A 57,671-nucleotide genomic window follows, 5' to 3' on the forward strand; every position below is an offset into this window, starting at 1 on the left:
ATAGGCGGTGATGGCGTCCTTGAGGGCTTGCTCATCGCCGCGCTCTCCGAGGGTCGCGAGCGCATTGCCGAGATTGTTCTGGGTGGTGGCCCAATTGAGAGGCACGCGGTCTCTGGTCCACTCCTTGAGGGCTTCGCGGTAGGCGGAGACCGAGCGGTCGAGACTCTTCCGTTCGGGATCCAGAATACCCCGCTCATAGGCGGCATTTGCTTCATGGTGTTTCAGCCGCGCCCGGTCTTCTGCATCGAAAGGCCGAATGAGCCGGGCGGCGCGGGCGAAGTGATCGGCGGCCTTGATGTAGCGGCCTTCGGTCATTGCGAGGTCGCCGCGACGGCCTTCATTCTTTGCAGCGCGGCGAAGGCGCTTCTCGCCCGCCTCCTCGTCGCGCCGCACGGCTTCGGCGAGATGCTGGTCGGCGCCGTCGATATCACCTCTGTCAATGGCCTCGCGGGCAAGGGTGATGATCGCAGCGATTTCGACCTCGTCATTGGTGAGCCGGGCGAGGTCTTCTTCGAGTTGTATGAGGCGTGTTGCGCCCTCTACCAGCTTCTCCCCCCAAAGTTCGGTGGGAATCTGTTGATCAAGAAAACTTAGTGTGATCGTCTCGATCTGTTTCGCGTTCAGGCCAATTTCTTCGGCGCGTTTGAGCGCCAGGGAGCCGACGATAGCGAGCAGCTGGTCGAGCTTGACGTCCATCTTTTTTGTGCGCGCATCGACCTTCGCCAAAGTCTCGTAATTGCGCTCCGCCAGCTCCTTCAGCGCGACCTGCATGTCATAAATGTCACCCAGCTTCTCCGCGATGGCGAGCAGGAGCTGGGGTTCGAATTTGCTGAAATAGGCTTCGTTTTCGATGGCGCCCATGAAGGCGGACTGGATCACGTCGCGGGCGAAGGCCTTGCTGAGGTCGGGGGCGTCTTGGCCGAAGGCCTCAGGCGCGATGTCTGCCAGCTGCGCCATGACGAGGTTGGTCGCCTTGTCAGGGAACTTTCCGGCGCCCTCCGTCGTCGTTCCGGCCAGGGTGGCATAGTCCATCGTGCAGTAGGGGAGGGCGGTGTGAAGCGTTTCCTCTGCGAGCTGGACCTGTTTCAGATATTCGTGCCGGCCCTCCGCCGGGAGGTTGTCGCGCCATGTATCGGCAATCTTCGCGGTGATCTGGCTGAGCGCCTTATCGCTGTCGAGCTGGGCGGCAGCTTTCTTTTTCTTGCGCTCAGCATGGAAGAGCGCGACGAGCGCCGTTGCCCCAACACCTGCCGTGACGCCGCCCGATACCGGAGTGAAGGCTATCGCTGCCGCCCCGAAGCAGAACTGGGCGAGATAATTGACGGTGATATCGTTTAGCTTCATCAGCGCCCCTCCTCACCATCAATCCTATGATAGGTTGATAGCAGACTTCCAGCCTGAATCCGGCGGGTGGCAGCCCCGCAGCAATTTTCGTTGCGTCATCTCTTGCCGCCGCGGTGTGGGTGTTTAGGTCTGCGGCAGTGAGGAATCTGTTCTAGAGGGAAGCGCCAATGTCCGTGCCACCAATCCTGTCCAATCTGCGTCTGCCGGTGATCGGCTCGCCGCTTTTCATCATTTCCGGGCCGGAACTGGTGATTGCCCAGTGCAAGGCCGGTGTTGTCGGCTCTTTTCCGTCGCTGAATGCGCGTCCGATCTCACAGCTCGATGAGTGGCTGGACCAGATCACATCCGAGCTCGACGCCTATAACAAGGCCAATCCGGACCGGCCGGCGGCGCCCTTTGCCGTCAACCAGATCGTCCACAAGACGAATAACCGCCTCGAAGAGGACCTTGAGCTTTGCGTGAAGTACAAGGTGCCGTTTGTGATTACGTCGCTGGGCGCGCGTACCGAGGTGAATGACGCGATCCAGTCCTATGGCGGGATCGTCATGCATGACGTCATCAATACGGTGTTCGCGCACAAGGCGCTGGAGAAGGGGGCCGATGGCCTGATCGCGGTGTGTTCAGGCGCGGGCGGGCATGCCGGCACGCTGTCGCCTTTCGCGCTGATCCAGGAGATCCGCCAGTTCTTTGACGGGCCGCTGGCGCTGTCCGGCTCCATCGCGCATGGCGGCTCGATTGCCGCGGCGCAGGCGATGGGCGCCGACTTTGCCTATATCGGCTCTGCCTTCATCGCCTGTGACGAAGCCCGCGCGGCCGAGGGCTACAAGGATATGATCGTCGACAGCGCGTCGAAGGACATCATCTATTCCAACCTGTTTACCGGCGTGCATGGCAACTATCTGGCGCCCTCGATTGCGCGCGCGGGGCTCGACCCCAATGATCTGCCCGAAAGCGATCCCAGCAAGATGAATTTCGGCTCTGGCGGCAACCAGAAGTCCAAGGCCTGGAAGGATATCTGGGGCTGCGGGCAGGGGATTGGCGCCATCGAGCAGCGGATGCCGACGGCGAAATTCGTCGACAAGTTGGAGCAGGAATACAATGCCGCCATCGCCGCCCTCTCCACCGGGCGGGCCTTTTCTCCGGCGGGATAGACTCTGCGTCGTCCGGATACAGAACATCCGGTAAGTGGCGGTTTTTGAATAGATAATCTGATTGTGCCATCCGGTCTTTCCGACCGGGTGGTATTGGCGGCGATACTTCCCCCTGTCGAAGGAGGAAGCCTCGCCCATGCTTTACCCGTCTTTTCAGTCTGGCCAATTGCGTCTGCGAGATAGCTGGCGCTGGCCCCACTTTTCTGTGCGTGAGCTTGCCTGCCGGTGCGGGGGCCGTTTCTGCGGCGGCGAATATTGGCATGACGCGGCCTTTCTGGATGCGCTGGAAGCGATGCGGGCAGAGGCCGGCGGGCCGCTTGTCATCAATTCCGGGCACAGGTGCGCGGGCTGGAATGCGGCGGTCGGCGGGGCGCCCCTGTCACGGCACAAGCAGGTGGCGGCGGATATCAGGCTGAGCGGTCATGACCGGCACACCCTTCTGGACGCGGCCATCGGGGCGGGGTTCACCGGGCTCGGCCTTGGGCGGAGCTTCCTCCATGTCGACAGGCGGGCGCGGCCAGCGCGCTGGTATTATCCAGGAAGCGAGAAACTATGGATCCAATAACGGGAGTGGCCGCAAGCGCGGCAGGCGGCGGGCTGTTCGGCCTGATCGGTACCGCGCTGGGGCGCGTGGCCGGCTATTTCGAGACGCGCCAGCGCCTTCGGCATGAGACAGAACGCTGGGGCCATGAAACGCGGCTGCTGGAGCTGCAGCGTGAGGCACGGGCCGAAGAGACGGAGGCGGAACTCGCGCTGGCGGAGACGAGCGGGCGATGGGCAGGTCTGGAAGCATCGATGGCGGCCGAGGCGGCGATTGGCGAGAGCTACCCCTGGGTGAACGCGGTGCGCGGGATTACCCGGCCGGGGCTGACCCTGCTGCTGTGGGTGATTTCCGCGATGATCTGGCTCGGCGCGGATGCGGCGGAGCGCGCCGCCATCACCGAAACAGCGACCTTCGCGGCAACCGCTGCAACGCTGTGGTGGTTCGGGGACCGTGGTCCCAAGCGCGAGGCGGCAGGCTAAGGGTGCAAGAAAAAAGGCGGGCCGATGAACGGCCCGCCTTCAACTATTGATGTAGCAATATGCTACCAAAAGATAATTTTCCGTTTGCGTAAAAGCCGGGTCTTGGTGAAAACAGAGCAATGCCGCTCTCAAGACCGAAATCGGATGGCCCCAAAGGACGATGATAAATGGCTAATACCAAATCGGAAAATAGACTTGGCCACCCGTTGAGATTGAGCGGCGTTTCCTTGGTAGTGGTTTTCGTTGGGCTGCCTTGGGCGTCAGCGCAGACGGGGGCCGAGCAAACGTATTCCAGAGCTCTGGAGAAAATCGGCTATGAAGACACGTTTGACGGCGAGATAAATTCGGCGTCGGACTATTTCGAATATCTAGCTGACCAGGCCGGCCCTGAGGATGCATGCAATCTTGGTGAATTGTATAAGCGGGCTGCAATTGACTCTTATATGAGCGAAGAGCTGCTGAAGTATAGAGGGCAAGAACTTGAAGAGGTGGATGTTTTCGCTCTGCCTCCGGAAGAATATGCCGCTGTCAAAGACGAGATTGATCATAATCATAAAAGATGGTTGGCGGGGGAAGTTCAGGAACATGGATGGTTCTCGAAGGCCAGGTGCGGCCCCGATGCGGAAAGTGCGGCATTCTTAATGGTGCAACATCACCCCGATCTCGATTGGCAATCGTCGATATTGGAGATGATGGAAGAGAGCTGGCGGCATGGAAATACGAGCTATTCAAACATAGCGTTTTTGAAAGATAGAATTCGAATAGAACAAGACAGACGCCAGATATACGGCACCCAGGGATATTGTGTTGGTGGTGGGCTCTGGCAGCCTTTCGAATTGGAAAACCCAGACAAAGTCGATGAATTGCGGGCTGAAGCGGGGCTACCCAGTCTGGATGAGTACTCAGCCACGGTGGCGCGCAATTTCTGTCAGAAAGATCCGGTTCAATAATCAGAAAAATATGGCCTGGGCCAGTGTCGTGGCGGGCTTCCTGTGTTTTGCACCGACACCCAGTGGAAGTTCTGGCGAGATAGCGCGGAACGGCGACCTTCGCGGCAACCACGGCAACGCTGTGGTGGTTCGGGGACCGTGGTCCCAAGCGCGACGCCGCAGACTAAAGGCGCAAGAAAAAAGGCGGGCCGATAAAAACGGCCCGCCTTCATTTAGATGGATGTATCCGAAAGCCTAGAAGGTCTTCTGGACCCGGACAAAGCCACTACGACCAAGTAGGTCATACTGTGATGCAGCAACCGGCACATTGCCGCGGCGGCTTGCAACATCGGTTGAGACAATCGGCGGCTCTTCGTCGAAGACGTTAGACATGCCGACGGTCAGGGCCCAGGTGTCCTGTTCCCAACGTGCAGAGATGTCGTGGTACCAGACAGCTTCCGTGTCATCGATATAGCGTGCGCCGCCCGGATAACCGAAGTAGCCACGTACCGAATCCGAAGACAGGTAAGCGTTGGACATCCGGCCGACAAAGTCGGAGAACCAGCTCACCGTCCAGTCGCCGGTTTCCCAGGACAGACGCATATTGGCGGTCACTTGCGGATCACCAATGCTGCCGTTGAAGTCGTCATCCTCAAAGCCAGATTCCGCGTCCGCGCTGAACAGACGCTGAAGGTCTTCAAAGGTCCAGGTGGCCTGGCCTTCATAGATCAGCGTGCCCATGTCGAAGTCATGGGTATAGCGGATCGTGGCATCGAGACCGCGGCTCACCTGCTCGTTCACGTTCAGGAAGTTGTCCGTGACGTCCGTGATGTTGTTAGCGCGGGTCGGGTCGTCGCCCGGGGCACGCTCGAACAGGTTACAGAACTCGTTCGGGTAGTTCTGGGAGCCGTAGCAACCGCCGATGATAACGTCCGCGCCGAGCTGAGCAACCTGATCGTTCACTTCGATCTCGAAGTAGTCGAGAGCGACGTTGAGGTCCGCGAAGGTTGGCGTATAGATCACACCGAAGGTCTGGGCCGTGGAAGTTTCGGCTTCCAGACGACCGGCGCCGCCACCTGAGACGATCGTGGCGGAAGAGCCTGCACCGGTATAGTCCGGCGCAATACCTTCGGCCGCGCAATTGGCAATGATGTTCTCGTTCGAGCTTTCACCATAGTTGATGCACGGGTCGATCGCAGTCTGGCTGAGGAAGGACGTCTGGTTACCGAGGAACAGCTCATAGAGAGCCGGGGCGCGGTAGGAGGTGCCGTAGGTGCCGCGGAAGCGAACCGTCGGGATGACCTGCCAGTTGAGACCAACCTTGTAGACCGAATCCGAGCCGTAGGACTCATAATCGAACGCACGGCCAGAGAGGTTCAGGGACAGCTCTTCTGCGAAGCGCTGGCCTGCCAGGATCGGCACTTCGACCTCACCATAGATCTCAGCCACGTTGTCGGAGCCTTTGGTTATGAGAGCGGAGCTGCCGCCCCAGACATTTCCGTCGAGCGACTCCTGACCTGGCTGGTCATCAATGCTGAAGTCACGGTATTCGACACCGAGACCCACCCCAACAGCGCCGGCCGGAAGCTCAAACAGCTCGCCGGTCACGACACCGCTCACGAGCCATTGCTCATAGACCGTGTTGCCGGTGTCCTGCGTGGTCAGGAAATCGTACTCGGCGTCGGTGAAGTTGCCGGCGAGGATACGGGGATCGAAATAGTCGATAGACGGGCCGTCAGCATCGAAATCTACATCGCCAGAGCGGTCGGCAAGGATGACATTGTTGGTGTAATCGCCTTCCGAACGCGAATAGGACCCGCCGACGCTCCAGTTCCAGTTCGACAGGAAGCCGGTATTACCGAAATCGCCGTCAAGCGAGGTAGAACCGTAGTAATAGTCGACGGTCACATCGGTATTCGAGGGGAAGATGATGACCGGCTGAACGGCAGAGTTCAGCGGGTTATCATAGGTCGGGTTGTCTGCGTAATCGAGGCCGAATCCGGCCACCGACGCGCCGCCGATGAGCGGGAAGAACTGACGCCAGCCTTCTGCGGTCGTATCACGGGTGGTGTACAGAAGTTCGGTCGTCCAGTCGGCGAAGCCAACATTGATATTGCCAAGACCGTAGAGGCTGACACGCTCAGTCTCGTTGATAGCCATGGTTGACTGCTGACGCGGATCGGTCAGAACGTCTTCATAGAACGCCACGCCGGGTGTTCCGGTGTTGTAGCGCTCGTTCTGGCGGGGGCGATAGCCCGGCACCGGACCAACGGTCACACCGTCCGGGGACGGAATGTAACGGTCGCCGCTGAGCGCGTCGATGAAGGTGTTGATGTAGATGTTCGAGCAGTTGCGCGTGGTGAGGCCGCCGGTGATGGAGCGGTTCTCGCGGTCAACCCGCTGGCCGGTGTCCGGATCATAGACCAGGTCTTCCTGGCAGTTCAGGTAGTCGCGCTGACCGACGCGGAGGGCTTCCTCCTTCTGGTATTCGGCGCCGACAAGGATGTTGCCTGCATCGAAGTTCCAGCCATAGGCACCATCGACGGAATAGCTTGCGCCGCCGCCACCATAGGGAGCGTTGACGGCGACATTGATTTCCGGACGGTCGATCGAGGTGCGGGTGATGATGTTCACAACACCGGCAACAGCGTCAGAACCGTAGATCGACGAAGCGCCGTCCTTGAGGATCTCGACGCGCTGGATCATGGAATCGGGGATCACGTTCAGGTCAAACGAGCCGACCTGGCCGCGCGTACCAGCCGGACCGGGGCGGTTGCCGTTGAGAAGAACGAGCGAGCGCTGGGCACCGAGACCGCGAAGCGAGATCGAGTTGATGCCCGTACCGCCTTCAACGACGAAGCCGTTGAACTGGTTGTTGAACTGGACGGAACCGGACGCGACACTGGAAGACTGAATGATGTCGGCGGTGTCGACGAGGCCTTCAAGCGTGGCGGTCTCAGCCGTGATCACCTGAATCGGCGAGCTCGAGCTGAATTCGTCGCGGCTCAGCAGCGAGCCGGTGACGACAACGCGTTCCTGACGGGCTTCCGGCTCGTCACTCTCGTCCTGCGTTTCGGTCGTGATGACCGGCTCGTCTGTGTCGGTTTCCTGCGCGTAGGCAACGCCCGTAAAGGCGAAAACGCTGTAGGCTACGGAGCCAAGCGCAAGATACCGCAGATCGTTCTTTATCGACATGGATACCCCTTTAAGATCGGAATGATTTATTCCCTGAGTCCCGCCCTGAATGCCGGGATACCTATGCATGCCTGCCACATTACAGAGCCGTAAACCCTCAGTTGCACCGGCTTGTGCGCATGGGACGATCGTGTGACATTTCGGTGACATTAGGGGCCCGGAAATGCCCGGCTTAACCTCTAGGGGGTATAATCGTGCGCCTGCGCCCCGAAGTTGACCGAAAGCGTTGCATGGGCAAGTGTCCAAACCATGAATTCAATATGGAAGGAAGCTTCTATGAAGCGGCACTCACTTATAGCTGCGGGCGCCCTTGGCCTGGCCCTCAGCGCACAGGCTGACCCGGTACCGATAGAGGCCTTTGCCAAGGAACCGAACATCTCCAGTCTCTCGATGTCGAATGACGGGACCTATGTGGTCGGCCTCATCGCGACGCCGGGCGAGGACAATGAAACCCTTTCGCTGGCAAGCTGGGATTTGCCGGAGACGATCGACACCTCCAAACCGCTTGTGCCTTCGCGGATCACGCCGCCGAACGACAAGATGCGGTTCTTTGCGATCCAGGCGCTGCCGGGGGACAATGTCTTCGTCGCGGGGCGCCAGGCATGGACCGGTCAGACCTATTGTACCGAGGGTGGCGGCGCAGGCGCTGTGAAGACTTTTGTGGCCAAATTCTATGTCGGCTCCAAGGATCTCAATGATCTGGATGAAGGGATTGCGGGTCTTGGCACCGAACGTCTGGCCAGCAAGCAGCTCGAACAGTGCCGCGATCTCCAGAATACGACCAGTATCGCCAATAGGCTGCCGCTTGAGGAAGACCAGGTCATCGTCCGCTACTTCAATGTCGGCAACGGCGAGACAGAGTATTACCGCGTGAACATGCGGACGGGAGCGAAAACCTTCATCTACAATGGATCTGGCCGCCAGCAGATCGCCTTCACCGACCCGCGCGATGGCCGGATCCTGGTGCGTCAGGGCATTGAGGCGGCCGGCGATGGCGACTGGCGTGTCGAGACCTATATGCTGAACCAGAGCACAGGCCAGATGGAGCACGAGGAGGCGCTCGATTACCTCGCCTCCAACCGTTATCAGATGGACGTGGCTGGCTATGACGAGGCGTCTGGCCGCTATTACATGATCACCGACAAATTCTCGGACAAGGCGGCAGTCTATTTCTATGATCCGCAGACGGACGAATTCAGTTCCGACCCGGTCTTCGCTCACCCGGATTTTTCCGCGACGAGCGTTATCCTGGGCACCGATGAAGAGAACTGGAACGAGCCGCTCGGCTTCCGCTATGCGGCGGCCACGGTCGAGACCTACTGGCTCGATCCGGAAATGCGCTCCATTCAGGAAGGGCTCGAGCAGGCCTTTCCGGGCCAGCTGGTCGATCTGATCGACACAGCCGACGAGCGCAATCGTATCCTCTTCTCGACCGAGGCCTCTGACCAGCCGCCGACCTATTACATGCTGGTCGACAAGAGCAAGGTCGCGGCGATTGGTGACAGCCGGCCCTGGATCGACGAATCCGATATCGGCACGACGGAACTGATCTATTATTCGGCCCGCGACGGTCTCAAAGTGCCGGGCCTTCTGTCTCTGCCGGAGGGGTATGAGGCGGAAACCGATGGGCGTATCCCGACGATTATCCTGCCGCATGGCGGTCCCTGGGCGCGCGACTATGCCGGCTGGGACGTCTCCGGCTGGGTGCCGTTCCTGACCTCGCGTGGCTATGCCGTGCTCCAGCCCCAGTATCGCGGCTCGACCGGCTTCGGCCGTGAGCTGTGGTTTGCGGGCGACAAGGAGTGGGGCCAGAAGATGCAGGACGACAAGGATGACGGGGCGCAATACCTCGTCGACCAGGGCATTGCCGATCCCGACAAGCTCGCCATCTTCGGCTATTCCTATGGCGGCTTCGCAGCCTTTGCCGCGACGGTTCGCGAGAACAGCCCCTATCAGTGCGCGATTGCCGGTGCCGGCGTTTCAAACCTCTCGCTGTTCAACCGCCTGGTGAGCGAGGACCGTATCCAGCGCATCGTCCAGGGCGAAACGCTGGCCGGTATGGATCCGAGCAAGAACACCGAAAAGGCGAACATCCCGATCCTCGTCTATCATGGCGACCGTGATGTGCGCGTGCCGATCAAGGAAGGCCGCGGCTTCTATAATGCGGTCAAGGGCCGCGTGAATGCGAAGTTCGTGGAGATCAAGGATATGCCGCACAGCCTGCCATGGTGGCCCGACCATCATCGTCAGTCGCTGAAGGCCATCGATGACTGGCTGAAGAGCGATAACTGTTTCGGCGGTTAAGGCTCACCACAGCGAACCAATCGGGAGGGCCGCGCCGGAAGGGTGCGGCCCTTTTGCTTTGGGGTCAGAGGCACGTCAGTCATGTCCTGCAAGGCCGGGACGTCGAGCGAACGGCCGGAAAGTGCCTCAGGACAAGTCGGCCGGCCGCCGCGCCGTCTCGCCGGGGAGCCAGGAAAGGTCGCGCACAGGGGGCGCAAAGGTCAGACCGGCAAGCCTGTCCAGCTCCTCGCCGTCGAGGATCTGGATAAAGGATTTGCGCCGTTCGATGCAGCCCTCCGACTCGAGAGCCTTGATCGTGCGCGAGACATGGACGTTGCTGATGCCGATGAACGCCCCGATCTCTTCCTGAGTCATCGGGCAGTGAAACTGGTCATCGCTGTGATGCGGGTCTCTGCTCAACCGGTTCATCGTCTGACGGATGAAGAGGGCGAGCCTGGCGAGGGCGCTGCCCGTCCGCGCGGCACAGGCGCGTTCATACTGCAGCTGCTGCAGCTCGCTGGATAGAAAGGCAAAGGCACACCCAAGTCTCGGAGCGGCGCTCAGCAGGCCTTCCAGCTGGTCCCGACCGCAGGTGTAGATCGTCGCGTGTGACAGGGCATAGATACGGTACGGCAATGCCGACAAAGCGAGGTCGGCAAGGCCGGCAAGGTCGCCAGGCAGGTGGACTTCGACAATCCGGCGCCGTCCGTGGCTATCGCTCCGTTCAGCGGCGAGCCATCCCTTCTTGATTGCGAGAATGGGAGGCGGTTCATTCAGGTCCGCTACGACTTCTCCCGGTGCGATGTCCCGCGGCTCCAATCTGAGGTCTCTGATCGCCGCTTCTTCCTGTGGAGAGAGCTCCAGCAGCGCTGATAGCGCTGCCGATAAGGGGCCCGCAGGGGAGTCGGACCGGGGTTTAATTACCATGATCCCCGCTCCGGGAGCCTTTCTCGCAGATCAAGATTCGTTCGCGGCCCATCTTGAGCGCCAGGACTGAAATTTCCGGACGCGACTTATCCTGTTCCTTGCGTTTGAGGTTGTCGGGCCGCCCTGGCTCCAGCTGGAGCGCGGCAGGGAAGGTTTCCCCGCTCATGTCGGCCAGCTCGGCTGGGTCTCCGCTGGTCATGGCTTGCGCTCCGGATCCGGACAGTATTTCAGGCAGACATCGACCGCATGAACACGCATTAAGAGTGTCAAACAAGTTAACCACACGCTGATGTAGAGTTTGCAGCAGACTGGTACGACCGTGCATCGAGCCAGTTCTGCGCGACTATTTTCACGCGGGCCGCCAGATGACTTGCGGCGCTGTCCGCGTCGGCTGAGCGCCGTTTGGCGAGACGCTGCAGGGTTTCACGCGGGGTGTTGCGGATCGCGACAAAGAGCTTGTCCTCAAGCTCAGCAAGCCGGAACGAGGTCTCCGCCTTGCTGATCAGTCGCCGTCTCCTCTCGGAAACGCTCCGCTTGAAAAAGCGGTAGGTCGCTGCCACCAGGCGCCGCGCCAAGGCGATGGGGGAGTTGGTCCTCTCTGCATCTTGAGAGCTATCAAGTCCGGCCAGCATGCCCGTCGGCGCGCTTTTGATGGAAGCAGTCAGAAGTGATTGGAGAGTGTTCATTTGCCGGGTTTTAAAATGACACCCCGGCCCGGCAAAGACGCTCTACTTAACCTAGGTTACAGGATTGTCGGTGTACTGCGCAAAAACGTCTCGGGGCGCGTTTGATAGTCACCCACGCGGGGCGATCGTCTGGCAGATGTTCGCGATTAGAAGGCGACCGCAGAATCGCAATGCGAGAAGGCAACCGTTCTGGACGCGTCTGTGAGAAGGGGCAGGCACCGCCCCTGCCGGGGCATTCATTTCCTGTTTTCGATCCACTGGATCGAAATTTTGCAAAGCAAGCCGGAAAATGAATGGTGCCGCGAGACAGAATTGAACTGTCGACCTCGTCATTACCAATGACGCGCTCTACCACTGAGCTACCGCGGCATTTGATCGTGTGAGGCACGCCCTTAGCTTATGCCGCGAATGATGAAAAGACCGTTTCAGACATGGAGCTGAACAAATGGCAGCTAAGGAAACAGAGAGCGAGCGCGAAGCAAGGCTGAAAGCGGCGCTGCGCGACAATCTCAAAAGGCGCAAACAGGCCGCCCGGAAGGCGCGTGAGGACAAGCCGAAGGACAAGGACTGACCGCGCCTGATAAGGGGTAACTGCCCGCCTGGCAGGCAGGTCATTTTAGGGTGTCTGCAGCCCTGCCGGCGAATGACCGCATTCGCGCCTTTCCCCGGCCACGCGGCGCACTATAAGACCAGCCCATGGACAAACTCAAAATCACTGGCGGACGGCCGCTTTCCGGCGAAATCCCGATTTCGGGGGCGAAAAACTCAGCCCTCAAGCTGATGGCGGCCTGCCTGCTGACGGCTGAACCGCTGACGCTGACGAATATGCCGAATCTGGCCGATACGCGGTTCCTCTCGCAGCTCCTGCAGACGCTGGGGGTTGAGGTCTACTGGCCCAAGGGCGAGACGGTGTGCCGGCTGAACGCTGAAAACCTCACCTCGACGATCGCGCCCTATGAGCAGGTGCGAAAGATGCGGGCGAGCTTCAACGTGCTGGGCCCGATGCTGGCGCGCTATGGCCATGCGACGGTCTCCTTGCCGGGCGGGTGCGCTATCGGTGCACGGCCAGTGGATCTGCATCTGCAGGCCTTCGAGGCGATGGGGGCGGACCTGCTGGTCGAACAGGGCTATGTGAAGGCGGCGGCGATCCACGGGCTGAAGGGCGCGCAGATTGTCTTTCCCTTTGTCTCTGTCGGGGCGACGGAACACGCCATGCTGGCTGCGACGCTGGCCAAGGGCGAGACGGTTCTGGAAAACGCCGCGCGCGAGCCGGAGATTGCCGATCTTGCCGACTGTCTCAACGCGATGGGCGCGAAGATCGAGGGGGCAGGCTCCTCAACCATCACCATTCAGGGCGTCGATGAGCTGCACGGCACCGAACACAAGGTGATGTCGGACCGGATCGAGGCGGGCACCTATGCCATGGCCGTGGCGGCTGCTGGCGGTCATGTCACGCTGACCAATGCGCCGGTCGCCGCGCTGAGCGCGATCAATCATGCGCTGCGCAATGCGGGTGTGAAGGTCGAGGCCGACAAGGAGGCGGGGACCATCGAGATCGAGACGACCGGCAAACCGCTGACGGCCGTCAATGTGGACACCGCGCCGCATCCCGGTTTTCCGACGGACCTTCAGGCGCAGTTCATGGCACTCATGTCGCTGGCGCGCGGGACCTCCATCATTCGCGAGAACATCTTCGAGAACCGTTTCATGCACGCGCCCGAGCTTTCACGTCTCGGGGCGAATATTGCCGTGCGGGGATCTGAAGCCATCGTGACAGGTGTGGAGAAGCTCAAAGGCGCCCCTGTTATGGCGACGGACCTGCGTGCCTCTGTCTCTCTTGTCATTGCGGCCCTCGCTGCCCAAGGTGAAACGGAAGTCAGCCGCATCTACCATCTCGACCGGGGATTTGAGCGGCTGGAAGACAAGCTGAGAGCTGTGGGCGCCGATGTGCGCCGGGTCAGCGATGAGGATGAAGGCTAGAGGCCGGGGACCAGAGTATGGCAGAGCAGACACCGCTACGGCTGATCGCTGAAGACAGCGATGACCTCACCGTCATCTCGGCGGCGGTTCAGGACGCCGTGATCAAGGCGGAGAACTTCCGCTATGAGAGCCGTCAGCGCCGTTTCTCGCTGGAGATCAACCGCTTTCGCTGGGAAGAGGCGCTGGGCGAGCCGAAACGCGCGCCGAAGACGCGCATCCGGTCGCTGCTGGCCTTTGACGGCGTGCTGGCGGTCAAGACCCGCGGCGTTTCGCGGGCCGACCCGGACCTTGTCTATTCGATCCTGAACATCGAGTTCGAGCCAAATCCAGAGCCGCCGGGCGGTATTGTGCGCCTGCATTTCGCAGGCGACGGTGAGCTGGCGCTTGAAGTTGAGGTGCTGGACGCCACTCTTCTCGACAGTGACTATGAATGGACGACGCGCCGCATGCCAGAGCATGAGCGCAGGAGACGCTGATGGGCAGATGGATTGACGGCACCAGGGGCGACTTTGCCGACGCGCTGAAGGCGTTTCTGGATGAGCCGCGCGGCGAAGTGGAGAATGTCGCGCAGACGGTTTCAGATGTCCTCGCCGATGTGCGCGAGAAGGGCGGCGAAGCCGTTGCGCGCTATACGTCCAAATTCGACCGGCTGACTCTGGATCCGGTGACTCTGCAGTCCGACAATGTGGACCTCTATGCGCTTGCAGCCGGGTGCCCGGCGGAATTGCGCGAGGCCATAGATTTCGCAGCGGCACGCATCGAGGCCTATCATGAGCGCCAGCGCCCGAGCGACAATTTCTTCAAGGATGCCGAGGGCATTGAACTGGGCTGGCGCTGGACGCCGCTCGACAGTGTTGGCGTCTATGTGCCGGGCGGGCTCGCCTCCTATCCAAGTTCGGTCCTGATGAATGCCGTGCCGGCCAAGCTCGCCGGGGTGAAACGGGTCGTGATGACGGCGCCTGCGCCGGGCGGGCAGCTCTCCAGTGCGGTGGCCTATGCCGCGCTTAAGGCTGGTGTCGATGAGTATTACCCGGTTGGCGGGGCGCAGGCCGTTGCCGCGCTGACCTTTGGGGCAGGGCATCTGGCGCCGGTCGACAAGATTGTCGGTCCCGGCAATGCCTATGTCACAGAGGCCAAGCGGCAGGTGTTCGGCCGGGTTGGCATCGATACGATTGCAGGCCCGTCGGAGATTCTGGTGGTTGCCGATGAGAGCGCGAATCCCGACTGGATCGCGGCCGACCTTCTCAGCCAGTGCGAGCACGATACATCCTCCCAGTCGATTCTGATCACTGTGGAAAAGCCTGTGGGTAAGGCTGTGGAAGAAGCTGTGGAAAAGCAGTTGAAAAGCCTGTCCACAGAGACGCGCGCCCGCAGCGCCTGGGAAAACCATGGGGCCATCATCCTGGCGAAGGATCTTGACCAGGCCGCAGACATTGCCAACGAGATCGCGGCCGAGCATCTGGAGCTCGCTATCAGCGATCCGGACATGCTGTTGCCGCAGATCCGGCATGCCGGCGCGGTCTTCCTTGGTCATTACACGCCAGAGGCGCTGGGCGACTATGTGACGGGGTCGAACCATGTCCTGCCGACCAGCCGGGCGGCGCGCTTCAGCTCCGGCCTGGGCCTGACTGATTTCATGAAGCGGATGAGTATCCAGCGCGCCGGGCCGGAAGGATTTGCGAGCCTTGCGCCCTCCGTGCTTCGCCTGGCTGAGGCCGAGGGCCTGCCGGCGCATGCGCGGTCGGTTTCCATTCGCACCAATAGCGGTGGGGGAGATGGCGGATAAGCGTCTGGTCGCCGTCGAAATCGATGAGGAAACGCTCTCGTCCAGCGGTCCTGACGCAGAGCATGAGCGCCGCGTCGCCATTTTCGACCTGATCGAGGAAAACTCTTTCGGCGTGATCGGCGATGAGAGTGGGCCCTATGTGCTCCACCTCTCCATGCTTGAGCGCAAGCTGGTGTTCGACATCCGGCTGGAGGATCAGACCAAGGTCCACATGTTCATCCTGTCGGTTTCGCCTTTCAGGGGAATTATCCGGGACTATTTCATGATCTGCGAGAATTACTATTCCGCGATCAAGACCCAGAGCCCGCATCAGATCGAGGCGATCGACATGGCGCGGCGGGGCATTCACAATGAGGGCTCGACGCTGCTGGCAGAGCGGCTGGAGAACAAGATCGAGGTGGATTTCGATACTGCCCGCCGGCTTTTCACGCTGATCTGTGCCCTGCATGCAGGCCAGACACGCGGCCCGTCGGCATAGGAAATGCCGGATGGAGGCACAGGCCGGGCGGCACCTTGATGGCCGGTGCGCAATTGAAATTTGCGGTGTCTGGCACCAAATCCCCCCTCGAGCCGTTACTTCCGGCAGGCGCGGGCGCCGCAGCCGCCGTGTTTTACGGCTTGCTCTTCCACGTGACGAAAGTTACGAACCGCGCCATATCTGCCGCGCGGAAGGGCCGTCTTTCCCTTTTGTGGCTGAACAAGGAGTGCCAATGTCAAAAGAAGAACTGATCGAGTTCAACGGAACGATCATGGAGCTGCTGCCGAACGCGACCTTCCGCGTGAAGCTGGAGAATGATCACGAAATCATCGGCTATACAGCCGGCAAGATGCGCAAGAACCGCATCCGTATCCTGACGGGCGACAAGGTGCTCGTCGAAATGACGCCCTATGATCTGACCAAGGGCCGGATCACCTATCGCTTCAAATAGTCATGACCCTAGCGACGCGCGCGCCCCTGATATTGGCGAGCGCGAGTCCGAGGCGGCTCGACTTGCTGGCACAGGCCGGGATTGTGCCAGACCGTGTCCAGCCCGCCGATATTGACGAAACCCCGCTAAAAGACGAAACGCCCGCCGCGCTGGCCGAACGCCTTGCGCGCGAAAAGGCGTTGCATGTCCATGAGGCCGGCTGTTTTACCCTTGCGGGGGACACAGTGGTTGCGCTGGGCCGGCGCATGCTGCCCAAGGCGGGCGATGCCAGCGAGGTGGCCGAGTGCCTGGGCCTGCTTTCGGGGCGGGCGCATCAGGTGCTGTCAGGTCTGGCAGTCTGCGCGCCGGATGGGCGGATATCTGTCCGGGTCGTGACATCGCGTGTCGTGTTCAAGCGGCTCACCGGCTCTGAGGTCGAGCGCTATGCGCAGCAGGGCGACGGGGTGGGCAAGGCCGGTGGCTATGCGATCCAGGGGCAGGCGGCACCTTTCATCAGACGGATCAATGGCTCCTACACGGCGATTGTCGGACTGCCGCTTTATGAGGCGGTGTCGATGCTGGAAGGTCTCGGCTACCGGAAAGATGCCTGATTGGTGAGCGGCGCGGTGTAGCGTGGCAGGGCAGACCGGCCTTCCGGTGACTGCGGCGCGGCCATGTCGATGAGGGTTACACTGACCCGCGCGTCTGCGGGCAGGACCTCGCGCACCGGCATGCTGAACGTCCGCGAACTCTTCCCCAATACGACAAGACTGGCGAGCGGGATGGTGACCGCCCGGCCTTTCCCATCAATCTCTATGCTGCCCTGAAGACGGGCATGGGCGCTGCCGGTATTCTCGATCATGAGATCGATGCGCCTGGCGGTCCCGCGCTCCTTTGAAAGCGTGACATCGCGGATGGCTGGCTGACTGTAGGCGCCGGGGCCGGTCAGATAGACAAGGCTTGCGACCTCAAGCTTGCGCAGGGTGTTGTTGTGGCCGGCACGGGTGTCCGGGGCAATGCTGGAAGCGAGAAGCGCGGTGCGCCGTGCGCCGGTCTTCTCAAAATCTGACGGGGCAATGATGTCGATGAGGATGTCACGCTGCTCACCGGGGGCGAGGGTGACAAATCCCGGCGAGACACGCACCCAGCCGGCAGCAGAGGTTTCGGTATCGCCGGGCGCGATCAGCGTCAGCTCCCCGTCGCTGGACAGGGCCCAGTCTGCGAGACCAAGGGTGAGGTCCAGCGTTTCGGCGGTTTCATTGGTGAGGGTGAGGAGATCGCGCTGGCGCTCACCTGCGGCGATGCCGATTTCGAGGGATGTCGGATCGAGGCGGATGGTGTCGGCGTCGGCTGGCATATAGCTGCCGGCAAGGATTGCACTTGCCAGCAGGATGCCGCGACTGAGCCGATTGAGTTTCATCCCCTGTCCCTGTGTGGGCCGGTCTGTGCTTGCAGCCTAGGCAGGGCAGGTTACCGGCAGGTTTAAGCGGTGCGCGCTTATTCTTGCGTCCGGGCGCGCGGCGGGATAGCCCGTTTCGCCATGACGACACCGCCGCCAGACAAGCCCGAGGGCGAGACGCCGAAGAAAAAGCGCAAGAAGCGCAAAAAGCCGCCGCATGTGGCCGCGGACATGACGAGCGCGGGCGGGCGGCTGCGTGCGCAGCGTGAGCTGATCCTTGGCGATCATGGCTTCCTGCGCGAGGGTTTCCAGAACCTGCACCAGATCAGCCCGGAGATGTGGCGCTCGAACCAGCCCAATCCGCGGCAGGTCGCCGAACATGCCGCAGCGCGCGGTATCCGCACCATCATCAATCTGCGCGGGGAAAGCACGAAGGGCTATTATCTTCTGGAGAAGGAAGCCTGTGACGCGGCTGGCATCAAGCTGGTCGATTTCCAGGTCTTTTCACGCGACACGCCGACGGTGGAGACAATCGAGGCGGCGCGTGACCTCTTCGAAACCATCGACTATCCAGCGCTGATGCATTGCAAGTCCGGGGCGGACCGGGCCGGGCTGATGAGCGCGTTCTACATGATCTTCCGCCAGGGCCAGCCGGTGAAGAAGGCGCTGGAGCAGCTGTCGGGCAAATATCTTCACGTCAAATCCGGCAAGACCGGTATGCTGGACGCGTTTTTTGAAGCCTACCTCAAGGATACTGCCGAGAGCGGAAAATCTTTCATGGACTGGGTGCGCGAAGACTATGACCGTATGGCGGTGAAGACCGACTTCCTTGAGCGGCGCAAGGGCCGCCTTAGCTGGGACAGGCTTCTGCGCCGCGAATGACCTGATTGCGCTGGCATTGGCAGGAATTTCGTGAAATTATCGAGCCTTAAATAGGAATTACCAAAGGACTTATTCCGATGAAAAAGTTTGTACTCGCATCTGCTGGCCTTCTTGTTCTGGCCGCTTGCGGCGGTGGCAATCATGAGGCCATCGTCGACTCATGCGTCGAGGACGGCGGCATGAACAAGGAAGCCTGCGAGTGCATGGCCGATGCGGCCAAGGAAAACCTGGATTCCGACCTCTACAACAAGTTTGCCAAAGCGGCGCGCGAAGGGGATTCGGCTGCAGAGGACATGATGAATGATCTGTCGCCTGAACAACAGGGCCAGTTCGTCAGCTTCGTGATGCAGGCAGGGCTCTCCTGCAGTGCAAATCAGTAAGTTTCCACGGGGAAGAACCGGCAACGCAGTTGCTGGTTCTTCCGCCAGTGGCTGCAGCAGGCACGACGCAGCAGAATGACCGCCTCCACCCTGCAGACCGCATCCATTTCGAGGGACGCCATCGCCAATGCGCGCGCCGTTGCATTTGCGACGCTGCCGGGGCTTTTCCTGCTGGCGGCGGCGGTGGCGGGGCAGACCTATGTGAACCGGCTGGCGCAGGCGGGCGGTGAGCCGTTCTTTTACTGGACGCTGCTGGGCGCGGTGGTCATCTTCACGGGCAGTTTCTGGTCCGCCACCATGTACAGGCGGCTGTTGCCGGAAGCAGGCACGGGCAGCACGATGCGGGACACGATCAGGCTGTTTGCCGCGAACCTGGCGGTCTATGCCTTGTTCGCCATCCTGATCTTTCTTCTGATGCTGTTCTTCTCGATCTTTTCGAGCGTGCTGATCGATGCCTCCGGCTATGACCCGTCGCAGGGCGGACAGTCAGCGGGTGACATCTGGCGCTCTGTTGAGGCGCTATCGGACTCCGGGGCGGCGATCATTCTCTATGCCCTGCTGGTGATCGCTGCTGGCGCGCTGGTCTGGCTGGGGCTTCGCCTCTTCCTGTTCGGCGCGGCAACGGTGGCAGAGCGGCATGTCACCATATTCAGAAGCTGGCCGTGGACGTCAAAACACGTGGCGAGGATCGCGCTTCTCTGGGTGGGCCTTCAGTTGATTCCGTGGCTTGTCCTGTCGCTGGTGGCCTCCCTTGTCCTGCATGTGGGCGGGGGAACGGTGATCGTCAGCGTCTATGCCCTGCCGCCCGGCGCCGGGGCCGAGCTTGGCGATGCGGCCTTTGCCGGCCTGGTCGGCCTGTGCGTGTTTCTGCTCGCGCCATTTTACTGGCTGGGACACGGCCTTTCGGCCGCGCTTTACCAGAGGCTGTCGCCCAATCGCGTTGACGCTGATATGACGTTTGGCTGAGGGCTCACCTTAAGGGGAAAAGGCGGCTGGGGGGAGGGCGTCGTGACTCATCGTTTCAGTTTCGCCAATGCCCTTTTCCATTTCGCGCGGGCAAGCGGACCGGGCGGCTTCATCTGGAAATATGCGCTGACCTATCTTGCCGGCGTGACGCTGATGGCGGGTCTGGCCTATTTCCTGTTCCAGCCGTTGATCAAAGTGGCCTTCGATACGGCGCTGCGCGCGGCGCAAGGACTGATCGCGGGAGAAGAGGTGGAAATCATCCTCACGCGTGAGGTGACCGGGATGGTGGGCCGGATCGCCTTTTCATGGATCCTGCTCATTATCCTTGGCGTGCTGTTCTGGGTGGTCTTCGAAGCAGCGATCCACCGGCGCTATGTGCGCGAGGAAGGCTTCCGGCTCAGCTTGGGCGGCGATGAGCTGCGCCTGCTGCTGGTGGGGCTTCTGTGGTTTGTGTTCTTTATCATCAGCTATCTGCTGAGCCTCATCCTTGCAGGCATATTGATTGCCATCTTCGTCACCATCGGGGATGGCGAAACATTCTTTCTGGGCCTTGGGTTTCCCGCTGTCTTCCTTGTTACGGGACTGGCCTGGGCCTATGTCGCGGTCCGCCTGTCACCCGCCTCGGCGCTGACGGTGCGCGACCGCAGGGTCCACTTCTTCCATGCATGGGGTGCAAGCCGCGGGCGCGTCCTGCCGCTCTTCTTTGCCTATGCCATCCTGGCCGTGGCGTTCTGGTTCATCTTTACCATCGCCTATTCGGCTGGCGCAGCGGCGCTGGTGGCAACATTGATGTCGAATTTCAATGATATCGACCAGATGGAAGCCAATCCGGCAGAGGTGCTGATGTTCTTCCTGAAGGCCGAGTTCCTTGCACCGGCCATAGGTACCTATGTCGTGCTGCTCATGCTGCAGGGCCTGTTTTTCTATGTCTGGGCCGGCCCTGCGGGTCTTGCGGCAAAGACCGACCCGCGCGGTGGCGGGACCGCGCAGGCGCCGGACGTATTTGCATGAGCTAGATGAGGAGGGCGGCGCTACTCCGCCGCCTTCTGGGCTTTCAGGCGTTTGGCATAGGCGGCGCGTCGTTCATCCTGGCGCCGGAAGGTCTCGGCGAGGAAACGGCCGGTCCAGCTATCCTTCTTGGCGGCAACTTCTTCCGGTGTGCCGATGGCGACGATCTTCCCGCCCCCATCGCCGCCCTCAGGGCCGATATCGATGATATGGTCAGCGGTCTTGATGACGTCGAGATTGTGCTCGATCACGAGAACGGTGTTGCCGGAATCGACCAGCTCATGGAGCACTTCGAGGAGCTTGCGCACATCGTCGAAATGCAGGCCCGTTGTCGGCTCATCCAGAATATAGAGCGTCTTGCCGGTGGCGCGTTTGGACAGCTCCTTGGCGAGTTTGACGCGTTGGGCCTCGCCGCCTGAGAGCGTCGTCGCCTGCTGGCCGACCTTGATATAGGAAAGACCGACGCGGTTCAGCGTTTCCATCTTGGACTGGATGCTGGGCACGGCGTGGAAGAATTTCTCAGCCTCCTCCACCGTCATGTCGAGCACGTCGGCGATGGACTTGCCCTTGTAGAGAACCTCCAGCGTCTCGCGGTTATAGCGCTTGCCGTCACAGGTCTCGCAGGTGACGTAGACATCCGGCAGGAAGTGCATCTCGATCTTGATCACGCCGTCGCCCTGACACGCCTCGCAGCGACCGCCCTTCACATTGAAGGAGAAGCGGCCTGGCTTGTAGCCGCGCGCCTTGGCTTCGGGCAGGCCGGCGAACCAGTCGCGGATCGGGCCGAAGGCACCGGTATAGGTCGCCGGGTTGGAGCGCGGCGTGCGGCCGATGGGCGACTGGTCGATATCGATGACCTTGTCGAGATGGTTCAGCCCTTCGAGGCCCTCATAGGGGGCAGGGGCCTGCGAGGCACCATTCAGCTTGCGGGCCAGCGCCTTGTAGAGCGTCTCGATGATAAGCGTGGACTTGCCACCCCCGGAGACGCCTGTAATTGCCGTGAACGTGCCGAGCGGGATGGTCGCGTCGACATTCTTGAGGTTGTTTCCGGTCGCGCCTTTTATGGTCAGCGAGCGGGATTTCTTCTTGAGGCGCCGCTTGGGCGGAATGGCAATCTCTTCCTTGCCATTGAGGAAGGCGCCGGTGAGGCTGTTTTCATCGGCGATGATCTCTTCCGGCGTCCCCTGGCTGACAATCTCGCCGCCATGGACACCGGCGCGCGGGCCCATATCGATGACATGGTCGGCCGTGAGGATGGCGTCTTCATCATGCTCCACCACGAGCACCGAATTGCCGAGGTCGCGCAGGCGTTTCAGTGTTTCCAGCAGGCGTTCATTGTCGCGCTGGTGAAGGCCGATGGAGGGTTCGTCGAGGACATAAAGCACGCCCTGAAGGCCCGAGCCGATCTGGCTGGCAAGGCGGATGCGCTGGCTCTCGCCGCCCGACAGGGTGCCGGATGCGCGCGATAGCGAGAGATATTCGAGGCCCACCGCGTTGAGGAAGATCAGCCGGTCATTGATCTCTTTAAGGATGCGGGTCGCGATTTCCTTCTGCTGGTCATTCAGCGTGTCGACGACCTGCGTAAACCAGTCGCCGGCATGCTTGATCGAGAATTCGGCCGCATCCGAGATGTCCAGATTGTCGATCTTCACGGCCAGGGCTTCGGGCTTCAGACGCTTGCCATTACAGGCCGGGCAGGGGGCGGCGGACTGGAATTTCGAGATCTCGTCGCGCGCCCACTGACTGTCGGTCTCGCGGTAGCGGCGATTGAGATTGGGGATGACGCCCTCAAAGGTTTTCTTCACCTCATAGCGGCGCAGACCATCATCATAGACGAACTGGATTTCCTCATCGCCGGTGCCGTTGAGGATCACGTCGCGCACGGGCTGTTTGAGCTTGTTCCAGGCGGTGTCGAGGTCGAAATCGTAATGGTCGGCAAGCGCCTGCAGCGTCTGAGTCTGATAGGGAGAGGCAGCGCGTGCCCAGGGAGCGATGGCGCCCTTGGCAAGGGAGAGATCCTTGTCCGGTACGACGAGTTCCGGGTCCACTTTTGACTGTTCGCCGAGCCCGTCACAGGCCGGGCAGGCGCCGAACGGATTGTTGAACGAGAAGAGGCGCGGCTCAATCTCCGGAATGGTGAAACCGGAGACAGGACAGGCGAAATTGGCCGAATAGGTGATGCGCTTGTGCTCTGTCTCACCTTCTTCGAGGTCTGCGTATTCCAGAACGGCGATGCCATTTGCGAGGCCGAGGGCGGTCTCAAAGCTCTCGGCGAGACGCTGCTCCATGCCTTCGCGGATGACGACCCGGTCCACGACGACGTCGATGTCGTGCTTGAACTTCTTGTCGAGCGTGGGCGGGCTTTCGAGGTCGTGGAACTCGCCATCCACCTTCACGCGCTGGAAGCCGTTCTTAAGGAGCTCTGCGAACTCTTTCTTGTACTCACCCTTGCGGCCACGGATCATCGGCGCGAGCAGGTAAAGACGGGTCTTTTCCGGCAGGTCCATCGTCCGGTCGACCATTTCAGAGACGGTCTGGCTCTGGATGGGGAGGCCCGTGGCCGGCGAATATGGAATGCCGACGCGCGCCCAGAGAAGACGCATATAGTCGTAGATCTCGGTGACGGTGCCGACGGTCGAGCGCGGATTCTTCGACGTTGTCTTCTGCTCGATGGAGATGGCGGGCGAGAGCCCTTCAATGCTCTCCACATCCGGCTTCTGCATCAGCTCCAGGAACTGGCGCGCATAGGCAGAAAGGCTCTCGACATAGCGCCGCTGGCCCTCAGCATAGATCGTGTCGAAGGCAAGCGAGGATTTGCCCGAACCGGACAGCCCCGTCAGCACGACGAGCTTGTCGCGGGGAATGTCGACATCGACATTCTTCAGATTGTGTTCTTTCGCGCCGCGCACGCGGATCATGCGAAGATCGGGTGACGTCATCGACATAGCCTTTCGGGACCGCGCCTCGTCTTGCGTTGAAGTATCATGTGTAACTGGAGTCCAGCTTGACGACCAGAACAAAAAATGAACATTATGCCGTCTGCAGCCATTTAGGCTGCCGATTGTGGAAATATGGGGTGTGAGGGCGACAGGCGCCAAGTGACGTATTACACCCAAGGCTGGATTCGAAGCCGTAATGAATGGAGCGCGACATGGCAGGCTCAGTGAACAAGGTCATCCTTATTGGCAATCTGGGCGCCGACCCGGAAGTGCGTCAGTTCCAGAATGGCGGCCAGGTGTGCAATCTGCGCATTGCGACCTCCGACACCTGGAAAGACAAGAATACCGGGGAGCGCCGCGAGCGCACCGAATGGCATCAGGTCGCCATCTTCTCCGACGGTCTGGTCCGGGTGGCACAGAATTACCTGAAGAAGGGCTCCAAGGTCTATATCGAGGGCAAGCTCCAGACCCGCAAATGGCAGGATCAGAGTGGCAATGACCGCTATTCCACCGAAGTCGTCCTGCAGGGCTTCGACGGCACGCTGGTGATGCTGGATAGCGCCGGCGGTGGCCAGGGCGGCGGCGGTGGCGGCCGTATGGGCGGCGGCGGCTATGGTGGCGGTGGCGGCGGTGGTCCGCGTCAGCTTGACGGTCCGCCGCAGGATTTCAATCAGGACTTTGAAGACGAGATCCCGTTCTAGGGCAGGCCCTTCTGGGTCTCGGGTGTCGCTGGCCGCTGGCCGGCTCGGCTTCCGGGTCGATGCCGTCAGACTGAGCCACGTCGCAGTCCCAGGGAACGCCTCGTCAGGCTGGCCGTTTTTACCCGGTCTGACGGGAGCTTCCAGAACATGATCAAATACGCCCTTATCCCTTTTGCCTGCCTTGCCATGACCGCCTGCGGGCCCGGCGGCGAGTCCGTCAACGTCTCTGACGCGACCGGGAACGAGGCCAGTATGGGCAGCGATAAGTCCTCTCTGGTGGACAATGCCATCGAGGATGAGGCTGCAGCCGGTGAGGAAGACCAGCCTGTCGATCCTTCCATGCCACCCGTCGATGCCGGCGATCCTGCGGACGTGGCTCAGCGCTGGGCCGATGCGCTGGAATCGCGTGAGTGGGAAACGGCACGTCAGGTCTGGGGCGAAAGCGGCATGGCGAGCGGTATGGATGCCGAAGAGTTCGAAGTCGCGTTCAGCAAGTACCGCACCATCGATATCAGCTTCGGCGAAGCGCGTAAGGAAGGTGCTGCCGGGACGCTCTATTATGAGGTGCCGGTCACCATGGAAGGCGAGCTGGACAATGGCGATGCCTATCGGATGGAAGGCCCGCTTCTCCTCAGCCGCGTGAACGATGTGCCCGGCGCGTCAACCGAAGAGCGCAAATGGCATATCGAGATGAGCGACCTGCGCCCGCGGCCCGTCGATCAGTCTGAAGAAGCGGAGCGATAGGCTCTAGCTCATCCCGCGATAGCGGCCGGGGCGGTGATTGATCGCGACGGTGAGATTCAGAACGAACGCGCCGACGATAGACAGTGCCACGAGCTTCAATGGCAGCATGAAGAGCGCGACCACCAGGATGATCAGGTCGACGATGAGCTGAAACAGGCCTGCCCGGATGATGCCGCGGTCCTGCAGGAATTGGGACAGGATCGTCACCCCGCCAATGCCCGCGCGGTGGCGCAGCAGGACGACAAGGCCCACCCCCATCATCGCCGCGCCAGCAACAGCGGCGTAGGCTGGCGCGAGAAAGTCGAAATCCACCCACATTGGCAGAAGCCGTGTCTGAACTGAGACAAGCGCGACGGAGGCGAAGGTGCGGAGGGTGAAGCCCCAGCCCATGCGCAGGATGGAGAGCGCGAAGAAGGGCAGATTCAGGACAAAGAAGACCGGGCCAAAGGTCAGCGAGGTGGCGAACTCGACCAGCAGGCTGGTGCCGGCAACGCCGCCGGTGATCAGCATCGCCTCACTGTACATGATGACACCGAAACTGAGCAGCAATGTGCCGAGGACAAGCGCCTGCACATCCTCATACCATTTGTGGGGGACAATGGGCGCGTCGGTTTCGGATGTATCAGCCATTCGCGCTATTTGCCCGGGCAGGACGCAAGGTCAAGGCGTATAGATCTGAACTGCCGCACTTGTCTGGTTGCCGCCGCGCTGCGCGGCACCGCCGATAAGATAGATATCACCGCCAAGCGCGACACCGCCAAGGCCATGGCGGGGCTTTGGCATGTCTGCAAGACTGGCCCAGCTATCGCGATCTGGATCATAGACCCAGGCATCGGGGTAGACGCCGCCTCCGTCCTCAAACCATTCGCCGCCAAAGGTGTAGAGTTTTCCGTCCACAACGCCGCTGGCAAGGCCGCCCTGTCCCTTTGGCATGGGCGCCAGTGTTTCCCAGCGGTCGGTGGCGGGATCATAGGCCTCGTGCACCGGTGTATTGCCGTCCTCGACCGTGCGGCCCGCCACGACATGCAGGCGTCCGTCGATAACGCCGCCTGCTGCGCTGTTGCGCGGATAGGCCATGGGCGCGAGGCGGTCCCAGTGTGAGCCATCGAAAGCGAGCAGGGCTGCGGTATCTGCGTGGTCGTTCCAGTCGAGGTTTCGGCTTGCTGCCGGCTGGCGCCCACCGGCGAGGTAGAGTGTCTGGCCGATCACGCCAGCTGTGCTTTCGCCGTTCGGGCCGGGCAGGGCCGGGGCATCGGTCCAGGTGTCTGCGGCCTCATCGTAACGCCAGGCTGTGGACTGCATCTGCCAGCCCCCCTCCGGTCCTGCCTCGAACCCGCCAATACAATAAAGGCTGCCCGCCAGACTGACGAGCTGCGGGTGATGGCGGGGTGTGGGAAGGGCGCCGCGTGGTTGCCAGATCCCGCTCTCGGGGTCGAGCGCGTGATGCGCATCGGTCGGGCCTGTGATCGCGCCGTCTTCTGCGATGAAGCCGCCCGCTAAGTGGATGCGGCCGGCGTGTTCGCAGGGATAGATTTCCTGAACCGGGAAGGGCAGGGCCGGCCCGCTGCGGTAGCTTCCGGAGGCGTCCGCGTTCTGACGTCGCGCCGGGTGGGCGGCGCAGCCAGCAATAAGCCCCGCGCCAATAAGCTGAAGCGACTGGCGGCGTGTCTGTGAAAATCGCATCCGGTGGTCTCCCTTGTCCTGCCCGGAGACTAGGCGCATCCGCCTCGACCGCAAGGCTGCCGGGCCGGTATGTCCTGTCCGGCTTTGTCCGTTCCGGGCGACGCTGCGTGAGGCCTGTGCAGGGGGCTCATTCCCGCCTAGCCTCAGCGAAAGACAAGATAAGGGAGAGAGACATGGCGATTGATTTCACGATTCCGGAAGAGGCGAAAAAGGTCCGCGAGAAGGTGCGCCAGTGGGTGCAGGATGAGTGTATCCCGGCCGAAAAGCGGCTCGAGAATGGTGAGGACTACAAGACCGTCCTCAACGAGCTGCGCGCCAAGGCGCGCAAGCAGGGCCTGTGGCTGCCCTTCATCCCCGAGGAGCATGGCGGCATGGGGCTTGGCCCGCTGGCCAATGCGCTCGTCCAGATGGAGCTTGGGCAGAGCCATCTCGGCGCCCTGTCCATGAATTCGCAGGGGCCGGATGATGCGACCATGCTGACGCTGCTGGCGCATGGCACGGACTATCAGAAAGAGAAATTCCTCAAACCCATCCTGAATGGCGAAAAGCGCGTCTGCTATTCCATGACGGAGAAGGCGGCGGGCGCCGATGCGACAGGCATGCAGACGCGTGCCGAGAAGGACGGCAACAGCCACTACGTTCTGAATGGCGAGAAATGGTATTCCTCCGCCGCCAGCGTCGCCGATATCGCGGTGGTCATGGCGAAGACGAACCCGGAGGCGCCGCGCCATGAGCAGTTCTCGACCTTTATCGTCGAGCTGCCGAATGAGGGGTACAATATCGTTCGCGATATCCCGACCATGGCCGTGCACGGCCCTCTCTATGAGATGATGGGCGGCGGCCATGCCGAGGTGAAGCTCGAGAACCTTCGCGTGCCGCAGGAGAATTTGCTGGGCGGCGAGGGCAAGGGCTTTGCCATGGGCCAGCACAGGCTGGCCTATGGCCGGCTGCGCCACGGCATGCACAATGTTGCGATGGCGCAGCGCGCGCTGGACCTTGCCACAGAGCGCGTGACCAGCAGGTCCACCTTCGGCAAGGGGCTGGAGGATCGCCAGGGCGTCCAGTTCATGCTGGCCGAATGCGCGAGCCAGCTCTACATCGCGCGCCTCATGCTGATGCATATCGCCTACAAGGCGGAGAATGGCATGGACCTTCGCCAGGAGAACGGCATTGCCAAGGTCTTTCTTGCGAACATGGTTCACAAGGTCGTCGATACCGCCATCCAGCTGCACGGGGCGCTTGGCTATTCGCTCGATACGCCGCTTGCTGCCTGGTACACCCATATCCGCTCGCAGCGGCTCGTGGACGGGCCGGATGAGGTCCACAAATGGATCACCGGCAAGAACGTCATCAGGGCCTTCAAGAAGGACGGAACGACGGCGGCGGCGGCGGGCGGCGACCTGTTGTAGTCACGCGTCTTTCGGGCAAGCTGAGGACCTGGCCGGGGCGCTGCTGAAAAGCGGCGCCCCGGTTTGTATAGGCGGGGGCAGCCTGCTAGTCTGAGAGCCAATGATTGCGGGCGATTCGACGCCTGCTTGAGGCAAGAAGAGGCATATAAGCCCGTGAGTGACGAAAACACGCCGCCAGAAGAGCCGGAAACCCCACAGGCACCGCATGAGGATGGCATAGACCCCATCGATATCGAGGATGAGCTCAAGCGCTCCTATCTCGACTATGCGATGAGTGTCATCGTCAGCCGGGCGCTGCCGGATGTGCGCGACGGGTTGAAGCCGGTGCACCGCCGCATCCTGTATGCGATGCAGGTCAACGGCAACACGCCGGACAAGGCGCACAGGAAGTCTGCCAATATCGTCGGTGCTGTGATGGGGGCCTATCACCCGCATGGCGACAGCGCGATCTACGACGCGCTCGTGCGCATGGCGCAGCCCTTCTCCATGGGTCTGACGCTGGTCGATGGCCAGGGCAATTTCGGCTCGATCGACAATGATCCGCCAGCCGCCATGCGTTACACCGAATCGCGCCTGACGAAGGCGGCGCAGTACCTGCTGGCCGATATCGACAAGGATACGGTGCCTTTCCAGGACACTTATGACCAGGAAAACAAGGAGCCGATGGTCCTGCCGGCGCAGTACCCGAACCTCCTTGTGAATGGCGGCGGCGGCATTGCTGTCGGCATGGCGACGAACATCCCGCCGCACAATCTGGGCGAAGTGGTCGATGCCACGCTGGCCATGATCGACGAGCCGGGCATCGATGACGAGGCGCTGCTGGAAATCGTGCCGGGGCCGGACTTTCCAACAGGCGGTCTGATCCTCGGGCATGCGAGCTCCCGCAAGGCGTTGCTGGAAGGGCGCGGCTCTGTCCTGATGCGGGCACGCACAGAGATCGAGGACGTTAAGTCCGGGCGCCAGGCCATTGTTGTTTCAGAGATTCCCTATCAGGTGAACAAGGCCACAATGGTGCAGAAGATTGCCGAGCTGGTCCGCGACAAGCGGGTCGAGGGGATTGCAGACCTGCGCGACGAATCCGACCGTCATGGCATCCGTGTCGTGGTCGAGATCAAGAAGGATGCGAGCCCGGAAGTGGTACTCAACCAGCTTTTCCGTTTCTCCCCGCTGCAGACATCTTTCCCGGTCAATATGCTGGCGCTGAATGGCGGGCGTCCGGAACAGCTCAATCTGCGCGCTGTCCTGCAGGCCTTCATCCAGTTCCGTGAGGAAGTGGTCGCGCGGCGCACCAAGTTCGAGCTGAACAAGGCGCGCGACCGCGCCCACGTCCTGGTCGGCCTTGCGCTGGCAGTTGCGAACATCGATGAGGTCATTCGCATCATCCGCAGCGCACCTGACCCGAACGCGGCGCGTGAGCAGCTGCTTGCGAAAGCCTGGCCGATCATGGATATGGGGCCGCTGCTCGACCTGATCGCTGACAAGCGCACGCGCCGCGGTGATGGCGATACGATCTATCTGTCCGATGAGCAGGCTCGCTCCATTCTGGCGCTGCAACTCTCCCGCCTCACCGGCCTCGGCCGTGACGAAATTGGCAGCGAAGCCAAGGGCCTTTCGGACAAGATTGCCGACTATCTCGACATTCTTCGCTCGCGCCCGCGCATCCAGGACATCATCCGCGCTGAGCTGCGCGAGGTGAAGGAAAAGTTCGCCGTCCCGCGCCGGTCAGAGTTCACCTTTGCCGATGCTGACCTTGACGATGAAGACCTCATCGAGCGCGAGGACATGGTGGTGACCGTGACGCATGGCGGTTACGTCAAACGCGTGCCGCTCTCGACCTACCGCACCCAGCATCGCGGCGGGAAGGGGCGTTCCGGCGTCTCGATGAAGGACGAGGATTTCGTCACGCGGCTCTTCACCGCGAACACCCATACCGAGATCCTGTTCTTCAGCTCCGAAGGCATGGTCTACAAGGAGAAGGTCTGGCGTCTGCCCGTTGGCTCGCCGCAATCGCGCGGCAAGGCGCTGGTCAACATCTTCCCGCTCGCCAAGGATGAGCGCATTGAAAGCGTCATGCCGCTCCCCGATGACGAGGAGAGCCGCAACTCGCTGGATGTGATGTTCGCGACCCGTTCGGGCACGGTGCGGCGCAACAAGCTGTCTGACTTCATCCGGGTCAACCGGAACGGCAAGATCGCCATGAAGCTCGATGAGGGCGATGGCATTGTGTCGGTCCGCATCTGCTCTGAAGACAATGACATCATGCTGACCACAGCGCTGGGCAAATGTATCCGCTTCAAGGTTGACGATGTGCGCGTCTTTGCAGGCCGCAACTCGACCGGGGTGCGGGGCATAAGGCTGGAAAAGGGCGATGAGGTCATTTCCATGGCCGTCCTCCACCATATCGAGTTCAGCTCAGCTGAGGCGCGCGCCTATCTGAAACATGCCGCGGCGATGCGGCGCGCCGCCAGCGGCGAGGACGAGATCGACGAGAGCGATGCCGTTGCCGATGACGAGACCGATGATGCCGGCGAGGAAGAAGCCGCGCTGAGCCCGGAACGCATTGCCGAGATGGGCGCAGCCGAGCAGTTCATCCTGTCGATTGCCGATGATGGCATGGGCAAGCGTTCGTCCTCTTTCGACTACCGCGTTACCGGGCGCGGCGGCAAAGGCCTTGTGGCGCACAATATCTGGAGCGGTGACAAGAAGAAGGGCCCGGTCAAGAAGATCGCGCAATCCTTCACCGTCGATGACAATGACCAGGTCATGCTCGTCACCAATGGCGGCCAGCTCATCCGGACAGGCGTCGACCAGATCCGGATTGCCGGACGGGCGACGTCCGGCGTCTGGGTCCTTCGCACAAATGAAGGCGAAAGGGTTGTTTCTGTTGCGCGTCTTGTAGAAGAAGAGGAAGACGATACAGAAGAGTGAGCCTGACCCGCGCGGCTTGAAAAGCGCAGGCGGCGCAGCGCATTAGGGAGATGTCATGGAACGTGTTGGCTTGTATCCGGGGACGTTCGACCCCATCACGAACGGGCATCTCGACATAATCGGCCGGGCCATGAAACTGGTCGACAAGCTGGTCATCGGTGTTGCCGTCAATGAGGACAAGAAGCCGCTCTTCTCACTCGATGAGCGCACCGACATCGTCCAGACCGAGATTGCCAAACTGCCCAATCCGCGCGACTGCGCGATTGAGGTAAAGCCGTTCAACAATCTTCTGATGCACTTTGCCGAAAGCTGCGGTGTGCATGTCATCGTGCGGGGGCTGCGCGCCGTCTCTGATTTCGAATACGAGTTCCAGATGACAGCGATGAATGAGCAGCTGAACCGGGAGATTGAAACCGTCTTCCTGATGGCGGATGTTCAGCATCAGGCGGTGGCTTCACGGCTCGTGAAGGAAATCGCCAAACTGGGGGGCGACATCACTTCCTTCGTCACGCCAAGTGTCAGGGAAAAGCTTCTGGAGAAGTATAAGTGACACTTTCGAAATTTGCGGTCAGCGCGCTGGTTCTTGCAGGCATGGCGGGCGCAACTGCGTGCGCGCAGGAAAACGAGGCCGCGCCCGAGCCGCCTGCCTATAGCATGGACGATGTGGAAGCTGCGCCGGATATGTGGCGCAAGGCCGAGCCCGAAAACCTGATCGTCATGGATACCAGCAAAGGGCGTATCATCATCGAGATGCTGCCGGAGGTTGCCCCCGGCCATGCCGAGCAGTTCCGCACCATTGCCAGTGAAGGCAAGTGGGACGGCACCGTGTTTCACCGCGTCATCGACGACTTCATGGCACAGGGCGGCGATATCCAGGCAATGAATGGCGAAGGCTCTGGCCTGCCGGACCTGGAGGGTGAATTTACCTTCCGCGCCAAGCCGGGCGACATGCCCATGAATGTGATCGGCCCGATGGATTCGGCCACGCAGGGCCTCTATATGGGCTTTCCCATGGGGACGCAGGCGCAATTCCTGGCCGAGCTGACGGGCGATGCCAGCGTCGAGCGCTGGATCCCGCATTGTCCGGGTGTGGTGTCCACCGCGCGGACGAATGACCCCAATTCCGCCAATAGCCAGTTCTTCCTGATGCGCCATCAGGCCGAGCATCTGGACAAGCAGTACACAGCCTGGGGCCGCGTGGTTGACGGCTTTGACGTCGTGCGCGCGATCAAGAAGGGCCCGGAGCCGAACGGGACGCCGATCAGCAATCCGGACGTTCTGGAACATGCTTATCTGGTGAGCAATATGCCAGAGGATGAGCGCCCCGAGGTCTGGATCCAGCGGACCGATACCGAGGAATGGACTGCCCGCCTGGCCGAGGCCGACCAGAACGAGACCGACATCTGCGATGTGATGCGCGTTCCGGCGGTCGTTTCCGAATAGGAGGGGAGGGTGGACCTTTCCGCCTTTGCCTTCGATCTTCCAGAAGAGCTGATCGCGCTGCGGCCTGTGGAGCCGCAGGATGCCGCGCGCCTGCTCGTCGTGCATGGCGATGGGCGGCTGGAAGATGCGGGGGTGCGCGACTTGCCGCGATACCTGTCGGCGGGTGATACGCTGATCTTCAATGATACACGGGTTATTCCGGCGGCACTGAAAGGCGTGCGCCCCGCGCGCGATGAGGCTGGCTCAGATGTCCCGGTCGATGCCAATCTGGTTGAGCGGCTGGCGCCTGAGACGTGGCGGGCACTCGCACGGCCCGGCAAGCGGTTGAAGCCCGGCGATATGATCCGGTTCGGCGAGGGATTTGAAGCCATTGTCGCCGAGAAGGGCGACGGCGCGGACCTGCTGCTGACGTTCAACCGGTCGGGCGATGCACTGGACGAGGCGCTGGACGCGTTCGGGGCGATGCCATTGCCGCCCTATATCGCACGGCGCCGGGCGGCCGACGCAAGAGACCGCGAGACCTATCAGACGAGCTTTGCTGGCGATGAAGCCCAATCGGTGGCCGCGCCGACGGCAGGACTTCATTTCACCCCGCGGCTGCGCGAGGAAATCGCGGCTGCGGGGATCGGTACAGAGTGGGTACGCCTTCATGTCGGCCTCGGCACGTTTTCGCCGCTGCAGGAGAGCCAGCTTGAAAGCGGCCGGCTGCATGAGGAATGGCGCCGGGTCAGCCCGGAGGTCGCTGAACGGCTGAATGGCGTGCGGGCAGGGGGCAGGCGCCTCGTGCCGGTGGGCACCACCGCGCTGCGGACGCTTGAGAGTTCGGTGGAGGGCGGCCAGATTGTGTCCACGCTGGGGCCCACCGATATCTTCCTCAAGCCCGGCGACAGGCTGAAGGCGACCGATGCGCTGGTAACGAATTTCCATCTGCCCGAAAGCTCGCTCTTCATGCTGGTCTGCGCGCTGATGGGGACCGAGGTGATGCAGGCGGCCTATGCGCATGCAATCAAGGAAAAGTATCGCTTCTATTCCTACGGGGATGCGTGTCTGCTGTTGCCCTGATGGGCTGGTATTGCGCGCGCGCGGATAAGCGTTAGGAGCCTCGCCCATGGCGACATTTCCTTTCGAGATAAAAGCCCGCGAGGGCAAGGCGCGCACAGGTGTCCTGAAAACGCCGCGCGGCGATATCCGCACACCTGCTTTCATGCCTGTGGGCACGGCGGCGACCGTGAAAGCGCTCTATATGGACCAGGTCGCACAGGCTGGCGCGGACATCATCCTTGGCAACACGTATCATCTCATGCTTCGGCCCGGTGCCGAGCGGGTACACCGCCTCGGCGGGCTGCATGAATTCTCCGGCTGGAAAGGCCCGATGCTGACCGACAGTGGCGGCTTCCAGGTCTGGTCGCTGTCGCAGCTGCGCAAGATGGACAAGCATGGCGTGACCTTCCGCAGCCATATCGATGGCTCCGAACATCGCCTGACGCCCGCGCGCAGCATTGAGATCCAGGCCGACCTGCTCGGTGCAGACATCTCGATGCAGCTGGATGAATGTACGGACTTTCCATGCACACATGAAGAGGCCGAGCGCTCGCTGGACCTGTCGCTGGACTGGGGGGCGCGCAGCCTCGAAGCCTTCGGGGCGCGCGAGAGCCAGACACTCTTCGGCATTGTTCAGGGGTCGAATTATCCGGACCTGCGTGAGAAGTCCGCCAGGGGCGTTGTCTCACAGGGCTTTGGCGGCATCGCGCTGGGCGGGCTCGCCGTGGGCGAAGGCCATGACCAGATGTGCGACACCATCGACATGACGGTGCCGCATCTGCCGGATGAGAAGCCCCGCTATGTCATGGGGGTCGGCAAACCTATCGATCTGGTCGAAAGTGTCGCGCGCGGCATCGACATGTTCGATTGTGTCCTGCCGACGCGTGCGGGCCGTCATGGACAGGCCTGGACCTGGGAGGGGCCGATCAATCTCAAGAATGCGCGCTTCGCAGAGGATATGAGCCCTGTGGACGCGGCGGTGCCATGCCCGGCAAGCCAGGACTATACGAAGGCCTATCTTCACCACCTCATCAGGGCGGGGGAGTATCTCGGCGCCATGGTCCTCTCCTGGCATAATACGGCCTTCTTCCAGGCGCTGATGGCCGAGATGCGGCTGGCGATTGCGGAGAACAGGTTTGAGGCTCTGCGCACAGAGCTCAATGCGCGCTGGAGTTCGACGAAATCTGCGCCTCGCTCGTCCTAGCCCCGCGAAGGTCGACCGGGCCGGCGGGCGGGTCTTCTTTCTGGGCGCTTGAGGGCGCATCGCCGCGATAATCGACCAGGTTCTTGCGCTTTTGCCCTTTCGGGATGTCAGGAATGCCCTTGCAGGATTTCATCCGGCCAATCGCCTTGAGATAGGTGCGCTGGGCGTTACCGCGTTCCAGTGCGGCCTTGACCTTCTTGTCATGGCTGTTGGCCCCGCTGAGGCGTCTCACCCAGCCGCGATAGGGAATGAGGCCGCGCGCCTCCGAAGCGACCACCCCGAGCACACCATCGGAGGCCGTGTCGGCGGCTTTGTCGGACAGACTTGAGTCTTCCTGGCGCTCATGGGCGGCGTCCCAGTCTGGCGGAAGGACCGCATCGAGCTCTGCCAGGCGGCTGGTGATGTCCTCGCAGCCGAGCGTCTGTGAGACAGCATAGGGATTGTCGATATCCGCAAGGACAGGCGGGATCTCGTCCTTGCGGAGGTTGAGATCCTCAAGCGGTGACAGCGCCGCCTCTGTAAAGCCGGCGCGCGTCTGGCTGACGGCGGCGCTGGTGGCGGTTGACGCTGTCGATGCGGTCGAACTGGCGCATGCGGCGAGCAGGCCGGTAATGGGGATCAACAGAAGAAAAAGGCGCTGTTTCATGATCAGCGAATAGACACGAGCAGGAGGGCAAAATCGTGGCGTAATCCGACCTGCAATTAGGAGGTCTCAGTGCGTTGACCTCGCCCCGGCTCTCGACTAGGAACCTCGCTTCGGCGCGCCCATAGCTCAGTCGGTAGAGCAACTGACTTTTAATCAGTAGGTCACAGGTTCGAATCCTGTTGGGCGTACCATTTCCTTTCAGAACCGGTTTTCGTTCTTCAGCATCTATGAGATGCGAGGCGTCGCCTTCCTATTTTCCGTAATAGTCGCGAAACCACTCAATGAATTCGGCAATGCCGTCCTTGAACGAGGTTCTGGGGCGATGGCCTGTCAACTCCTGAAGGAGTGTCGGGTCTGCCCAGGTGGCCGGTACGTCTCCGGTCTGCATGCCCATATAGTTGCGCTTCGCCGTCTTGCCGAGGCACTCCTCGATTGCATCAATGAAGTCCAGAAGCCGGATTTTTTCGGAATTGCCGATGTTCACAATGCGAAAAGGCGCAACAGGAGACAGGCTGTCGCCTTCGGGTACTTTTCCGTCTGCCGGGCGCTCTGGAACGGTATCGATCAGAAGGCGGATCCCTCTCACCAGATCATCAACATGTGTGAAATCGCGGTACATGTCGCCGTGATTGTATATGTCGATCGACCTGTCATCGAGGATCGCGTCAACGAATTTGAACAGGGCGAGGTCGGGCCGGCCCCATGTGCCGTAGACGGTGAAAAACCGGAACATGGTGGTGGGGAGGTTGTAGAGGTGGGCATAGGAATGCGCCATGCTCTCATTGGCCTTCTTGGTCGCCGCATACATCGTCAGCTGAGTGTCGGCCTTGTCGGTTTCGCGAAAAGGCATGGCCGTATTTGCGCCATACACTGATGAGGTTGAAGCCATCAAAAGGTGACGAACCTCAAGCCGGCGCGCGGCCTCCATGACGTTGAAAGTGCCAACGATATTGGAGTTTATGTAGGCTCGCGGGTTTTCCAGACTGTGGCGCACACCGGCTTGCGCGGCGAGATGAACGATAATGTCGGGCTGGAACGCATCGGCGACTTCATCGACCTTCTCCCGATCTTCAAGCATCCCTTCAGTGGCCGAGAAGTTCGGGTGCTCAGACAGGATGGCGTGCCGCTTCTGTTTCAGGCTTACGTCGTAATAGTCAGTCATCCCGTCATAGCCCTGAACGCGGATGCCTTCGGCAAGCAGGAGACGGGCGAGGTGAAAGCCTATGAAACCAGCTGTGCCGGTAATGAGAATGCGGGGCGAGTCTGATACATCAGCCATGGTGGCTGCCCTGCCTTTCCGGCCAAAGCCAATCGGTCATCCTGCGTCTTCTCCGTCTGGAGCGATATGAGATAAGCGTGACAGGCGCAACATGGGTTGTGCGGTGGCCTTATGGGCCTGGATATGAATCCTCTCGGCACAGCCTTAAAAAAAACCCAGCGCCTCGGGAGAGGCGCAGGGCGACAGATGCTACTTCGTGACGCCTAACGATCAGACATGGATGTGCTGGAAAACGCCTTGCTTTTCGGGAACAGGCCGCGCGGTGGGGATATGGATCTCCTCAAGGCGCATGGCGCGGCGGTAGATCTGCAACGTCCGGGCGCCTAGTTGTTCACGGGTCCAGGATTTGGCCGCTTCGAGACCGGCCTTGCGCATGCTCATCATCGCGGTGCGATCATTGAAGAGCGTTGTTACCGCTTCGGCAATCGCCTCAGGCGAGCAGTCATCGGTTAGCACGCCGCATTCGTGGCGGCGCACGTGTTCCACTGCGGTCGGATCTTCAGCGCAGGCGATCAGGGGTCGACCAAAAGCCGCGGCTTCATGGTAGACGGAGCCGAATGACTGAAAGCGCGAGGGTGCGAGCACGAACTGGCAGCGCGCCAGGATGTGTGTCATCGATTCATCCGTTACGCGGCCATAGTCGAAGATCTGGTCCATCAGGCTGGCTGGCAGGCCAAGTTCGCCCGCGCGGGCATCGAGGGCCCCGTTTTCCAGCCCCATAAGGTGGAGTTCTGGAAGCGGCTCGCCTTCATCGCGGAACTGTTCTGTGACTTTCTGGAAGCCCAGCAGCACCTCATCGAAGCCCTTCCGGTGACTATCGTCACCGATATAGGCAAGGCGAAGGCGCGAATGGGCTGGGGGAAAGCTGGCTTCTGCGCCGGCCTTGCGGATCAGAGGATCGACCGAAAGCGGGGTCACCATATGGATCAGGCCCGGCGTGAGATTGTACCAGTCCCGCACAGCGTGCGCGTTGCTACGGCTGTTGGAAATGATGGCATCGGCATTGTGATTGCAGCGTGCCTCCATCCCGGCAACGATGCGGTTGGAGATCCGCTGGCCAAGCGTGGCCTCATCAGGTTCGTCCAGGCTATGTGGAGCCGAGTTTCGGATCACGATTGGCAGGCCACTATTCATCAGCATCGCGGCTGGCGCGCCCCAATTGGCAGCCTCGATCAGGTCGAAGGGGCGGCGTTCATGTTCTTCGTGCAGGCGTTCGCGGAAGGCGGCTGCCGCAGCGACATGTTCCAGTCCGGGAATTTTGCGCATCAGGCGGCGAAGGCCCGTGATGCGGCTCGCACACCCAATGACTTCTATGCGTTCGTGGTCTGTACGCACGGTGTCGTCGCGGTCCATTGTGAAAACGCGGACATTCACGCCATGCCGGGCAAGACCGTGGGCAACCTCGCAGGCGACGCGGCCTTTCGCGGTCGGAATAGGTGGGTATTCCCAGGTCAGCAGCGCGACTTCGAGTGGGGGGCTTTCTTCCGGCCCCTCAACCGGCGCGACTGGGTTGGTATAGTGCATCTGTCTCATGCCACCTCAACGCCGCATGATGTTAACGGTTGCATTCATGTCAGCAGGTGGTAGGGATGAGTGTTGCTTTCCCGACACATTCACTCTCAGGCGCCCTTAATGAGCGGGAGCTTTTGCGGCTTTTGAGGAGTTACGCTTAAGCGCTTGGTTTCTTTGACTGGTTTTCAGGCAGAGGTGACCTAGCTCCCGATATGTCAGGTCTGCGCCATTGCCCCAGTCAGTAGCGGCCGATACGTGTGAAACTGAGTTGTGGAAAGGTGTAGACTAGCACGAATGTCAAACGACAAGCCGCCATTTGACGAGATGTTTGGCACGGGCGAAGGCCCACGGGATCCCTATAAGACGTATCATCAATGGTTTGAGGGTGAGGACAACGCCAGATTGCGCCGCAAGACCGAAGAGGCCGAGCAGGCCTTCCGGCGCACCGGCATCACTTTCAACGTCTATGGCCGCGAAGAGGCCAATGAGCGGCTCATTCCGTTCGATATCGTCCCGCATATCCTGTCGAACCGGGAATGGCAGAAACTCTCGGAAGGGATCGAGCAGCGCGTACGTGCCCTGAATGCCTTTCTCCACGACATCTATCACCGTCAGGAAATCCTGAAGGCTGGCCGAATTCCGGCTCATATGATCGCCAATAATGAGGCGTACCTTCCGAAGATGATCGGCGTCGAACCGCCGGGCAGCGTCTACACTCATATCGTGGGTACCGATATTGTACGCACCGGAGAAGACGAGTTCTTTGTCCTGGAAGACAATGCGCGCACCCCGTCTGGCGTCTCCTACATGCTCGAGAACCGCGAGACCATGTTTGAGATGTTCCCTGAATTGTTCATCCAGAACCAGGTGCAACCGGTCTCGACCTATCCCAAAAGATTGCGCCGTTCTCTGGCAGCCTGTGCGCCGCCGGCCTGTAATGGCAAGCCGGTCATCGCCGTCCTCACGCCCGGCATCCACAATTCGGCCTATTTCGAGCACGCTTTCCTCGCCGACGAGATGGGCGCAGAGCTTGTCGAGGGCCATGACCTTCGCGTGATTGATGGACGCGTCGCCATGCGCACGACGCAAGGTTATACGCCGGTTGATGTGCTTTACCGCCGCGTGGACGACGCCTTTCTCGACCCGTTGAACTTCAATCCGGAATCCATGCTGGGCGTCCCTGGTATTCTGGATGTCTACAGGGCAGGGGGCATCACGATTGCCAATGCGCCGGGAACAGGGATATCGGACGACAAGGCGATCTACTCCTATATGCCGGACATCGTGGAGTTCTATACCGGCGAGAAAGCCAAGCTGCCGAACGTGCCGACATGGCGGTGTTCAGAGCCGGACTCGCTGGCCTATGTGCTCGACAATCTTGCCGACCTGGTCGTCAAGGAGGTCCACGGGTCGGGCGGCTATGGCATGCTGGTGGGACCGGCCGCCAGCCGCAAGGAGATCGCCGATTTCCGCGCCAAGCTGAAAGCCAAGCCGGATGGTTATATCGCCCAACCGACCCTCGCGCTCTCCACTGTGCCGATCTTTACCAATAAGGGCCTCGCGCCCCGCCATGTGGATCTGCGCCCCTTTATTCTGGTGTCACCCAACGGGATCGATATCACGCCGGGCGGTCTGACACGGGTTGCGCTGAAGAAGGGTTCACTGGTCGTCAACTCCAGTCAGGGCGGAGGGACAAAAGACACCTGGGTGCTTGAATCATGATGCTTGGCAAGACAGCAGGCGGGCTTTTCTGGATGTGCCGCTATCTTGAGCGCAGCGCAAACAATGCGCGCCTCATCGAAGCCGGCTCCCGGATGACAATGACGCGCTCCTCGGCGGCCGATTCCGAATGGGAGTCGGTCCTTTCAGCGGCCAACGTCAAGGCAATGTACCTTGGCAAGAATGATGCGATACAGCGCGCTTCAGTCATCGACTTTCTTCTGCGCGACCGGGAGAACCCGTCCAGTGTCATGTCGGTCGTTGAGGCTGCGCGCAGCAATGCCCGCCTCGTCCGTGTGGCGCTGACGCGTGAGGTCTGGGAAGCGGTCAATGATACGTGGATGCGCCTCAAGGATGCGCTCGCCCGCCCGGTTTCGGATGCAGACCTGCCGAATGTGCTGGAGCTTATCCGCCAGCAGAGCGCGCAGGTGCGCGGCGCGCTACATGGCACGATGCTGCGCAACGATATCTTCAATTTCTGCCGTGTCGGCACATTCATCGAGCGGGCGGACAATGTCGCCCGGATCCTCGATGTGAAATATTTCGTGCTGCTGCCATCGGTTTCGATGGTTGGCTCTTCCATCGATAATTTCCAGTGGGAAGCGATCCTGCGTTCTGCGGCGGCCGAACGCAGCTTTGCGTGGCTGAACAAGGAATCCGGCCCGCGTGCGATCGCGGAATTCCTGATCCTTGATCAGCGCCTGCCACGCTCCATTGCCTTCTGTTACACCAATATCGCGCGCAATCTGGGCTATCTTGAAGAGGGGTATGGAGAAAGCCGGCCCTCGCGCGCCATGTGCGACGAAACCCTGGCTCGCCTGACGCGTACCGATGTTGAGACCATTTTCGATGGGGGGCTGCACGAGTTCATTCAGTGGATCCTGCAGGCCAACAATGCGCTCGGCCTGCAGATCGAACAAGACTATCGCTTTTACGCCTGAAGGGAGAGCCGTGCGCCTCAAGATTGCTCATCTGACCCGGTATGACTTTGCAGAGCCGGCCCAATACGGTCTGCAGCAGATCCGTCTGACGCCGAAGACCCGGCGCGGACAGAGTATCGAGGACTGGTCGGTGACGTTTGAGGGCGCCAGGCAGCAGGTCCAGTTTGTGGACGAGTTCAACAACCAGACGCTTCTTATCGGCCTTGAAGAGGGCGCAGAATTCCTCTCGATCCGGGCTGAGGGGACGGTTCTGACCGACGACCAAAGCGGAATTGTCGGCCAGCATGGCGGCTGGACGCCATTATGGATCTACCGCCGCAAGACGCCTTTGACTGCACCTGGCGAGGCTATACGGCAGATCTCGCAGCGGGTTGGGTCAGCTTTCAACGATGAGGTCTCCAGGCTCCATGCCCTGATGATGACTGTGGCCGAACTCGTTCGTTATGAAACAGGAACAACGGGCGTGGCGACCACGGCGGAAGAGGCCGCCGCTGCCGGCAGCGGGGTATGCCAGGATCACACCCACATCTTCATTTCCTGCGCACGACTGCTCGGCTTTCCGGCCCGTTATGTGAGCGGCTATCTGATGATGGATGACCGTGTGCAACAGGATGCTTCCCATGCCTGGGCAGAAGCGTATGCTGAAGGCCTTGGCTGGGTCGGATTCGATGTGTCCAATGCCATATCGCCAGATACGCGCTACGTCGCGGTGGCGACGGGGCTGGATTATACGGATGCTGCCCCGGTCTCGGGATTGAGCTTTGGGAACGCTCAGCAGGGGTTGGAAGTGTCGGTTCAGGTGCAGCAGCAACAGCAGCAGCAATAAGAAAAAATGACATATTGCGTGGGTCTTTGCCTCGATAAGGGGCTCGTCTTCATGTCTGATACCCGCACCAATGCGGGCGTCGACAACATCTCCAAGTATCGAAAGATGTTCACCTGGAACGTTCCGGGTGAGCGCACTTTCGTTCTTCTGACGGCGGGGAACCTGGCCACCACGCAGGCCGTGGTCAGCATGCTGGAGGAGCGCACCAAGGCACCGGAGGAGCGTAATCCTTCCATCCTTGAAGTGCCATCCATGTTTCAGGCCGCGCGCCTTATTGGCAAGACGCTTCGCGAAGTCATCAAGGAAAGCGCGCCGGCTACAGGCCCGGATGCGGAATCCCCATTCCGGGCCACTCTCATTCTTGGCGGTCAGATTGCTGGCAGCGAGCCGCGCCTCTTCATGATCTACCCGGAAGGCAATTTCGTCGAGGCAAGCAAGGAGACCCCCTTTTTCCAGATCGGCGAAACCAAATATGGCCGGCCCATCCTGGTACGGGCGCATGACCCGGCCATGTCTTTTGCAGAAGCGGTCAAACTGCTCATGGTCTCTTTCGACTCCACGCTGAAGGCGAACCTTTCAGTGGGCCTGCCGCTGGATCTTCTACTTTACGAAACCGACAGCCTCGACATCCTGAAAAAGACCCGGATCGAGGAGGACGACCCGTACTACAATCTGATTTCAGACAATTGGAGCGAGGCGCTAAAAACCGCCTTTGCTTCTTTGCCGCAATATGAAGTCTAGCTCTTTGATTTTTCGCGCCGACGCATTAAGTGGCGTGTTCGAAGTGGCCGGCGCCTATAGCTCAGTTGGTAGAGCAGCTGACTCTTAATCAGCGGGTCCAAGGTTCGAATCCTTGTAGGCGCACCACTTTTCCGGCTTTTCCATAGATGCAGATGGTGGCCCTCCACGCCTCGCATAGTCGGTGGGCCGCGACGGCCTGTGACGGAAACCGTTGCCGGCCGCCGCGCAAGGCAAACCCAATCAGATCAGATGCCGGTTCCAGTCGCCGAAGCGATGCTGGATCTTGCCGCGAGGCAGGCTGAGAGCGCCAATGGCCAGGCCTACGATGACGTCGGCAGCCATCTGGACCAGGCTGGCGTCCACGATAAAGGGCATGAGCGCCACAGCTGCGCCAAGGAACATGTTGAGCAGCCGGATCGAGCGGATGGGTTCGGCAAGGGCTGCGACACTTACGGTAATGACAAGCGCGCCAAGCAAGTGATCGGCGTCTGCCAGCGCACCGTCTGTGCCGAGAGTGAGCCGGGTGAACATCAGCCAGACGCCGAGCGCAATGCTGACGAGCAGCGTCCATGGGAAAGTCATCCCGCCATAGATCATCTTGCTGATGATCTGGCCGGGGGGCTGGAGCAGGTCATCCTCCACGCGCTCGTCGGGCCCCTCATCCGTGTCGCCCCGGAAGAGCACCCACAGGATCGGGCGCCCTTTTTTCTTGCGGCGGATCAGGAACTGGATGGTGGCGATGATCTCGTCGACCGAATAGGGAATCTGCAGCAGCATTGCGGCGGCCGCGATGAGGCAGAGCGTGCACCATGTACCGATTACAATCGGCTGGATCACGATGAAGGTAATCGAGACAATGCCAAGCGGTACGATCATGATGCCGAAGATGAGGACCAGCCAGGGCATGGTGCGCCAGCGGCGGGTGGAGCCGACAATGCCGATCAGGATTTCGAGCATATAGGTGAAGGCGCCGACACCGGCGTCGGGGACCGGCCAGGCTTCCGATACGGACGACGTCACGATCTCTTCTGTCCCGTTCTTTCCGTTGTCCGGCACGCCTGAGAAGAAGGGTTCCCAGACGCCATCTATATGACCGAGCTGATAAGCCGTCATGTGACGGGAAATGAGGAAACCGATGACGGCAAGGGCAATAATCGGGACGCGCTGAAACCAGCTTGAGGGGGATTCGTCCCAGCCGGGCGGTATGGTCGGCCCGGTTACGGCGGCGGCCTGATGTACGCCGGGCGTGGGCCGCGCGAGGACGGCAAAGCCGAAGATGAGGGCCCCGCTCAGGGTCTGGTTCAGATAGACCGCGCCGGTGGGCGCCCACAGCGCGAGCGGGGCGAACATGACCCACGCCGCGATGCCTGCAATGGCCCAGCGCACGAGCCTCAGTTTCCATGACAAGGACAGAAAGCCGAGCAGAACGACGGCGATCCCGCAAAGCACGTCATTCCAGATGAGCGGAACTGAATTGTAGGGGATCACAGAGGGGCTGGTCGCCAGCCAGGCGCCCATCGCCATGTTCAGGAAGGGCGCCCATAGGAAATTGCGGTGCTGCTCGATTGACTCTTTTTCGGCCTCGGCGCGAACTTCCTCCGGCTCATGCTCATTCTCGCCGGCTGCTGTCAGCCAAGGCGGCGGAGTAATGCCATTGGTGTTGTACCAGCCGAGCGGATCGGCCTTCAGGTTTGCGACCATTTCAGGAAGCGTGTCACGCAGCCGCCGGCGCGGCTCCCAGTCAAGCTCATGACGGGCCCGGTCGATGCTCAACTCATAATGGTCATCGGCCATGTCGACCATAAAAGGCCGGATGAAGGGCTTTTCGCCCTGATCTATGTCATCCGGTACGACAGGTTCCGACTTTGACTCGATCCAGGCACCGAACGATGCCAGCGGTTTTGGCAGAGTAAAGGTGCGCCAGTCGCTATCGCCGTGGATCAGTTCGGCAATTTCCCTCTGCAGGTCGCCATAGCTGACCGTATCCGGTTCGCCGACAAGGATCGTGTTTTCGGCAGGCAGCTCGTCGCGTTTGGCAACGACGCGAGCGAAAGCCTCGACCATATCATCCTTGTGCAGGAAGGCCTGTCCTACGCTGAGCGGAGCAGCATAGGCGTGGCCGTGCGGGTTGCGCTCATAGATACGCCGGATCTGTTCGGTCAGTGTGGGCACGGCGGAATGTTCATCATAGACGCCGGCCAGGTGGAGCAGGGTGTAGGGGATATCGCCGTGCGTCTCACGGATCGCTTCCTCTGCCCGCGCTTTTGATTGGGGATAGGCCCATTTTGGATTGAGCGCTGTCTCCTCCGTGATGGGCTGTCCCGGCTTTCCAGCTTCATGCACCAGCATGGTGCCGGAATAGATAAAGCGGCCAACTTCAAAGTCTTGCAGACCTTCGAGAAGACGGCGCGTGCCTTCGACGTTGAGCTTTTGATAAAGCGGGTGCTCCTCGCCCGTAAAATCGAAGTAGGCGGCCAGGTGGATGACGGCCGCGATCTTCCGTCCGTGCTCTGTGGCCAGACGCTCCATCGCTTCGGAGACCGATTGGTCGGAGGTCATATCACAGCCGATCAGGTCGAAATCAGCCTCGGTGCCCGGAATGTCGAAGCCCACAATTGTGTAGTCGCTGCGAAGTCTCTCACTCAAGGACGTGCCAAGATTGCCTGCAGCCCCGGTAATGAGCACGAGGGGTTTGGTCTCACCGCTGGTGGAAGCGGTCGGGGCGGAGTCTTTTCCAGAAATCTGTTCGTTCAATTCTTTCACCTGTAGCCGGATGACTGAAGAGAAAATACGTGTGAACCATATGTGTTTCGCAACGCAGGGCTGTGCCTGCCGTTCCGAATTGGTTGAGGCTGGCCAAGGAACCGAAACTTGCACTCGGCATTGATTCGCCATTGGAGGCCGGCAACATGGCAATGCGTGCTTACTGGAAAGGCTATCTGCGCCTTTCGCTCGTCAATATCGGGATTGAGCTCTACTCGGCGACCTCGTCGCAGCGGCGGATATCCCTGCGCCAGATCCATAAACCGAGCGGCAAGCGCATCCGCTATCAGAAGGTGGCCGAAGGTGTTGGGCCTGTCGACAAGGACGAAATCGTCAAAGGCTTTGAGACCAGCAAGGACGAATATGTCCTGCTGGAGCCCGATGAACTCGATGAGATCAAGCTGGAAAGCAAACGCACCATCGATCTCGTCCAGTTCGTAGAGGCGTGCGAGATCGATCCGCGCTATTTCGAAAAACCCTATTATGTCGTGCCGCGCGATGATGAGGTTGCGGCAGAAGGCTTCACCGTGATCCGCGATGCGCTGCGCGATGCCAAAATGGTAGGACTCGGGCAAATGGCGGTGCGGGGGCGGGACTATGTCGTCGCGATCAAGCCTTGTGGTGACGGGCTGCTGCTGGAAACGCTGCGCTTTGCCGATGAAATTCGCGAGAGCGACAAGATTTTCGACGATATCCCAGAGGTCAAACCCGACAAGGAAATGCTGGAGCTGGCCGGTGAGCTGATCGAACGCAAGGCCGCGCCGTTCAAGCCGGACGTCTTCAAGTCGAGCTATGCCGACGCGCTCATGGAACTGATCGATGAAAAGCGCAAGGAAGGCGAGATCAGCCATGACGATAGCGCAGATAGCGGTTCGGCCGGCGGACGCGGCAAGGTCGTCGATCTCATGGATGCGCTTAAGAAGAGCGTCGACAAGGACAAAGGCAGATCGAAGAAAAAGTCCCAATCCACGACGTCGAAGTCAAAATCGAAGTCCGGTAAGGCGGCCTGATCAATCATGTCAAAGACGGCAGGCGACAATCTCAAGACCTATCGCGAGAAGCGGGATTTCAGCCGCACGCCTGAGCCTGATGGGTCCTCCAGGCGGGGAAAGAAGGGTAAGGGCAAAAAGGGGCTCTCCTTCGTTGTGCAGAAACATGATGCGAGCCGTCTCCACTATGATTTCCGGCTGGAGCTCGACGGCGTGCTTAAAAGCTGGGCCGTGACCAAGGGGCCGAGCCTCGACCCCGCTGACAAGCGACTGGCCGTGCGCACGGAAGACCACCCACTGGATTATGGCGACTTTGAAGGCGTTATACCGGATGGCTATGGGGCCGGCACCGTCATGCTCTGGGATCAGGGCGAATGGGAGCCGCGTGAGGACCCTGAAGAGGGGCTGAAGAAGGGCTCGCTCAAATTCGATCTCAAGGGTCAGCGCCTGAAGGGGGGCTGGGCCCTTGTGCTGATGAAAAACAATTCCACCAAGGACAAGCAGAACTGGCTCCTCATCAAGGAGAAGGACGAGGAGGCCAACCGCAACGCCGATCCGCGCAAGACGTGGCAGACGAGTGTGACCTCGGACCGGGACTTCGAGGAGATCGAGGAAGCGGCTGCCAGCGGGGAGGCGAGTGTGCTGGGCGAAGACGATGCGCCGGACTTTCCCGATTTCGTTGAGCCGCAGCTTGCCAAACTGCGCGACGACCCGCCCGCGGGCGAAGACTGGCTGCATGAGCTGAAATTCGATGGCTATCGCATTCAGGCGCTAATCGCCGGGCATCAGGTCAGGCTCATCACACGCAATGGCAAGGACTGGACGGAACGCTATCCATCGATTGCGAAGGCTCTGGCGTCGCTCGACGTGGAGAGTGCTGCGATCGATGGAGAGCTGGTCGCCCTCGACAATCGCGGTCACAGCCATTTCGCCTCGCTCCAGGCTGCAACCAAGGGGGAGGGCGAAGCAGTGCTCGCCTATTATGCCTTCGACCTTCTGTCTCTTGACGGGCAGGATCTTCGCAGGAAGCCGCTTACGGAACGAAAGGCGGCCCTGGAAGGGATCATGCCGGAGGATGACGAAATCCTCCGCTTTTCCGATCATATCGAAGGGAAGGGCGAGGATGTGATCGGCAAGGCCTGTGGCATGGGTCTGGAAGGCATTGTCTCCAAGAAAGTCTCCGCGAAATATGTGTCGGGGCGCGGCTCCGGGTGGATCAAGTCGAAATGCGTTGGACGCGATGAGTTCGTGATCGGCGGCTATCGCAAGTCTGACAAGAAGGGGCGGCCCTTCGCCTCCCTCCTTCTGGGCGAGTTCGAGGACGGAAAACTCCTGTATCGGGGCCGTGTCGGCACCGGTTTCGATGAGGCGCTGATGGATGAGCTCGCCGAGGCCATGGACAGGCTGGAACGCAAGACGACCCCCTTTGCGGACATCCCGTCAGAGGCGAGGCGCGGCGCCGTCTGGCTGACGCCGGAACTGGTTGGCGAGATCGCCTACACAGAACGCACACCCGACGGGCTTTTACGTCACCCGAGTTTTCAGGGCCTGCGTGAGGACAAGGAGGCTGAAGACGTGAAGACGGGTGCAGAGAAGGCAGAGGAAACGAAAGGCGCCCCGGACGTCAGCGATGAGGAGGATGGCAAGATCCTTGGCGTGAAGATCAGCCACCCGGACCGTGTCGTCTATGATGAACAGGGCGCGACAAAGCGTGAGATCGCCGAATACCTCGCCTGGATTGCGCCCCGGATGCTGCCGCATATCAAGGACCACCCGGTGAGCCTCGTGCGCTGTCCGTCCGGGGCTGGCGGAAAATGCTTCTACCAGAAACACCATACCGATTCCGTACCAGACGCGATTGGCGAGACGGAGATCAAGGAAAAGGATGGCGAGACATCGAGCTATCTACTTCTCAATTCAGCCGAAGCCCTCGTCTCGGCGGCGCAGATCGGCGCGCTGGAGCTGCACATCTGGGGGTCACGGACCGACAAGCTGGAGAAGCCTGACAGGCTCGTTCTCGATCTCGATCCGGATGAGGGGCTAGACTTCGGCGATGTTAAAACAGCCGCCTACGAAGTGCGCGACGTTCTTGAGGCGGCTGGACTTCAGACCTTTGCGCTCCTCACCGGCGGCAAAGGGATACATGTCATCGCACCGCTGGAGCGCAGGCAAGGCTGGGATGAGGTGAAGGCGGCTGCGCGTGGCCTGGCCAAAAAGCTCTCTGACGCGGCGCCGGATACCTACGTCGCTGAAGCATCAAAGGCCAAACGCAAGGGGCGTATTTTCATCGACTGGCTGCGCAATGAACGTGGCGCCACGGCGATCTGTCCCTATTCCCTGCGTGCCCGAGCGGGTGCGCCAGTGGCAACGCCGGTGCGCTGGGATGAGCTTTCGGGCATCAGCTCCGGCCAAGACTATACGCTGTCGAATATCCGCCGTCGGCTAAGCTCTCTGAAGACCGATCCCTGGGCGAGCTATGACGACGTCCGCCAGTCGATTTCGAAAAGCGTGCTGGATGTCCTGACCGGCGACTAGGTCTTGCGCGCGATCGACCTTTCCAGAAGATCCTCGATCTTGATGGGGTAGCGCGCGGTGCGAAGGCCGGTTGCGTGCCAGACCGCATTCGCAATGGCGCCGACCGTGCCCGTAATCCCGATCTCACCGACACCTTTGACGCCCAGATCGTTCACGTGCGGGTCTTCCTCATCCACCAGAAGCGCCTCGACATGCGGCACGTCTGCGAGAACGGGGATATGATAGCCGGCGAAGTCATTATTCACCGGCCGTCCAGTGCGCTTGTCGTGAATGCCTTCCTCGTGCAAGGCAAAGCTGACGCCCCAGATCATCCCGCCCGTCAGCTGGCTCTTCGCCAGCCTCGGATTGATGATCCGCCCCGCAGCGAAGGCACCGACAAGGCGGCTGACCCGTATCTGGTAAAGGTCGGGATCGACTTTCACTTCGGCGAAGACCGCCCCATGCGAGAACATGGCATAGGTCTCGGTGCTCGCCTTGTCGCGGTTGCCACGGCCCTTGCCCTCGATCTCATCGATGCCGGCGCGTTGCAGGATATCGGTATAGCGTTCACCAACATTCGGATCGCTTGCCTTGAAGAGGCGTCCGCCATCACCGACAAGGCGTTCATTGCCTGCGCCGAAAAGGGGAGACTCCTTGTCCTGCGTCGCGATCTCGGCGAGCTGGCGGATAACGTCATTGCCGGCCGCAAAGAGAGCGCCGCCAGCAGAGGCGGTGTGGGCCGAGCCGCCTGCGATACTCCCATCGGGCAGGTCAGAGTGGCCGATGTCGAAATCGAGATCGTCGGCAGCGACGCCGAGCCCGTCTGCCGCCATCTGCCAGAGGGCTGTCCAGGCGCCCTGTCCCATATCGGCGCCGGAGGTCTCGGCACGCGCGCTGCCATCCTTGCGCAGGAGAGCGCGCGCCTTTGCGGGAAAGAAGGGCGCGTGGAAAATACTCGTGCCCATGCCCCAGCCGGTTAGAAGACCATCGCTATCGCGCATCAGGCCGGGCTTGAGCGGTCTGTCCTTCCATCCAAAGGCGCGTGCGCCTTCCTCATAACATTCACGTAAAGCCTTGGCGGAATAGGGTTTTCCGTTTGAGGGGTCTTTGTCGGCATAGTTGAGTAGCCGGTATTCCAGCGGGTCCATACCGGCTTTTTCAGCGGCCATGTCGACCGCCGTTTCGACCACGGCGGAGCCTGTTGCGATTCCAGGTGCGCGCATGGCGCCCGGCGTGCCGGTATCGAAGCGAAACCCTCGATGGCTCGCTTTCATGGCTTCAACGGCATAGACGCTGAGGGAGGCGTTCGCGGCCCCATCCAGCCAGTCGTCAAAACTGCTGGTCGATACGTCGGCCTGATGTTCCATGGCCTTGAATTTGTAGTCCCTTCCAAGGTCATAGCGCACGGTCTGGCGTGTTGCGCTGCGATGCTGGACCGGGCCGAACATCTGATCGCGCCGCAGGGCCAGTTTGACGGGGCGTTTCATTTCTCTTGCGGCCAGGATACCGAGCATCTGTGGGCCGAACAGAACCGCCTTTGAGCCAAACCCACCACCGAGATAGGGCGAGCGCAGGGTGACATTCTCAGCAGGAATGCCGAAATAGGCCGCGATCCCTGGCTTGGCGAGACCGATGGCCTGATTGGGCATGTCCACGGTCAGCCTGTCGCCGTCCCACTCAGCGACGACGGCATGGGTTTCCATGGCATTATGGTACTGGAGTGGTGTTTCCATCTCAGCGCTGACCGAATGGGCAGCTTCGCTGCGCGCGGAGCCCAGATCCCCCTTCGAGAAGACCGGCGGTGTACTCATGCCGACCGCCTGCGGCTCGAATGCCTCACCATTGTCGAAACCGATACGGGCGGGCTCAACCTCATAGTCCGCAGTAACGAGGCGCGCCCCTTCCTGAGCCGCTTCCAGCGTTTCGGCGATGACGACGGCGACGGGCTGGCCAGCATAGCGTACCTTGTCATGCTGCAGCACATCGATACGCGCCGTGAAAGGCGTTGTTTTCTCATCGGGGTTTTGTGAGAGGGCCGGTGTGTTGTCCGGCGTCATGACATGGACAACACCTGGATGCTTGAGCGCGGCCTCTATCTCCAGGGCGTTGACCCGCCCGCGTGCGATTCCTGCTTCGACATAGACGGCATGCAGCAGGCCATCAGGGCGGTTGTCTGCGGCGTAGGTCGCTGTGCCCGTCACCTTGGCGAGCCCGTCGCGGCGGGTCATGGGCTGACCCGCATTGGAGCCGAGCCGGACATGGTGGGCGGCAACCATCGGTTTGTCGGTCATTATCGGGCCTCCTTTCCAGCCGCGAAGACGGAGCCGGGCAGGGCCGGCATCTTCGGCGGCGTGCCGGCCGCGGCGGATTTCAGGGCACGGATCAGGATACGTTTGGCCAGCTCGATCTTGTGCGCATTATCGCCGGAGGGGGCGGCGTCTGCGAGAGCGGCATCGGCTGCCTTGCGATAGGAAGCCTCGCTGGCTTCCGCGCCGTTCAATACGGCTTCGGCTTTCGTGGCGCGCCAGGGCTTTGCAGCGACACCGCCAAGCGCGAGGCGCGCATCCTTGATGCGGCCATCGCCGATCTGCAGCATGGCCGCCGCCGAGACGATGGCAAAGGCATAGGAGGTCCGGTCGCGAAGCTTCATGTAGCGGGCGCGGGCGGCAAACCGCTTCCCGCCAGATGGCAGGATGAGGGCGGTGATGAGATCGCCATCTCTCAGTGCGGTGCCTGGGGCCTGTCCCTCGCCGGGCAGGGTGTAGAGGTCATCAATCGTGAGCCTCCGGTGCCCGTCCGGGCCGGTGACTTCAACCTCCGCGCCAAGAGCGGCCAGAGGCACGCAGAAATCGGAAGGGTGCACGGCGATACAGGTTTTGGTCCAGCCGAGTACGGCGTGTTTGCCATTCTCTCCGTCCAAGGCATCGCAGCCCTGGCCCATCTCCCGCAGATTGCAGGCGCTATGACGGTCATAGAAATAGCTGCAGCGCGTTTGCTGCATGAGATTGCCGCCCACCGTTGCCGCATTGCGAAGCTGCGCCGAAGCGCCGGCGAGCAACGCCTCGGCCACGGCGGGGTATTCAGCGAGGAGGGTGGGGTGGCGGGCCATATCCGAATTGCGGACCATAGCTCCGATCCGCAGCGACCCATCCTTGCCGGTCTCAATGCGGTCGAGGCCCTCAATACGCGTGATATCGATCAGCCGGTCCGGCTGGCGCACCCCGGCTTTCATGAGGTCGAGAAGGTTCGTACCACCGGCATAAAAGACGCTACCCGGCTCGCTTGCCGCCTTTACGGCTGTCTCCACGCTTTCGGCGCGCTGATAATCGAAGGTCTTCATGACTTGCCCTCGTTCGACATACGCAACTGCGCGTCCATGACGGCGTCCTGTATGCCGGCATAGGCGCCGCAACGGCAGAGATTGCCACTCATGCCTTCACGGATCTCCTCGGCTGTCGCATGCCCGTCCCGTTCGGAAATGAAGCCGACGGCGCTCATGATCTGGCCGGGCGTGCAATAGCCGCACTGGAAGCCGTCATTTTCAATGAACGCGGCCTGGACGGGGTGGAGTGTTTCGCCGTCGGCCAGGCCCTCGACCGTCGTGATGTCGGCACCTTCAAGGCTGACGGCCAGAGACAGACAGCTATTCACGCGCCGGCCATCGACCAGCACGGTGCAGGCGCCGCACTGACCGCGGTCGCACCCCTTCTTGGTGCCTGTCAGCCCGATGCGCTCGCGCAGCACATCAAGCAGGGTCGGGCGAGCATCTTCGAGCGCCAGCTCGTGCATCTTGCCATTGATTTTCAGTGATATCCGAAGCGCCATATTCCCTCCGCGCTGCCGTTCTCGGGAAGACTTAGTGTGCAGGAGGTTTGAATGCGAGGAATCGGGACCGATTTAATATGTTGCCCCAACGTCAAAGCGCCCCGGGCCAAGCCGGGGCGCTCTTAAGTTGCAGATCGGCGTGCGACCTAGTTGATGTCGAACCGGTCGAGCATCATCACCTTGTTCCAGGCCTTCACAAAGTCCTTCACGAACTTCGCTTCATGGCCGTTTTCGGCATAGACTTCGGAAATCGCCCGAAGCTGGGAGTTCGAGCCGAAGACGAGGTCGGCGCGGCTCGCCGTCCACTTCAGGTCGCCGCTGGCGCGGTCATGACCTTCATAGAGATGCTCGTTCTCTTCGGACGCTTTCCAGGCCGTGCCCATATCCAGCAGGTTGACGAAGAAGTCATTCGTCAGCTGGCCGACACGCTTGGTGAAGACACCATGCGGCTTGCCGTCGGAATTCGTGCCGAGGACACGCATGCCGCCGACCAGGACAGTCATTTCCGGCGCGCTGAGACGCAGGAGCTGAGCACGGTCCACGAGAAGTTCCTCAGCCGGGACCGTATATTCGGCCTTCACGAAATTGCGGAAACCATCTGCCTTGGGCTCAAGGAAGGCGTAGGAGTCGACGTCCGTCATTTCCTGGGTGGCGTCGGTACGGCCCGGGGTGAATGGCACCTCGATATCGTGGCCAGCATCCCTGGCTGCCTTCTCGACAGCAGCGCAGCCGCCGAGGACGATGAGGTCGGCCATCGACACCTTCTTGCTGCCGGAGTCGAAGCCTTTCTTGATCTCTTCCAGCTTGGAAAGAACCTTGGCAAGCTGCTGAGGATTATTGGCTGCCCAGTTCTTCGCCGGCTCAAGACGCACACGGGCGCCATTAGCCCCGCCGCGCATATCGGAGCCACGGAAGGAGGCCGCCGATGCCCAGGCTGTTGAGACGAGTTCCGAAACCGAGAGGCCGGAAGAGAGGAGTTTCTCTTTCAGCGCCTTGATGTCGGAGGCATCCACAAGGTCATGGTCGACCGGCGGGATTGGATCCTGCCAGAGCTGGTCTTCCTGCGGGGCTTCTTCACCGAGATAGCGGGACTTTGGCCCCATATCGCGGTGGGTCAGCTTGAACCACGCCTTCGCGAAAGCATCCTCGAACGCTTTTGGATTCTCATAGAACCGGCGGGAGATCTTTTCATACTCCGGATCGACCTTAAGGGAGAGGTCGGTCGTCAGCATGATGGTCGAGACCTTCTTGCCCTGCTCATGTGCGTCGGGCGCGAGGTCGGACTCTTTCGGGTTCTTTGGCTCCCACTGATAGGCGCCAGCCGGGCTCTTGGTGAGCTCATAGTCGTACTCAAACAGCATGCGGAAATAGTTCATGCTCCACTCTGTCGGGGTCGGCGTCCAGGCGCCTTCCAGTCCGGATGTGATGGCATGACCACCCACGCCGCTTTCGTGTTCGCTGGCCCAGCCAAAGCCCTGCGCGGCGATGTCGGAGCCTTCCGGCTCTGCACCGACCAGGGAGGCGTCGCCAGCACCGTGGCATTTGCCGAAGGTGTGGCCGCCAGCGATCAACGCGACGGTTTCTTCGTCATTCATCGCCATGCGGGCAAAGGTTTCACGGATGTCACCAGCCGCCTTGGCCGGGTCCGGCTCACCGTCAGGGCCTTCCGGGTTCACATAGATGAGGCCCATCTGCACAGCGGCGAGCGGGTTCTCCAGCGCGCGGCCTTCGCTGTAACGGCTATTGGGTTTGTCGGAGGTGGCGAGCCACTCTTCCTCGGTGCCCCAGTAGACATCCTTTTCCGGCTCGAAGACGTCCTTGCGGCCGCCTGCGAAACCGAACGTCTTGAAGCCCATATCCTCAAGCGCGACATTGCCGGCCAGGATCATGAGGTCTGCCCAGGAAAGGCTCGCCCCGTATTTCTGCTTGATCGGCCAGAGGATGCGGCGGGCCTTGTCGAGGTTGCCATTGTCGGGCCACGAGTTGAGCGGGGCAAAGCGCTGCTGGCCTGTGCCAGAGCCGCCGCGGCCGTCACCGACACGGTAGGTACCGGCAGAGTGCCAGGCCATGCGGATCATGAAGGGGCCGTAGTGGCCATAGTCGGCCGGCCACCAGTCCTTGGAGTCCTTCAGCGTCGCGGCGATATCCTTCTTGACCTGTTTGAGGTCGAGTTTCTTGAAGGCTTCGGCATAGTCGAAGTCCTCGCCCATGGGATCACCGGCAGGGTGATTCTGGTGAAGGATGTCGAGGTTGAGAAGTTTCGGCCACCAGTCCTTGTTGCGCGGGCCCTTGAAGAGCCAGTGGCGATCCTCATGAATTACGGGGCATTTGGCGTCGTCAGCCATGGTCGTTTCCTTCCTGCTTAGCTGTACTTTGATCTGAACCTCGAACATACCGGATCAAGCTCCATCGAACAAATCAAAACGCACGGCATGCGCTATAGAAAAATTCGATACCTCAACCTAAAACAAGACAGGCCGGGCGTGCCGGCCTGTCTGTCCAGACTGCGATTTACCCCAGAGCTAGATGTCGACGACGATTTTGCCGAAATGTTTCTGGCTCGCCTGATGGGCGAACGCGTCGGCGAGTTTTTCTAGCGGGAAGTGATCGCTGATCACCGGTTTGATGCCGCTTGCTTCAATGGCGGCGATCATGTCTTCCTGATGCTGACGCGCCCCCACAGTGATGCCCGACACGGTGATGTTTGAGCTGAAAAGGGCGGCGGTCGGCACCTCACCCGAAATGCCGGTCAGCACGCCGATGAGAGAGATGTGACCACCAATCCGGCAGGCAGCGATAGATTGCGCCATGGTGCCCGGTCCGCCAATCTCGATCACCTCATCGACACCGCGCCCGCCCGTCAGTTCCTTGGCCTTGGCGCCCCATTCCGGCGTCTCCTTATAATTGATGACGTGATCTGCGCCCAGCTCTTTCAGCTTCTCCAGTTTCTCGTCCGAGGATGAGGTGGAGATGACGCGGGCGCCAGCAGCTTTTGCAAACTGAAGGGCGAAGATGGAAACACCGCCCGTGCCCTGCGTGAGCACCCAGTCGCCGGGCTGAATGGCGTTCTCCACCATAAGACCACGCCAGGCGGTCAGCGCGGCGCAGGGCAGGGTGGCGGCCTCTGCAAAGCTCCACCCTTCCGGCATCCGGGTCAGGCCTTCAGCCGACGCCGCAACGAGCTCGGCCGAGAAGCCGTCGATCCGGTCACCCGGCACGGCCAGCATCTTGTCCAGCTCGGGCGGGCCATCCCGCCAGCCGGGGAAGAAGGTGGAGAGGACCTTGTCCCCCTTCTTGAAACGGCTGACGCCCTCGCCGACCTCGACGACTTCGCCCGCGCCATCCGACATGAGGATACGCCCATCCGGTGCCGGGATCCCGCCCTGTGCGACGACAAAGTCATGATAGTTGAGCGAGCTGGCCTTGACCCGGACCAGGACTTCGCCGGCCTTGGGCTTGGGGTCATCGCGGGTTTCAATCTGGATATTCTGAAGACCGCCCGGCTTCTTGAGGCTGGCAACTTTCATGGACTTTGGCTCCCTTATGGCGTTTTGCTTTGCGCTGTGGAAAGCATCGCTGCCCCTGCGAAAGCCAAGTCATATTCGTACAGCAGACGAAAAAGGGCGGCAGATCGCTCTGCCGCCCTTTCGGTTCATCTAGCTATGTCAGCCTAGCGGCGGAGCGTGAATTCCACACCCACGACGCGGCCCTTCTTGAGCGGCGAGAAGGTGCCGCCACCCGGATAGGTCTGGTAAGGACGCTGCATACCGTCCGAGAGCGGGCCCGGGAAAGGCAGCTGGGTATCGTTACCGGCCTGAACATTGTCCAGCAGGTTATTGCCGAACAGAGACACGTCGAAGCCATCATACGGGGTTTCCCAGGTGATGTTCGCCGACAGCTGGTGAGCATCCTGGATCCAGCCGAAATTGCTGTCCGTATACGCGATCCGGTCGCGATACTGATAGTTTGCGCGGCTGATGAGCGCGCCCATGTCACCAAGATTGATGTCATAGATCGCACCGACACCGTAGGTGATCGGCGGAACACGCGGCAGGTCGAGACGCTCATCGCGCTCGTCCACCACTGTGTCGCCCGAGATGTCGAAGCGGACATCGTCGTATTCAGCGTCGATGATGCCGGCATTGAAGTTCACCAGGAAGTTGTCGGTGAATGCCACGCGGCCTTCGATCTCGACACCCTTGATGGTCGCATCGGCGGTGTTGAGGATGTTCTGGACGACACCAGACGGACCTGCGGTGTTCACCTCACGCTGCATGTCGGAGATCTTGGTCAGGAAGGCTGCACCATTCAGCTGGATACGGCCGTCTTCGCTGCTCGACTTGAAGCCCAGCTCGAAAGCGTCGACCTCTTCTTCGTCAAAGCCAAAATCGCCGCCGGTCGCCGGCAGGATCTGGTTGAGGAAGACGGCAACATCCGTGATGCGGAAGTTGTAGCCGCCCGAACGGAAGCCCTTGGTATAGTAACCATAGGTCTGGAAGTTGTCTGCCCAGTAGTATTGGAGGCCAACCTTGGGCGTCCAGTTCGACCACTCGTCGCCATCGGAGAAGCCGTTCGGCTCCTGTGAGCCAAGCGCAGCGAGAAGCTGGTTGAACCCTTCGGTCGGGCATGTGCCATCGACCACAGAGCATTCCAGACGCGGCCGGATATAGGTGATATCCGCGTCTTTTTCTTCCTTCGAATAACGAAGGCCGAGTGTGGCGATCAGGTCGGGCGTGATCGAGTAGTCAACATTGGCAAAGGCGCCATACACCGTGTGGTCCTGCGACCCGCCGCCATAGAACTCCCACGGAATGCTGGCAGGCAGGGGGGCGGGGCGTGTTGACGGAAGATTGCGGTTCTCAGTGTAGTCGAGCGTCTGGTTGAAGTAGTAGAGGCCCGTTGTGAGGTCGGTCTTGCCGAACGTGCCGGCATAACGCAGCTCGTTGGAAATCTGCTCCTGCTCAAACTCCGCATTGG

At 60.8% G+C, this 57,671-nt stretch carries 48 protein-coding genes, 3 tRNA genes and 1 pseudogene (1 of these 52 running past the window's edge); 32 read left to right on the top strand and 20 right to left on the bottom strand.

All coding sequences use genetic code 11. From position 1 onward, the window contains the following. Nucleotides 1–1,344: pseudogene (locus ABNU55_RS11050) on the bottom strand (hypothetical protein); the annotation flags it as partial. Between the two features lie 167 nt (nt 1,345–1,511). On the opposite strand from ABNU55_RS11050, the gene ABNU55_RS11055 reads away from it, so the two are divergent. The 4 genes from ABNU55_RS11055 (at nt 1,512) to ABNU55_RS11070 (ending at nt 4,468) form a co-directional block, all read left to right on the top strand. Beyond that, complete coding sequence (locus tag ABNU55_RS11055; protein WP_290754377.1) at nt 1,512–2,495, top strand: nitronate monooxygenase family protein; 984 nt, start codon at nt 1,512–1,514, stop codon at nt 2,493–2,495. 136 nt (nt 2,496–2,631) lie between these two features. Continuing rightward, nucleotides 2,632–3,060 (top strand): D-Ala-D-Ala carboxypeptidase family metallohydrolase, encoded by a 429-nt coding sequence (locus ABNU55_RS11060; RefSeq protein WP_290754376.1) that lies wholly within the window; start codon nt 2,632–2,634, stop codon nt 3,058–3,060. Further along, complete coding sequence (locus ABNU55_RS11065; RefSeq protein ID WP_290754375.1) at nt 3,048–3,518, top strand: hypothetical protein; 471 nt, start codon at nt 3,048–3,050, stop codon at nt 3,516–3,518. The genes ABNU55_RS11060 and ABNU55_RS11065 overlap by 13 nt, the downstream gene beginning before the upstream one ends. Nucleotides 3,519–3,685: 167 nt before the next feature. Next, on the top strand, nt 3,686–4,468 hold the full coding sequence (locus ABNU55_RS11070) for a DUF6624 domain-containing protein (protein ID WP_290754374.1): 783 nt from the start codon (nt 3,686–3,688) through the stop codon (nt 4,466–4,468). A 234-nt stretch (nt 4,469–4,702) separates the two neighbouring features. Here the strand turns inward: ABNU55_RS11070 and ABNU55_RS11075 are convergent, their stop codons facing one another. After that, the gene (locus ABNU55_RS11075) at nt 4,703–7,642 is read right to left on the bottom strand and encodes a TonB-dependent receptor (RefSeq protein ID WP_290754373.1); all 2,940 of its coding nucleotides are present in this window, start codon (nt 7,640–7,642) and stop codon (nt 4,703–4,705) included. 276 nt (nt 7,643–7,918) lie between these two features. Between ABNU55_RS11075 and ABNU55_RS11080 the strand changes: the two genes are divergently transcribed. Then, complete coding sequence (locus ABNU55_RS11080) at nt 7,919–9,946, top strand: prolyl oligopeptidase family serine peptidase (RefSeq protein WP_348764362.1); 2,028 nt, start codon at nt 7,919–7,921, stop codon at nt 9,944–9,946. 126 nt (nt 9,947–10,072) lie between these two features. On the opposite strand, the gene ABNU55_RS11085 is transcribed toward ABNU55_RS11080, so the two are convergent. The 4 genes from ABNU55_RS11085 to ABNU55_RS11100 form a co-directional block, all read right to left on the bottom strand. Further along, nucleotides 10,073–10,852 (bottom strand): Crp/Fnr family transcriptional regulator, encoded by a 780-nt coding sequence (locus tag ABNU55_RS11085; protein ID WP_290754371.1) that lies wholly within the window; start codon nt 10,850–10,852, stop codon nt 10,073–10,075. After that, nucleotides 10,842–11,051, bottom strand: coding sequence for a hypothetical protein (locus ABNU55_RS11090; protein ID WP_290756633.1), 210 nt, complete (start codon nt 11,049–11,051; stop codon nt 10,842–10,844). The genes ABNU55_RS11085 and ABNU55_RS11090 overlap by 11 nt, the downstream gene beginning before the upstream one ends. 76 nt (nt 11,052–11,127) lie before the next feature. After that, the gene (locus ABNU55_RS11095) at nt 11,128–11,484 is read right to left on the bottom strand and encodes a hypothetical protein (RefSeq protein WP_290753939.1); all 357 of its coding nucleotides are present in this window, start codon (nt 11,482–11,484) and stop codon (nt 11,128–11,130) included. A 348-nt stretch (nt 11,485–11,832) separates the two neighbouring features. Further along, nucleotides 11,833–11,907 (bottom strand) — tRNA-Thr (locus tag ABNU55_RS11100). A gap of 76 nt (nt 11,908–11,983) precedes the next feature. On the opposite strand from ABNU55_RS11100, the gene ABNU55_RS11105 reads away from it, so the two are divergent. The 7 genes from ABNU55_RS11105 (at nt 11,984) to ABNU55_RS11135 (ending at nt 16,823) form a co-directional block, all read left to right on the top strand. Beyond that, entirely contained in the window at nt 11,984–12,109 is a 126-nt protein-coding gene (locus ABNU55_RS11105) for a hypothetical protein (protein WP_290753941.1), read from the top strand. Between the two features lie 125 nt (nt 12,110–12,234). After that, a complete protein-coding gene (gene murA, locus ABNU55_RS11110; protein ID WP_290753944.1) occupies nt 12,235–13,518 on the top strand; it encodes a UDP-N-acetylglucosamine 1-carboxyvinyltransferase in 1,284 nt (427 codons plus the stop codon). Nucleotides 13,519–13,535: 17 nt separating this feature from the next. Further along, nucleotides 13,536–13,994, top strand: coding sequence for a DUF2948 family protein (locus tag ABNU55_RS11115; RefSeq protein ID WP_290753946.1), 459 nt, complete (start codon nt 13,536–13,538; stop codon nt 13,992–13,994). Next, nucleotides 13,994–15,304, top strand: a complete 1,311-nt coding sequence (gene hisD / locus ABNU55_RS11120; protein WP_290753950.1) for a histidinol dehydrogenase — start codon at nt 13,994–13,996, stop codon at nt 15,302–15,304. The genes ABNU55_RS11115 and hisD overlap by 1 nt, the downstream gene beginning before the upstream one ends. Beyond that, a complete protein-coding gene (locus ABNU55_RS11125) occupies nt 15,294–15,782 on the top strand; it encodes a UPF0262 family protein (RefSeq protein WP_290753952.1) in 489 nt (162 codons plus the stop codon). The genes hisD and ABNU55_RS11125 overlap by 11 nt, the downstream gene beginning before the upstream one ends. Nucleotides 15,783–16,014: 232 nt before the next feature. Then, nucleotides 16,015–16,233, top strand: a complete 219-nt coding sequence (infA, locus tag ABNU55_RS11130; protein WP_018147535.1) for a translation initiation factor IF-1 — start codon at nt 16,015–16,017, stop codon at nt 16,231–16,233. A 2-nt stretch (nt 16,234–16,235) separates the two neighbouring features. Next, nucleotides 16,236–16,823, top strand: coding sequence for a nucleoside triphosphate pyrophosphatase (locus ABNU55_RS11135; protein WP_290753957.1), 588 nt, complete (start codon nt 16,236–16,238; stop codon nt 16,821–16,823). Here the strand turns inward: ABNU55_RS11135 and ABNU55_RS11140 are convergent. After that, complete coding sequence (locus ABNU55_RS11140) at nt 16,805–17,632, bottom strand: hypothetical protein (protein ID WP_290753960.1); 828 nt, start codon at nt 17,630–17,632, stop codon at nt 16,805–16,807. The genes ABNU55_RS11135 and ABNU55_RS11140 overlap by 19 nt on opposite strands. 120 nt (nt 17,633–17,752) lie before the next feature. On the opposite strand from ABNU55_RS11140, the gene ABNU55_RS11145 reads away from it, so the two are divergent. The 4 genes from ABNU55_RS11145 to ABNU55_RS11160 all read left to right on the top strand — a co-directional run bounded on the left by ABNU55_RS11145 (nt 17,753) and on the right by ABNU55_RS11160 (nt 20,850). Further along, complete coding sequence (locus ABNU55_RS11145; RefSeq protein WP_290753962.1) at nt 17,753–18,493, top strand: sulfur transferase domain-containing protein; 741 nt, start codon at nt 17,753–17,755, stop codon at nt 18,491–18,493. 77 nt (nt 18,494–18,570) lie between these two features. Then, entirely contained in the window at nt 18,571–18,873 is a 303-nt protein-coding gene (locus tag ABNU55_RS11150; RefSeq protein ID WP_290753964.1) for a hypothetical protein, read from the top strand. A gap of 75 nt (nt 18,874–18,948) precedes the next feature. After that, nucleotides 18,949–19,839, top strand: coding sequence for a hypothetical protein (locus ABNU55_RS11155; protein ID WP_290753967.1), 891 nt, complete (start codon nt 18,949–18,951; stop codon nt 19,837–19,839). Between the two features lie 42 nt (nt 19,840–19,881). After that, the gene (locus ABNU55_RS11160; RefSeq protein WP_290753970.1) at nt 19,882–20,850 is read left to right on the top strand and encodes a hypothetical protein; all 969 of its coding nucleotides are present in this window, start codon (nt 19,882–19,884) and stop codon (nt 20,848–20,850) included. Between the two features lie 20 nt (nt 20,851–20,870). On the opposite strand, the gene uvrA is transcribed toward ABNU55_RS11160, so the two are convergent. Next, complete coding sequence (gene uvrA, locus ABNU55_RS11165) at nt 20,871–23,786, bottom strand: excinuclease ABC subunit UvrA (RefSeq protein ID WP_290753972.1); 2,916 nt, start codon at nt 23,784–23,786, stop codon at nt 20,871–20,873. A 212-nt stretch (nt 23,787–23,998) separates the two neighbouring features. Between uvrA and ssb the strand changes: the two genes are divergently transcribed. Then, entirely contained in the window at nt 23,999–24,487 is a 489-nt protein-coding gene (gene ssb / locus ABNU55_RS11170) for a single-stranded DNA-binding protein (protein WP_290753976.1), read from the top strand. A gap of 147 nt (nt 24,488–24,634) precedes the next feature. Next, the gene (locus ABNU55_RS11175) at nt 24,635–25,231 is read left to right on the top strand and encodes a hypothetical protein (RefSeq protein WP_290753978.1); all 597 of its coding nucleotides are present in this window, start codon (nt 24,635–24,637) and stop codon (nt 25,229–25,231) included. A gap of 3 nt (nt 25,232–25,234) precedes the next feature. Here the strand turns inward: ABNU55_RS11175 and ABNU55_RS11180 are convergent, their stop codons facing one another. Continuing rightward, nucleotides 25,235–25,861, bottom strand: a complete 627-nt coding sequence (locus tag ABNU55_RS11180; protein ID WP_290753980.1) for a YitT family protein — start codon at nt 25,859–25,861, stop codon at nt 25,235–25,237. 30 nt (nt 25,862–25,891) lie between these two features. Next, on the bottom strand, nt 25,892–26,914 hold the full coding sequence (locus ABNU55_RS11185; RefSeq protein WP_290753982.1) for a kelch repeat-containing protein: 1,023 nt from the start codon (nt 26,912–26,914) through the stop codon (nt 25,892–25,894). A 173-nt stretch (nt 26,915–27,087) separates the two neighbouring features. Here ABNU55_RS11185 and ABNU55_RS11190 point away from each other — a divergent pair, with 173 nt between their 5' ends. From ABNU55_RS11190 to tgt, 6 genes are all read left to right on the top strand, one after another. After that, nucleotides 27,088–28,323, top strand: coding sequence for an acyl-CoA dehydrogenase family protein (locus ABNU55_RS11190; RefSeq protein ID WP_290754008.1), 1,236 nt, complete (start codon nt 27,088–27,090; stop codon nt 28,321–28,323). 153 nt (nt 28,324–28,476) lie between these two features. Continuing rightward, the gene (gene gyrA / locus ABNU55_RS11195) at nt 28,477–31,251 is read left to right on the top strand and encodes a DNA gyrase subunit A (RefSeq protein ID WP_290754010.1); all 2,775 of its coding nucleotides are present in this window, start codon (nt 28,477–28,479) and stop codon (nt 31,249–31,251) included. A gap of 55 nt (nt 31,252–31,306) precedes the next feature. Then, nucleotides 31,307–31,801 (top strand): pantetheine-phosphate adenylyltransferase, encoded by a 495-nt coding sequence (coaD, locus tag ABNU55_RS11200; RefSeq protein WP_290754013.1) that lies wholly within the window; start codon nt 31,307–31,309, stop codon nt 31,799–31,801. Then, entirely contained in the window at nt 31,798–32,694 is an 897-nt protein-coding gene (locus ABNU55_RS11205; protein ID WP_290756609.1) for a peptidylprolyl isomerase, read from the top strand. Before coaD ends, ABNU55_RS11205 begins: the two co-directional genes overlap by 4 nt. A 9-nt stretch (nt 32,695–32,703) precedes the next feature. Beyond that, complete coding sequence (queA, locus tag ABNU55_RS11210; RefSeq protein WP_290754855.1) at nt 32,704–33,756, top strand: tRNA preQ1(34) S-adenosylmethionine ribosyltransferase-isomerase QueA; 1,053 nt, start codon at nt 32,704–32,706, stop codon at nt 33,754–33,756. Between the two features lie 46 nt (nt 33,757–33,802). Then, the gene (tgt, locus tag ABNU55_RS11215) at nt 33,803–34,939 is read left to right on the top strand and encodes a tRNA guanosine(34) transglycosylase Tgt (protein WP_290754854.1); all 1,137 of its coding nucleotides are present in this window, start codon (nt 33,803–33,805) and stop codon (nt 34,937–34,939) included. Here tgt and ABNU55_RS11220 read toward each other — a convergent pair. Beyond that, complete coding sequence (locus tag ABNU55_RS11220; RefSeq protein WP_290754853.1) at nt 34,893–35,585, bottom strand: hypothetical protein; 693 nt, start codon at nt 35,583–35,585, stop codon at nt 34,893–34,895. The genes tgt and ABNU55_RS11220 overlap by 47 nt on opposite strands. A 115-nt stretch (nt 35,586–35,700) precedes the next feature. On the opposite strand from ABNU55_RS11220, the gene ABNU55_RS11225 reads away from it, so the two are divergent. Continuing rightward, nucleotides 35,701–35,776 (top strand) — tRNA-Lys (locus ABNU55_RS11225). 59 nt (nt 35,777–35,835) lie between these two features. Here ABNU55_RS11225 and ABNU55_RS11230 read toward each other — a convergent pair. Together ABNU55_RS11230 and ABNU55_RS11235 are read right to left on the bottom strand one after the other, a co-directional pair. Beyond that, the gene (locus ABNU55_RS11230) at nt 35,836–36,864 is read right to left on the bottom strand and encodes an SDR family NAD(P)-dependent oxidoreductase (RefSeq protein ID WP_290754852.1); all 1,029 of its coding nucleotides are present in this window, start codon (nt 36,862–36,864) and stop codon (nt 35,836–35,838) included. Between the two features lie 210 nt (nt 36,865–37,074). Then, nucleotides 37,075–38,397, bottom strand: a complete 1,323-nt coding sequence (locus tag ABNU55_RS11235) for a glycosyltransferase family 4 protein (protein ID WP_290754851.1) — start codon at nt 38,395–38,397, stop codon at nt 37,075–37,077. A 273-nt stretch (nt 38,398–38,670) separates the two neighbouring features. Here ABNU55_RS11235 and ABNU55_RS11240 point away from each other — a divergent pair, with 273 nt between their 5' ends. The 5 genes from ABNU55_RS11240 to ABNU55_RS11260 all read left to right on the top strand — a co-directional run bounded on the left by ABNU55_RS11240 (nt 38,671) and on the right by ABNU55_RS11260 (nt 42,729). Further along, nucleotides 38,671–40,098, top strand: a complete 1,428-nt coding sequence (locus ABNU55_RS11240) for a circularly permuted type 2 ATP-grasp protein (RefSeq protein WP_290756603.1) — start codon at nt 38,671–38,673, stop codon at nt 40,096–40,098. Continuing rightward, entirely contained in the window at nt 40,098–41,036 is a 939-nt protein-coding gene (locus ABNU55_RS11245; RefSeq protein ID WP_348764365.1) for an alpha-E domain-containing protein, read from the top strand. Before ABNU55_RS11240 ends, ABNU55_RS11245 begins: the two co-directional genes overlap by 1 nt. Nucleotides 41,037–41,046: 10 nt before the next feature. After that, a complete protein-coding gene (locus tag ABNU55_RS11250) occupies nt 41,047–41,862 on the top strand; it encodes a transglutaminase family protein (RefSeq protein WP_290751954.1) in 816 nt (271 codons plus the stop codon). Nucleotides 41,863–41,868: 6 nt separating this feature from the next. Next, entirely contained in the window at nt 41,869–42,603 is a 735-nt protein-coding gene (locus ABNU55_RS11255; RefSeq protein ID WP_290751957.1) for a proteasome-type protease, read from the top strand. Nucleotides 42,604–42,653: 50 nt separating this feature from the next. After that, nucleotides 42,654–42,729, top strand: a tRNA-Lys gene (locus tag ABNU55_RS11260). A gap of 114 nt (nt 42,730–42,843) precedes the next feature. Here the strand turns inward: ABNU55_RS11260 and ABNU55_RS11265 are convergent. Then, the gene (locus ABNU55_RS11265) at nt 42,844–45,357 is read right to left on the bottom strand and encodes a vitamin K epoxide reductase family protein (protein WP_290751959.1); all 2,514 of its coding nucleotides are present in this window, start codon (nt 45,355–45,357) and stop codon (nt 42,844–42,846) included. 155 nt (nt 45,358–45,512) lie between these two features. Between ABNU55_RS11265 and ABNU55_RS11270 the strand changes: the two genes are divergently transcribed. Together ABNU55_RS11270 and ligD are read left to right on the top strand one after the other, a co-directional pair. Then, a complete protein-coding gene (locus ABNU55_RS11270; protein ID WP_290751961.1) occupies nt 45,513–46,376 on the top strand; it encodes a Ku protein in 864 nt (287 codons plus the stop codon). Nucleotides 46,377–46,382: 6 nt separating this feature from the next. Next, nucleotides 46,383–48,890, top strand: coding sequence for a DNA ligase D (gene ligD, locus ABNU55_RS11275; RefSeq protein WP_290751963.1), 2,508 nt, complete (start codon nt 46,383–46,385; stop codon nt 48,888–48,890). Here ligD and ABNU55_RS11280 read toward each other — a convergent pair. From ABNU55_RS11280 to ABNU55_RS11305, 6 genes are all read right to left on the bottom strand, one after another. Further along, nucleotides 48,887–51,160 (bottom strand): xanthine dehydrogenase family protein molybdopterin-binding subunit, encoded by a 2,274-nt coding sequence (locus ABNU55_RS11280; RefSeq protein WP_290751965.1) that lies wholly within the window; start codon nt 51,158–51,160, stop codon nt 48,887–48,889. The two genes, ligD and ABNU55_RS11280, sit on opposite strands and share 4 nt — an antisense overlap. Continuing rightward, entirely contained in the window at nt 51,160–52,209 is a 1,050-nt protein-coding gene (locus tag ABNU55_RS11285; protein WP_290751967.1) for a xanthine dehydrogenase family protein subunit M, read from the bottom strand. The genes ABNU55_RS11280 and ABNU55_RS11285 overlap by 1 nt, the downstream gene beginning before the upstream one ends. Further along, nucleotides 52,206–52,694 (bottom strand): (2Fe-2S)-binding protein, encoded by a 489-nt coding sequence (locus tag ABNU55_RS11290; protein ID WP_290751969.1) that lies wholly within the window; start codon nt 52,692–52,694, stop codon nt 52,206–52,208. The genes ABNU55_RS11285 and ABNU55_RS11290 overlap by 4 nt, the downstream gene beginning before the upstream one ends. Nucleotides 52,695–52,840: 146 nt before the next feature. Further along, nucleotides 52,841–55,039 (bottom strand): catalase/peroxidase HPI, encoded by a 2,199-nt coding sequence (katG, locus tag ABNU55_RS11295; RefSeq protein WP_290751971.1) that lies wholly within the window; start codon nt 55,037–55,039, stop codon nt 52,841–52,843. A gap of 177 nt (nt 55,040–55,216) precedes the next feature. Continuing rightward, on the bottom strand, nt 55,217–56,221 hold the full coding sequence (locus ABNU55_RS11300; protein ID WP_290751972.1) for an NAD(P)-dependent alcohol dehydrogenase: 1,005 nt from the start codon (nt 56,219–56,221) through the stop codon (nt 55,217–55,219). 143 nt (nt 56,222–56,364) lie between these two features. Further along, a protein-coding gene (locus ABNU55_RS11305; protein ID WP_348764363.1) for a TonB-dependent receptor crosses the window boundary here: on the bottom strand, nt 56,365–57,671 show its 3' portion. 1,036 nt of this gene lie beyond the right edge of the window; the window shows 1,307 of its 2,343 coding nt (coding positions 1,037–2,343); the start codon falls outside the window, past its right edge; the stop codon is at nt 56,365–56,367.

Origin of the sequence: uncultured Henriciella sp., from assembly GCF_964005855.1 — a bacterium.
Lineage (GTDB): Bacteria > Pseudomonadota > Alphaproteobacteria > Caulobacterales > Hyphomonadaceae > Henriciella.

Bases quoted from the DNA above. Each gene is read 5' to 3' on its own strand.
- hisD (WP_290753950.1), top strand. From the start codon at position 13,994: ATGGGCAGATGGATTGACGGCACCAGGGGCGACTTTGCCGACGCGCTG.
- ABNU55_RS11290 (WP_290751969.1), bottom strand. From the start codon at position 52,694: ATGGCGCTTCGGATATCACTGAAAATCAATGGCAAGATGCACGAGCTG.
- murA (WP_290753944.1), top strand. From the start codon at position 12,235: ATGGACAAACTCAAAATCACTGGCGGACGGCCGCTTTCCGGCGAAATC.
- ABNU55_RS11220 (WP_290754853.1), bottom strand. From the start codon at position 35,585: ATGAAACAGCGCCTTTTTCTTCTGTTGATCCCCATTACCGGCCTGCTC.
- tgt (WP_290754854.1), top strand. From the start codon at position 33,803: ATGGCGACATTTCCTTTCGAGATAAAAGCCCGCGAGGGCAAGGCGCGC.
- ABNU55_RS11180 (WP_290753980.1), bottom strand. From the start codon at position 25,861: ATGGCTGATACATCCGAAACCGACGCGCCCATTGTCCCCCACAAATGG.
- ABNU55_RS11090 (WP_290756633.1), bottom strand. From the start codon at position 11,051: ATGACCAGCGGAGACCCAGCCGAGCTGGCCGACATGAGCGGGGAAACC.
- infA (WP_018147535.1), top strand. From the start codon at position 16,015: ATGTCAAAAGAAGAACTGATCGAGTTCAACGGAACGATCATGGAGCTG.
- ABNU55_RS11085 (WP_290754371.1), bottom strand. From the start codon at position 10,852: ATGGTAATTAAACCCCGGTCCGACTCCCCTGCGGGCCCCTTATCGGCA.
- ABNU55_RS11105 (WP_290753941.1), top strand. From the start codon at position 11,984: ATGGCAGCTAAGGAAACAGAGAGCGAGCGCGAAGCAAGGCTGAAAGCG.
- ABNU55_RS11150 (WP_290753964.1), top strand. From the start codon at position 18,571: ATGAAAAAGTTTGTACTCGCATCTGCTGGCCTTCTTGTTCTGGCCGCT.
- ABNU55_RS11175 (WP_290753978.1), top strand. From the start codon at position 24,635: ATGATCAAATACGCCCTTATCCCTTTTGCCTGCCTTGCCATGACCGCC.
- ABNU55_RS11140 (WP_290753960.1), bottom strand. From the start codon at position 17,632: ATGAAACTCAATCGGCTCAGTCGCGGCATCCTGCTGGCAAGTGCAATC.
- ssb (WP_290753976.1), top strand. From the start codon at position 23,999: ATGGCAGGCTCAGTGAACAAGGTCATCCTTATTGGCAATCTGGGCGCC.
- ABNU55_RS11065 (WP_290754375.1), top strand. From the start codon at position 3,048: ATGGATCCAATAACGGGAGTGGCCGCAAGCGCGGCAGGCGGCGGGCTG.
- ABNU55_RS11095 (WP_290753939.1), bottom strand. From the start codon at position 11,484: ATGCTGGCCGGACTTGATAGCTCTCAAGATGCAGAGAGGACCAACTCC.
- ABNU55_RS11285 (WP_290751967.1), bottom strand. From the start codon at position 52,209: ATGAAGACCTTCGATTATCAGCGCGCCGAAAGCGTGGAGACAGCCGTA.
- ABNU55_RS11300 (WP_290751972.1), bottom strand. From the start codon at position 56,221: ATGAAAGTTGCCAGCCTCAAGAAGCCGGGCGGTCTTCAGAATATCCAG.
- ABNU55_RS11060 (WP_290754376.1), top strand. From the start codon at position 2,632: ATGCTTTACCCGTCTTTTCAGTCTGGCCAATTGCGTCTGCGAGATAGC.
- ABNU55_RS11055 (WP_290754377.1), top strand. From the start codon at position 1,512: ATGTCCGTGCCACCAATCCTGTCCAATCTGCGTCTGCCGGTGATCGGC.
- uvrA (WP_290753972.1), bottom strand. From the start codon at position 23,786: ATGACGTCACCCGATCTTCGCATGATCCGCGTGCGCGGCGCGAAAGAA.
- ABNU55_RS11075 (WP_290754373.1), bottom strand. From the start codon at position 7,642: ATGTCGATAAAGAACGATCTGCGGTATCTTGCGCTTGGCTCCGTAGCC.
- ABNU55_RS11070 (WP_290754374.1), top strand. From the start codon at position 3,686: ATGGCTAATACCAAATCGGAAAATAGACTTGGCCACCCGTTGAGATTG.
- ligD (WP_290751963.1), top strand. From the start codon at position 46,383: ATGTCAAAGACGGCAGGCGACAATCTCAAGACCTATCGCGAGAAGCGG.
- ABNU55_RS11255 (WP_290751957.1), top strand. From the start codon at position 41,869: ATGACATATTGCGTGGGTCTTTGCCTCGATAAGGGGCTCGTCTTCATG.
- ABNU55_RS11145 (WP_290753962.1), top strand. From the start codon at position 17,753: ATGACGACACCGCCGCCAGACAAGCCCGAGGGCGAGACGCCGAAGAAA.
- ABNU55_RS11240 (WP_290756603.1), top strand. From the start codon at position 38,671: ATGTCAAACGACAAGCCGCCATTTGACGAGATGTTTGGCACGGGCGAA.
- ABNU55_RS11245 (WP_348764365.1), top strand. From the start codon at position 40,098: ATGCTTGGCAAGACAGCAGGCGGGCTTTTCTGGATGTGCCGCTATCTT.
- ABNU55_RS11270 (WP_290751961.1), top strand. From the start codon at position 45,513: ATGGCAATGCGTGCTTACTGGAAAGGCTATCTGCGCCTTTCGCTCGTC.
- ABNU55_RS11155 (WP_290753967.1), top strand. From the start codon at position 18,949: ATGACCGCCTCCACCCTGCAGACCGCATCCATTTCGAGGGACGCCATC.
- ABNU55_RS11185 (WP_290753982.1), bottom strand. From the start codon at position 26,914: ATGCGATTTTCACAGACACGCCGCCAGTCGCTTCAGCTTATTGGCGCG.
- ABNU55_RS11115 (WP_290753946.1), top strand. From the start codon at position 13,536: ATGGCAGAGCAGACACCGCTACGGCTGATCGCTGAAGACAGCGATGAC.
- ABNU55_RS11230 (WP_290754852.1), bottom strand. From the start codon at position 36,864: ATGGCTGATGTATCAGACTCGCCCCGCATTCTCATTACCGGCACAGCT.
- ABNU55_RS11125 (WP_290753952.1), top strand. From the start codon at position 15,294: ATGGCGGATAAGCGTCTGGTCGCCGTCGAAATCGATGAGGAAACGCTC.
- coaD (WP_290754013.1), top strand. From the start codon at position 31,307: ATGGAACGTGTTGGCTTGTATCCGGGGACGTTCGACCCCATCACGAAC.
- ABNU55_RS11135 (WP_290753957.1), top strand. From the start codon at position 16,236: ATGACCCTAGCGACGCGCGCGCCCCTGATATTGGCGAGCGCGAGTCCG.
- ABNU55_RS11235 (WP_290754851.1), bottom strand. From the start codon at position 38,397: ATGAGACAGATGCACTATACCAACCCAGTCGCGCCGGTTGAGGGGCCG.
- katG (WP_290751971.1), bottom strand. From the start codon at position 55,039: ATGGCTGACGACGCCAAATGCCCCGTAATTCATGAGGATCGCCACTGG.
- ABNU55_RS11190 (WP_290754008.1), top strand. From the start codon at position 27,088: ATGGCGATTGATTTCACGATTCCGGAAGAGGCGAAAAAGGTCCGCGAG.
- ABNU55_RS11280 (WP_290751965.1), bottom strand. From the start codon at position 51,160: ATGACCGACAAACCGATGGTTGCCGCCCACCATGTCCGGCTCGGCTCC.
- ABNU55_RS11080 (WP_348764362.1), top strand. From the start codon at position 7,919: ATGAAGCGGCACTCACTTATAGCTGCGGGCGCCCTTGGCCTGGCCCTC.